The organism is Streptomyces anulatus, from assembly GCF_000721175.1.
GTDB classification, from domain to species: Bacteria; Actinomycetota; Actinomycetes; order Streptomycetales; family Streptomycetaceae; genus Streptomyces; species Streptomyces anulatus_C.
The window spans coordinates 55,436-112,383 of sequence record NZ_JOEZ01000011.1 but is presented as its reverse complement, the minus strand read 5'-3'; the positions used below and the strand labels follow the sequence as shown (position 1 = coordinate 112,383).

Sequence of the window (56,948 nt, the reverse complement as noted above, 5' to 3'; positions counted from 1 at the left end):
GGTCCGGCCCGCGGTGCGATGGCGGTCCGGGTGCGGTGCGGCACCGTAGCTCGCGACGGCGATCTCGTCGGCGGGCACGCACCCGGTGCCGATGTAGTGGTCGATGCTCTCCGCGGTGATGACACGGTCCAGCGCGCCGGCCTCGCGTTCGTACCCGCATGGCTCGTCCGGCCACGAGGTCAGGAGCGCTGCCACGCCCGGGCGGGGCAGTAAGAGGCTGAGTGACACGGATTCTTCCTCGCTTCACGTCGCCGCGGGGACAGGGGAGTTCAGACGGGCGGGAGGGGGCACGGAAGGCCGGGGTGGTGGTGGTTGAGGCAGCACACCACCGAGAAGGAGATCAGGCTCTGGGACTTCGTGTAGTGCACCCAGCAGACGTCGACCCCTCGGGAAAGGCAGTCCACCGCGTACGCGATCTTGTGTTCGAGGGTGACGTAGGCGCGGCCGCCGTCGTCCCTCTCGGCCGGGGGATGCGCCTCGTACGTGCTCTTCAGCCACGTGACGGCGCCCACCGCACGGGTCCAGGTGCGCTCCACCGCGGTCTGGTTCTGCCGCATGAGCCAGTGCCCGGTCATGAGGGGCGGCAGCGTCGAGGCGACGAACGCCCGGGTCTGTTCGGAGTTCAGTTCCGCACCCGGACGGCGTAGGGCCTCCTGGCCGTACGCGTCCCTGCTGCCGGTCCACGGACCGTATCCGTGCCAGTGCCCTGACCAGATCATCTGCGCCCTTCGCTAGGGGAGACGGGCCGGCCCGGAGGATGTCCGGTCCGGCCCACTGCATGGTGCTTCGTGCTCAGGAAGGGGGCCAGGTTAAAGCGTCAGGCCCCTCGTCCTGACCCACCCGGTGGCGAAGTCGTCGAGCTCCGCCTCGGTGAAGCGCAGCTCCTTGCCCGTGCCCTCGGGCTTGCTGTCACGGATGACGAAAGAGGCCTCCGTGCCGGGGATGGCGGCGAGGCTCACGCAGGTCTCGTGGGGGCCGCCGGCGTTGCCGCCGCAGTAGGCGGCGAAGGCGTCGGCCGGCGGGATCGGCAGTGCGTAGAGATTCCCGTTCATGGGAGAGTCCTTCCGGTGCTGATGTCGCGGAGATACGGTCTCCGCACCGTCGTGCTCCTGGCCCCGCCCGGCTGCCGACCGTCCATGGAGACAGCCGGGCGGGAGTCTGTGGCCCCTGACGTGGTGGGCCTGTTGGTGCGTGCGCCGACGGCGTCACCGCTCGAACCACACCGCCGCGACGATCGACGAGCCGATGGCGGCAAGGCAGACGACGTAGGCGATCTGCCGGGCTCGTTCACTCATCGGCGTCAGCCTCTGGAAGGGGCGGAGTGAATCCGCTAGGCACCGCGCACGGCTCAGTGTGCTCGGCCGAAGTCGCATTGCGAGTGGGCCGAGGCCGAACGGGCAGCGGAGGGCGAGTCGCAACCGACCAAGGTGAGTGCTCGGTTGGCTGCTGCTTCATGACAATGAGCTTCCGCAGTACGCGTGCCTGAGCACGGACGTGGGCGTAGACCTCGTGAGACAAGGCACCCGGACGTGGCGGGTTGTCTACGAGGTGAATTGCTTCGAGCCGGAATCCGCGATCGGCGGAGGTCAGATGCGCTTCCACGGCGAAGACTTCGTCCGCAAAGGCGATGATCACCTCGCGCAGCGAAGAAGCGGCCTTGTCCAGCGCTGAGCGGGTGGTCGTACCCAACGTGAACGCAAGGACTCGGCGTACGTCGAGCTCTGCGTGGATCACGTCCAGAGGCGGTCTTTCAGCCCTCGCATTGCCGGTCACCTCTTGCGAGCTGTTGATCGGGGGGTGAGTCATCACGATCTCCTGTGCCCAGGCGCGTAGCGCGTTGGATGTGCACGCATAGGTGGCGAGACCCACTTGCGGGCCACCCATGCGACGTCGCAGCACAACGGTTCCAACCCGTCATGAAGCCCCTATAGCTGCCCAGTTCAGGTTGACTGCCGCTGCTGCCGCTCAACAGACTGCACCCAAACAGTGACTGGGCGCAACATGAGTGAGCTCAACGTTGAGATTTTGCTAGAGATGGAAAGCTCAACAGTCATATGACGAAGTGCGATCAGCCCGATGCGGCACACTGGTCCGCGGCGAAGGAAGGGAATGACGGGTGGCACATCCGGAACCGAAGGTACGAAAGAAGAGGCTCGGGTCTGAACTACGGCGGCTCCGGGAGGAGTCCGGCGTCAGCCTTCAGCAGGCCGGTGAGACCATCGACGGCGACAAGACGAAGATGAGTCGCATCGAGAACGGCAGGCAGGGGCTGCGGCCCTTGGAGCTGAAGACGCTCCTCGACATGTACCAGGTCGATCTACCTATGAGAGAGGCGCTGCTTGCCCTCCAGCGGCAGAGTAAGCAGAAGGGTTGGTGGTCGCAGCACTCGGACAAGCTCAAACCAGACTTCCAGGAGCGACTCACGCTGGAGTCGGACGCCGTCCGGATCTACGCCTACCAGAGTGTCGTGGTTCCCGGCTTGCTTCAGACCGATGCGTACGCCGAGGCGGTCATCCGCGGTACGGGAAGCAAGCGGATGACCGACGAGGAAGTGCGGACGCTCGTCGACCTTCGTCTTGCTCGGCAGGCGATCTTTGATCGGGATGATGCGCCTCAATACCTCTGCATACTGGACGAGTCGGTGCTTCATCGTCAGGTTGGAGGTTCTGCCGTGACCGCTGCACAGCTACGGAACCTCGTCGAAGTGTCTGACCGCCCTGGCATCGCAGTACAGGTGATCCCGTACGCACAGGGTGCCTACGTAGGCATGGATGGTCCGTTCACCGTGTACTCGTATCCGGACCCGATGGAGCTGGACGTGGTCGGCCTGGACAATCTCGATGGCGGCCTGTACCTCGAAGAGACTGGGGCTGTAGAGAACTACCGCAGTGCCTTTGACCAGCTACGTGCAGCCGCTCTATCTTCTCGACAGTCCATGGATGTGATCTCACGCGCTGCGCGGGATCTTGAGAACGAGTAAGAGGCTCACGATGATGCGGCACGATCTCCCGACCGAAGCATGGATCAAGTCGTCCTACAGCGGCGACACCCAGGGCCAGTGTGTCGAGTTCCAGGTGGTACCGGACGGAGGTGTCGCGGTGGGTGACTCCAAGGACCGCAACCGAGGGGCCTTCGTTTTCCCGTCTGCTGCGTGGGGGGCGTTTGTGGCCGAAATGAAGAGCGGCAGCGGTATCTAGTACTCCAGCCGTAGAGCGTGATCTCGATGGTGAGGGGCGCCGAGGCGACAGTCGTACAGCGTCGACCATCTGGCCGAGACCGCCCACGCCGTCGGCTCCTTCTCCCTCTACCCGAGTTCCCCGAGACGGAGGGCGTCCCTCATCTCGCTGAGCTTCGCGGTCGTCGCCGGGGTCTGCTCCTGCGCTTGTTCAGCGAGTCGGAGGGCATCGTCAATCTCGCTGAGCTTCGCCGAGGACAGGACGGCCGCCCGCTCTATCAGGTCGTCCCGTGACACAGTGGTCAGCCACGTGCAAGGGGTGAAGCCTGGACGCGGGAACGCGAGCCGCAGCACGCCTTCGAACGGCACTCCTTCACCGGCGCCCATCATCACTTCGATGCCCAGACCGCTAATGTCGACGCCCGCCGGAGCGACGACCTGCATCACCTGGATCCCGGACGCGTCGTCTCCCGACAGCAGTACGACCAATCTCCGCTCGTTGAACTGGACCCACCAGACTTCGCCACGTTGCACAAGTCCTCCAGACACAGGACGGCAGACAGGCGCTGCGCGAGCCTGACGCGCTGTGGAGACGGGTGCGGCCACCGTTGATCATCGGTGTGTGAAGACTGAAGATCACGCGGTGGCTGCAGGTCACAGCGTAAACCCTGCCCACTGGCAGGAGGCGTTCGAGGGCCTGATGAGCCGGAAAACGGGACGGTTCACGCGGGTCGAATCCCGGCGCCGAGCAAGGAAGTTGGTACTCGGCCTGCTGTCGGACCTGCCGCGCAAAAACTGCTGGACCATCGCCGAGTGGGCCGCCTTCTCGGCACTGAGCCAGCCTGAGTGATGATCATTCAGCCGGCGGCGATTGCCGAATACGTCAATACATCGGCCGGAATCTGATGGAAGAGCTTCCACTCGATCGCCATAGGCTTGCTCCCCGTGTGCTTGACGTACTGCGCCGGCCCCATGAGCATCCACGGCTGGGGTCCACCGATATCCGTCTGCTTGTATCGGCGCACAAAGAGTAGGACGTGAGTGCCCTTCTCCTTGTGGGTCTGATAGCGGACGCCGGTGGGTGAGTGCTCCGAAGTCTGGTTCTGCGACTCCCAGTGGAACAGCGAGTCGTTGAGGGCGTAGTCCCTGTAGCGGGTCTCGGGTGAGAAGTCCTTCTCGTCCTTCTCCAGCGTGACAAGCAGGGCATCGGTTTGGATGTTCTCGCACCACTTCACGCCTTCGCGGAAGTGCCCCGGTTTGCGGCCGTCCACGGAGGCCTGGCCCAGTGCGGGGAGAATCTCTTCGCGGCTGTACGAAGCGTGGACAGTCAGGGGGATGGTGGCGTGCGTCCCGAGGAGCGGCAAGGGAACGTGGTCGGCCTGCTGTAGGACGTGAGCGAGTACTTGATGCAACTCGTCCCGGAACGATGGCTGATGGAGCAGTGTGTCCAGCCCTGCCTGGTAGCTGGGGAAGCCCCCGCCCAACGGCCAGAGCGAGAAGAAGAACATGCGGGCGTACCCCTGTTCCTGCTCGCTGAGCTCGTCGTAGGCAGGAGCGTCATCGGCCAGCAACTTGCTGTATGCCGCAACGCGCAGCGGGTCATCGACATGCAGGAAGGCCGAGACCCGCTTGAGGAGGGGCAACTCGCCTTCAGGGCCTGTTGCGTCGAGGAGCTTCGCTCGACGCAACAGGCCTGTCCATGAATTTCCGTTGCCTCGGTACAGCTCTTTGAGGTCCCGACCGCTCTCCTTGAGGAAGTCTGCAAGACGCGGGTTCGCGTAGGAAGCGACCTCACGGGTCAACTGTGTGACGTTGACCGCGATCTGTGAGCGGATGTTGTCCATGATCAGTTCCTTGGCTTTCGTCTCAAGGATGATCTGGCAGCCAGAAGGCAGTTGGGGGAAGTCCTGCTCGATGTTGTCGAGGAGGCGGTTGCGCGTCAGATTCGTCAGAGCGCGGAACTGCTCCTCGAACCGGAACTCCTTGCGGTGCTGACCGATGAAGTCCAAGACGGTGAGGACGGCCTTGTCGTCGGTGCGACGCAATCCGCGGCCAAGCTGTTGAAGGAAAACCGTGGCGCTGGAGGTGGGGCGCAGCAGGAGCAGGGTATCGACGTCGGGGATGTCAAGACCCTCGTTGAACAGGTCCACGGAGAAGATGACTTGGAGTGATCCCGAGCGCAGGTCCTCAAGTGCTTTCTTGCGGTCGGGTGCTGGAGTTTCACCAGACAGCGCGACAGCGTTGAGGCCTGCCTGTCGGAAGAAATCAGCCATGAAGTGCGCGTGTGCGACCGATACGCAGAATCCCAGGGCGCGCATCGAACCAGGGTCGGTGACCTTGTCCTTCACTGCGGCCACCACGAGCCGAGCTCGTGCGTCGTTGCCCGTGAACAGATTGCTCAGCGCAGTTGAGTCGTAGGCTCCACGCTTCCATGTGACAGCACTCATGTCCGTGTTGTCGGTGACCCCGAAGTAGTGGAAGGGGCTGAGGAGATCGTTCTCCAGCGCCTCCCAGAGCCGCATCTCCGCCGCGATCCGGCCGTCGAAAAACTCGTCCTGGATGTTCAATCCATCCATGCGCTCCGGGGTCGCTGTCAGGCCCAAGAGCTCCTGGGGCTGGAAGTGATCCATGATCTTGCGGTAGGTGGGCGACGTGCCGTGATGGAACTCGTCGATCACGATGATGTCGAAGTGATCCGGGGCGATGCGGCCCAGGGCCTGCGGCGTGAGTGACTGGACGCTGGCGAACACGTGGTTCCAGCGGCTGGGGATCTCACCACTGAGCAACAACTCACCGAAGTTCGCATCGATGAGGACGTTCTGGTAGACGCGCAAGGATTGTTCCAGGATCTCCTTGCGATGCGCTACGAAGAGCAGGCGCGGGTCGCGGCCGAGCGCCTGGCGCAGGCGCTTGTAGTCCAGCGCCGCCATGACGGTCTTACCGGTACCCGTTGCTGCGACGAGGAGGTTCTGGTGCCGGTCATGCACCGTGCGTTCGACTTCGAGACGTTCGAGCATGTCTCGTTGGTGAGGGTACGGGCGGACCTCTAGGCCGGAAAGGGTGATGCCCGTAGATCCCGGGCGACTGCCGCCACCCGCGCGGGACAAGGCGTAGTCCAGCCGCTCTGCGTCCCTGTCAGGGTCGTACGACTCGAAAGCGGGCTCACTCCAGTAGGCGTCGAAGGTCGCCTCGAACTTGCGGATCACCGAGGGCGTCGCGACGGAGGAGAGGCGGACGTTCCATTCCAGCCCATCCAGGAGGGCAGCCTTGGAGAGGTTCGAGCTGCCGACGTATGCAGTGTCGAAGCCGCTGGCACGGCGAAAGAGCCACGCCTTGGCGTGCAGACGTGTGGAGCGGAGCTCGTAGTTGACCTTGACCTCGGCGCCGAAGTCCCGCACCAGTCGGTCCAGGGCGCGGCGTTCGGTGGCGCCGATGTACGTCGTCGTGAGTACACGGATGGGAATACCGCGCTCGCGCGCCGACGACAGGGACTTTTCGAGGACGCGGAGGCCGTGCCACTTCACGAATGCGCAGAGGAGGTCGACTCGGTCGGCAGTGGCCAGCTCGGCGCGCAGCTCGAAGCCGAGACTGGGGTCTTCAGGGGAGTTCGTAATGAGTGCCGTCTCGGACAACGGCGTCGCTGGGCGTATGGCGTAGACGCCCGGTGCCTCCTGTTCCGCGACGGCCAACAGCTGTCGCGGCCCATCGGTGACGAGATCGATCCACTCTGTCGCACCCTCGATCGTGCTAAGCGATTCGAGGATGTGATTGGCCGCTATCACCTGTTCGGCAGGGGAGAGGCCCTGGAACACCCGCCTCACTGTGGCGCCGATATGGCGGGCGAGTACATGGGGTGCTGATTCCTTGCCGACTGAGGCATCGATCGGACGCCAACCAGTGGAGTCGAGCTGCTTCATCCGCTCGGCGAGTCGATGCGTGATGAGCGATTCATAGAGCCCGGCAACTGGCGCGTCGCCCGAAATGTCGTTTGGCATGCCCCGAGTCCCCCTCATTTGGCTGCGTACTGCATCTGCAGTTGTATCAAGGAGGCCTGACAGCCGGGGCGATGGCCGGTGAGACCAGCAAGGGCCGTTGCCCGCGAATTCGCAGGCAACGGCCCCTGTCAAAAACGTGCAGCGGGCGTTCACCCGCGCCCGTGGCACCCCCCATAAGCCTCCCCCGACCCGCACCAGCAGGCAGCCGTGCGCGACGGGGGCCATGGGACGGCGCGGCCCCGGGCGGCGAGGGTGGTGGCGTACTGGGGGAGGAGGCCCGGGGCGGCCGGGGACGCGGCCTCGGAGGCGGCGAACGCCTCGTACGAGGGGACCGTGCCCGTCACGATGCCCAGGTTCGGGGTGCCCGCCGCGTGGAGGTCGCGGAGCGCGGTCTCCAGGCGGTCCAGGTGTGTGGCGCGGTCCACGTACTCCTCGGTCAACGCCGGGTACGCGGTGAGCAGTTCGCGTAGTTCGTGCTCGGGCCAGTGCAGGACGGCGACCGGGAACGGGCGGGAGAGGGCCGTGCGGTAGGTGCCCAGCTCCGCGCGGAGGCGGGTGATCTCGGCCTTCAGCTCGACCGGGTCCGAGGAGCCCAGCGACCACAGGCGCTTGGGGTCGTGGAGTTCGTCCAGGGGTACCGGGGCCGTGTGCAGCTCGCCGGCCAGCTCGTCCCACGTGTCGTGGTCCAGGCCCATCAGCCTGCGCACCCGGTGGCGGCCGGTCAGCAGGGACTGGACGGCGTACGGGACCTCCTCGCCGGGGGCCATCAGCAGGGTCAGCGCGGTCGAGAGGACGTCGTGCGCCGACTCCAGCTCGTCGTGCGCCTCCAGCGTCTCCGCGGCCACCTGCCACGGCGCCGCGTCCAGCGGGCCCGCGGCACGGATGCCGTCGATGATCGCCCGGGCCTCGGCCTCGTGGCCGTACTCCCAGAGGTTGGCCGCTTTCAGGGCCTTGATCAGGTGCGGGTTGTCGACGGAGGCCTCGGGAGCCCCGAGCAGGTCGTCGTAGAGCGTGCTCGCGCGGGCGCGGTCTCCCGCGAGTTCCAGGTGGGCCGCGGCCTGGAGGATCAGCGGTTCGTGGTCCTCGGGGTACTGCGCCGCGGTGCGGAGCAGACGCTCGGCTTCGGTGGTGTGGTCGGCAGGCGTGTCGGGGCGCATGGACCACACGGTACTGCCGGACGGCGACGGCGGGGAGAAGAGGGCGGGGGATGAGAAGCGGGAGAAGTCTGGAGAGTTGTGGGGTTTGCCCCTACCGTGCGCGCCGTGTCCCTGCCCTGCGCGCCGTGCACTTACGGTGCGCGCCGTGCGGGTCCGTGCATGCCGTGTGCGCCGTGCGCGCCGTGCGGATCCGTGCATGCCGTGCGCGCCGTGCGGGACCTGTGCGCCGTACCGGAAGGGTGACGACGGAGCGGGAGGGGTGACCTCGATGCGGAGGCGCGGAGCTGCGGGAGGACGCGGGATCGGGGTTCCGCCGGCCGTGCGCGGACGCGGGGGCGGCGGTCCGCACCTCCTCGCCCGGGGGCTGTGGGTGTCCGCCGAGCTCGTCGTGACCCTCGGTGTCGTGCTGCTGCTCCTCGTCGCCCATCAGCTGTGGTGGACCAACCGCGAGGCGCGCGCCGACGCCGGGCGCACCGTCCGGAGCCTGCAGCGGGAGTGGGACGAGCCGGTTCCGGAAAGCACCGACGGTGGCGGTGCGCGGGAGGGGAGCCCCGGTCCCTCGCCCTCCGGCCGTGGGGGCGAGGGCGTGCCGGCCGGCCCGGCGGCATCCGATGCCCCTGCCCCGGCCCGTTCCCGTACCGCTCCCCGCTGGGACCAGGCGTACGCCGTGCTGCGCATCCCCCGGATCGGGCTCACCGCCCCCGTCGCCGAGGGCACCAGCAAGGGCGGGGTGCTCGACCGGGGGTACGTCGGGCACTACGCCCGCACCGCACAGGCCGGGCGGGCCGGGAACTTCGCGCTCGCCGGGCACCGCAACACCCACGGCGAGCCCTTCCGGCGAATCGACCGGCTGCGGAGCGGCGACCGGATCACCGTCGAGACCCGGGACGCCGTCTACACGTACACCGTCGACAAACGCCTCGCGCGGACCGCCCCCTCGGACAGCGGGGTCATCGCGCCCGTGCCGCGCAGCAACATCACGACGTCCGTCGGCTACAGCACTCCCGGCTACTACCTCACCCTGACCACCTGCACCCCCGAGTTCAGCTCCCGCTACCGGCTCGTCGTCTGGGGGAAGCTGACCTCGATGCGCCCGCGGTGACGGACGCGGCCTCCTCACCAGGCCGCCCGGGACGTATCCGATCATCGTGTATAACGAAAGGAGTGCCGTTCACTTCGATGAACGGTGCGCATGAGCGGTACGAGGGACGGGAGGTGCACACCGTGCGGGACGCCAACACCCTGCGCCGCGCCTTCGCCCGGCTGCTCCGGCCCGCCGGGCTCCTCGTCCTCTTCCTCACCGAGGTCCTCCTCGCCGAGGGCGGCAGCCTCTCCGCAGCGGTCGCGCTCGCCGCCACCGCCGCCGCCGGCTCCGCGCTCCTCGTCTGCTCCGTCATCAGCGCCCGCTGCGCGCCCCCGGTGCCCCGCACCCGGGTCCGTACGGCCATCAGGGACCGGGAGCAACGCACCGCGTTCCTCCCGCAACGTGACCCCGACGCCCGGGGCCGCACCAGGCCCCGAGCACCCGGGCGCGCCCTCCTGACGGCCGCCGCGTAGGGGAAGCCCCGCACCTCTGGTTCGTACCTCTCGTACCTCTCGTACCTCTCGTACGTGCGGTGCACCCGTGACCGGGTGCGCCCCGCGCCGGTCGTCATGCCGAGTGATCACCCGTACCTGCCTTCTCGCAGGTACCTCCCGGCACGACGAGACCCCCGGAGGGCTCACCCATGTCCGCCTTCATGTCCGCCTTCGCGAGCCTGGTCGGCTCCCTCGCCGATCTGCTCGAACCGCTCTTCCGAACCGCGTCCACCGCCGCCGCGATCATCCTGTTCACCGCGCTCGTGCGGCTCGCCGTCCACCCTCTGTCGCGGGCCGCCGCACGCGGGCAGAAGGCCCGCAGCCGGCTCCAGCCGCAGATCGCCGAACTCCGCAGGAAGCACGGCAAGAACCCCGAGCGGATGCAGAAGGCGATCATGGAACTGCATGCCGCCGAGAAGGTGTCGCCGCTCTCCGGCTGCCTGCCGAGCCTGCTCCAGATGCCCGCGTTCTTCCTGCTCTACCACCTGTTCTCCAGCAGCTCCATCGGCGGCGAGCCCAACGCGCTGCTCAGCCACGACCTGCTCGGCGCACCGCTCGGCGGGCGCTGGCACGACGCCCTCGCGCACGGCGGGATGTTCGGCGCACAGGGGTGGGTCTACCTGGGGCTCTTCGCGATCGTCGCCGCCGTCGCCACGTTCAACTACGGACGCACCAAGCGGCAGATGGCCGCCAACCCGATGACGCCCGCCGCAGGACCGGACGGACAGGCCGTGCCCGGCATGGGCGCGATGACGAAGCTCATGCCGCTGCTGTCCTTCTTCACTCTGATCACCGTGGCCGTCGTCCCGCTGGCCGCCGCCCTGTACGTCGTCACCACGACCACGTGGACCGCGATCGAGCGGGCCTGGCTCTACCGCGACATGCCGGTCGGCGGGGGCGCCATGGCCACGGCGGCGTGACCCGGAGCGGCCGATGCGCCGGTCCAGTGTGTGAACGAGGTCTTGCGGAGTGTTCACATCTCTTGGACGATCAGCCAAGTCCTCCGCCGGCCGCAACCCGCCGGAGGGCCCTCCACCTCGACCAAGAGGAGCTGGACCGTTGAAGCTGCTTCGAGTCGGTACGGCGGGCGCCGAGCGCCCCGCACTTCTCGACCGCGACGGGACTCTGCGTGATCTGTCGGGGATCGTCCCCGACATCGACGGTGAGCTGCTCGCCGACGCCTGTGCGCTCGCCCGGGTACGGGCGGCCGCCGAGGCGCCCGGTGCGCTGCCCGCCCTGGACGCGACGGGGCTGCGGATCGGCCCGCCGCTCGGGCGCATCGGCAAGATCGTGTGCATCGGGCTGAACTACCACGACCACGCCGCCGAGACGGGTGCGGAGATCCCGGCGGAACCCATCCTGTTCCTCAAGGCCCCCGACACCGTCGTCGGGCCCGACGACACGGTCCTGGTGCCGCGCGGCAGCCGCAAGACCGACTGGGAGGTCGAGCTCGCCGTCGTCGTCGGGCGCACCGCCCGCTATCTGGAGACGGCCGAGGAGGGCCTCGCGCACGTCGCCGGGTACGCCACCGCGCACGACGTGTCCGAGCGCGAGTTCCAGATCGAGCGCGGCGGCACCTGGGACAAGGGCAAGAACTGCGAGACGTTCAACCCGCTGGGCCCCTGGCTGGTCACCGCCGACGAGGTGCCCGACCCGCAGGCCCTGCCGCTGCGGCTGTGGGTCAACGGCGAGCTGAAGCAGAACGGCACCACGGCCGAGCAGATCTTCCCGGTCGGCGAGGTCGTCCGCTACCTCAGCCACTTCATGACGCTCCACCCGGGCGACGTGATCAACACCGGTACGCCGGCCGGGGTCGCGCTGGGGCAGCCCGAGCCGAAGCCGTACCTGAGGGCGGGCGACGTGGTGGAGCTGGAGGTGGAGGGGCTCGGACGGCAGCGGCAGGAGCTGAAGGGGGCCTGAACCGTGAAGCCCGGGGCGTCGTCACGCATACGGTGACGGCGCCCCGCTCACCCCGTGTACGGCGCCCCGCTCACCCCGAGTGGGGGAGGAGAGTGACCGAGACGCCTTCGCGGGCCGAGCGGCGGGCGGCCTCCAGGACGTCCAGCGCGGCGGCGGCCTGGAGCGCGGTGACCGGGTTCCGGCCGGTGCCGCGCACCGCTGCGACGACGGCGGCGTAGTACGCGGGGTAGTCGCCGGGCAGCGTATGGACCGGGGTGCCGCCACCGGTCAGCGGGGACTCGCCGGAACCGATGCGGCCCCACAGCTCCTCCGCCTCCTCGCCCCACGGCTCACCGGCCCCCGGGCGCAGGCCCTCGCGCAGCGCCGCCTCCTGCGGGTCCAGGCCGTACTTCACATAGCCCGCCTCCGAGCCCAGCACCCGGAAGCGCGGGCCGAGCTGGGCCGTCGTGGCGCTGACGTACAGGTGCGAACGGACCCCGTCGGCGTGGGTGATCGCGAGGAACGTGTCGTCGTCCGCGGCCGCGCCGGGACGCCGCACGTCGGACTCGGCGTACACCTGGACCGCCGGGCCGAACAGCGCCAGCGCCTGGTCGACGACATGGCTGCCCAGGTCGTACAGCAGACCGCCGATCTCGTCCGGGTCGCCCGACTCGCGCCAGCCGCCCTTCGGCTGCGGCCGCCAGCGCTCGAAGCGGGACTCGAAGCGCTGCACCTCGCCCAGCTCGCCGTCGGCGATCAGCGCGGCGAGCGTCCGGAAGTCGCCGTCCCAGCGGCGGTTCTGGAAGACCGAGAGCAGCAGCCCGCGCTCCTCGGCGAGGGCGGCGAGCTCGCGCGCCTCGTCGGCGGTCCCGGCGACCGGCTTGTCCACGACCACCGGCAGCCCGGCCTTCAGCGCGGCCGTCGCCAGCGGGACGTGCGTCTTGTTCGGGGTGGCGATCACGACCAGGTCCAGCTCGCCGGCGCGCTCCCACAGCTCGTCCGGCGAGGCGGCGAAGCGGACGTCGGGGAACGCGGCACGGGCCTCGGCCCGGCGCTCCTCGTTCGACGTGACGACCGTGTCGAGGACCAGGCCATCGGTCGCGGAGACCAGCGGCGCGTGGAAGACGGAGCCGGCCAGGCCGTAGCCGACGAGGGCGACGCGGAGAGGGGCGCCGGGGGCGTTGGGGGTCATGCATTCCACTTAAGCAACGCTGTTGCCAAAGTGCAAGCGACCGGCACAATGGGACGGTGAACAGGAGTGAGCCGTGAACACGAGCAGGACGAAGGCCCCCGCGGGGGTGAACCTCCCGGCACTGCGCCACCACAACGCCGCGCTGGTGCTGGACCTGCTGCGGGCGGCCGGGGCGGACGGCATCAGCCGCCTGGAGCTCGCCGAGGGCACCGGCCTCACCCCGCAGGCCGTCAGCAAGATCACCGCCCGGCTCCGGGAGGACGGTCTCGCCGTCGGCGCGGGCCTGCGCCCCTCCACCGGCGGCAAGCCGCGCACGGTGCTGTGCCTCGTTCCCGACGCGCAGTTCGCCGTCGGGCTGCACCTGGACCGCGACGGCCTCACCGCCGTCCTCGTCGACCTCGCGGGCCGGCTGGTCGCGGTCACCCGCGCACCCCTGGACCTCGGCGCACCGGCGGACCGGGTCCTCGGGGACGCGGCGGACGCCGTCCGGGACCTGTGCGCGGCCGAACCGCACAAGCCGGTGCTGGGGCTGGGCGTCGCCGTACCCGGCCCGCTCGACCACCGGGACGGCGTCCTGCACCGGGTCACCGGCTTCCCGCGGTGGGACGGCTACCCGCTGCGCGCCGCCCTCGCCGAGCGGACCGGGCTGCCGGTGGTCCTGGACAAGGACACCAACGCCGCCGCCCTCGCCCTGGCCCTCTCCCTGGACGAGCCGCGCGGCGACTTCGCCTACCTCCACCTCGGTACGGGGCTCGGCGCCGGCCTCGTCCTCGGCGGCCAGGTGCACCGGGGGGCGCGGACGGGGGCGGGCGAGTTCGGCCACCAGACCCTCCAACTGGACGGCCCGCTCTGCGGGTGCGGCGGGCGCGGCTGCATCGAGGCGCTGTGCCTGGCCGCCGAGGCGCGCGGCGACCGGGCGGAGGCCGCCCGGATCCTGGGCACGGGCGCGGCGAACCTGGTCGGCCTGCTCGACATCGACCGGGTGGTGCTGGGCGGCCGGACGGTGGCCGCCGACGAGGACGCGTACGTGCGGGGCGTCCGGGCCGTGATCGAGGAGCGGGCCGCGCGGGGCGGGGCGGGCACGGGGGTGACCGTCGCGGTCGCCGGGGGCGGCGACCGGCCCGTCGCCGAGGGCGCGGCGCAACTGGTGCTCGCGCCGGTGTTCGGGCGGGTGGGGGAGCGGGGTTAGGGCCGGGCCTCCGGTGCCGGCCAGCCCGAGGTGGAGTCCTGCCCGGCCGAGGTCCTGCCCGGCCGAGGTGGGGTCCGCCGAGGTCCTGGGCGAGCGAGGGCAAGCGCAGTCGGGTGATCCTATGAATCAAGTCGGCATGTCGACTCTCTGAATGACGCGCGCGCGTGATGGCGTCGGTTGCCCCCGCCGGAGCCCCCGCCCCGGTCGTCCGCGAGCAGCGAAGGGTGTCCCCTCATGCCCCCCACCTCCAGCGCGCGGCTGCGTGACGCCCGTGTGCTCGCCGCCCTGGGGCTGGCCGCCGGGATCACGGTCCCCGCCGCGCTTCTGGGCGGCCCGCAGGCCGCCGCCCTGCCGGGCGCGCCCGCCCCCGCCTCCTCAGCCGCCGATGAGCAGCCCGTCTGTGGTGACCCGGACGCCAAGGAGTTCCCCATCGAGACCCGGATCCAGGACGCCCCGGACCGGTACGCCTCCGGCGGCGGATACGGCACCTGGTTCCTCGGCCTCACCAACACCACCGACACCTCCTGCCAGGCCCTGCACCCGGTCCTCGTCCTCGCCGACCGCGACCGCAGGCTGACGTCGGACCAGATCCAGCTGGAGTTCTCCGAGCCCGGCCGCCCAGGGACCGAACACCGGGTCACCTGGGAGAGCACCGACCGCGACGAACAGATCGGCGTCTTCGGCGAGAACGGAGAGAGCGGAGAGGGGGGCGAGGACAGCGAGGCGTTCCTCGGGTTCACCGTTCCCGCCGGAAAGACCGTCTCCGTACGCGTCCGGATGGCCTTCACCTCGGACACCGCCCCCGGCCCGGTAACCGCCCACGCCGCTGTCGTCCAGCGCCGCCACCAGGACAAGTCCAAGGGTGGCGGGCGCGAGGACGGTGAATGGGTGGGGGAGTCGGAGGAGTACCCCTTCGTGATCGTCGACGGCGCCACGGGCGGTATCCGCGAACCGGAACTCCCCCGGCCCGAGCGCCCCCGCCCGGAAGAATCCCGCCCGGAAGAATCCCGCCCGGAAGAATCCCGGCCGCGAGATTCCAGGTCGGAGGGTCCCGACCCGGAGCGCACCGTTCCGGGGGCCGGCACCCGTACGGAGCGGCCCGGCGATCCCGAAGGCACCCGTACGGGCCCCGGTACGGGACGGGAGCCGTCCCCGGAGCCGTCCCCGGACCACGACTCCGGCACCCGCCCGCCGACCCGCCCCGGAACCGGGGATGACGGGAGCGGGGAGCACCCCGGACTTCCGCCCCGCGACGGACTGGGCCGCCCGCTGCCCGAACTCGCCCGCACCGGAGCGGCGTCGCTGCCCTGGACCGGGGCCGCCGCCGGGGCGCTGCTGCTCGGCGGGACCGCTCTTCTGGTGCGCGCCCGCCGGGCCCGCCGCACCACCGGCTGACAGGGGCCCGCCGCCCCGCCGCCCCGCGGGGCGGCGGCGGGGTGGTGGCGACCGGATCAGCACCCGTACCGGCCTGTTCATCCGCGTCTGCAACCATCGGGCCGTGGACTACCCGAACGACCAGGCACCTGGCGCACCGATCCGCTCAGGCATCCCCGAGCACGGCCGCATCCCGAAGTACTACGCGGTCAAGGCCCGTATCGCTGTGCTGCTGGACGAGTTGGGCGAGGGCGGGCTCCTGCCCACCGAGCGGGAGCTCGCCCAGCGGCACGAGGTCTCGCGGGAGACCGTCCGCCAGGCCCTGCGCGAACTCCTCCTGGAAGGGCGGGTGCGCCGGCAGGGGCGTGGCACCGTCGTCGCCGGGCCCAAACTGGAGCAGCCGCTCTCGCTGGCCAGCTACACCGAAGGCGTCCGCCGCCAGGGCAGGCGGCCCGGCCGCCACCTCATCGGCCTGGACCGCTTCCCCTGCCCCGAGGCGCTCGCCGCCGAGATCGCGGTCGAGCGCGGCGAACCGGTCTGGCACCTGGAGCGGGTGCTGCTCGCCGACGACGAACGCGTCGGCCTGGAGAGCACGTACGTCGGCGTCGCCCGCGTCCCGGACCTGGACACGCGGTTCGACCCGGACTCCTCCTTCTACGCCTACCTCCGCGACCGCCTCGGGATCGCCTTCGGCGACGCCGACGAGCGGATCGAGACCGTCCTCGCGACCCCCCGCGAGGCCCTGCTCATCGGGACCCCGCCCGCCCTGCCGATGCTCCTGATCCACCGCCTGTCCCGGGACACCGAGGGCCGGCCGCTGGAGCGCGTGCGGACCCTGTTCCGGGGCGACCGGTTCTCCTTCTCCACCCATCTGCGGGGCGAAGGGCGGGACTGAGAGGGCCCGCTCCGCGGATCGCCACCCAGCCCGGTTGGTGACGAAAGGGTAACGGGTCTGGTCCAAGCTTGCGGGGTCGTTCACCGTCCCGTCGGTGAGCGGACGCGTGCGGGACACCCGTCCCGAGGAGCGTGGCCGTCGTGAGAGTCATCGTCGTAGGAGCCGGCGTGGTGGGAACCATGCACGCCTGGCACGCAGTCAGCCGCGGCCACGAGGTCGTACAGATCGAGCGCGAGAGCGAGGCGCGCGGGGCATCGCTCCGCAATTTCGGACAGATATGGATCAGCGGGCGTGCCGGTGGGGAGGAGCTGGAAACCGCCCTGCACGCACGCGATTTGTGGGAGGCCATAGGGGAGCGGGTGCCGGGACTCGGCTTCCGGGCCTGTGGTTCGCTCACCCCGCTGCGTACCGCACGCGAGGTCGCCGTCGCCGAGGCGGCCGTCGCCCGGCCCGACGCGGCGGCGCGCGGCTACAAGCTGCTCACCGCCGACGAGGCCCGCGCGGTCAACCCGGCCCTCCGTGGCGCGTTCATCGCCGCCCTGTGGTGCGAGCGGGACGCGGCGGTCGAACCCCGCACCGCCCAACTCGCCCTGAAGGAGGAGCTGCTGGCCTCAGGGCGGTACACCTACCTCGGCGGCCGCGAAGTGCGGGACGTCGTCGGGGCCGCGTCGGTGCGCGACGACCACGGCGACGTCCACACCGGCGACGCCGTGATCCTCGCGACCGGCGCCTGGCTCGGCGGGCTCGTCCGCGAACTCGCCGGGCCCGAGCTGCCCGTGCGCCGCGTCCGCCTCCAGATGATGCAGACCGACCCGCTCGGCGAACCGCTCACCACCTCCGTCGCCGACGCCGACAGCTTCCGCTACTACCCCGCCTACCGGGGCGAGGCGCTCGACGCCCTCGACGCCGCACAGCCCCAGGACCCGGTCGCCGCCGAGCACCGCATGCAGCTCCTCATGGTGCAGCGGAGCGACGGCGGGCTGACCATCGGCGACACCCACGAGTACGAGCACCCCTTCGCCTTCGACACCGTCGAGGAGCCCTACGAGCACCTCACCCGGGTCGTCGAGGCCCTCCTCGGCCGCCCGCTGCCGCGCGTCCGCCACCGCTGGGCCGGCGTCTACGCCCAGTGCACCGACACCTCACGCGTCGTCCACCGGCAGCAGCTGTCCGACGGGGTCTGGCTCGTCACCGGGCCCGGCGGGCGCGGCATGACGTGCTCACCCGCCATCGCCGAAACGACCGCCGACCAACTGGGCTGGTGAACCACATGACTTCAGCGACACCGACCACCGACCACCCCTTCGGCCTCGTCGTCCTCGACATGGCCGGGACCACCGTCGCCGACGGCGGCCTCGTCGAGCAGGCCTTCTCCGCCGCCGCCCAGCGCCTCGGCGTACGCACCGGATCCGACGAGCACGCCCGCCAGCTCGCCTACGTGCGCGCCACCATGGGCGAGTCCAAGATCTCCGTCTTCCGGCACCTCTTCGGTGCGGAGGACCAGGCCCAGCACGCCAACCTCGCCTTCGAGGAGGCATACGCGGAACTCGTCGACGGCGGCCGCATCGCCCCGGTCCCCGGCGCCCGGGACGCCGTCGAGCGGCTCACCGCCGAAGGCCGCACCGTCGTCCTGACCACCGGCTTCGCCCGCACCACCCAGGACGCCATCCTCACCGCCCTCGGCTGGCAGGACCTCGTCCCGCTCACCCTCTGCCCCGCCGACGCGGGCGGCCGGGGCCGGCCCTACCCGGACATGGTGCTGGCCGCCTTCCTGCGCACCGGGGCCGTGGAAGACGTGCGGCGGACCGTGGTGGCCGGCGACACCTCGTACGACATGCTCAGCGGCGTACGCTCCGGCGCCGGGATCGTCGCCGGGGTCCTCACCGGCGCCCACGAGAAGGACCAGCTGACCCGGCACGGCGCGACCCACGTGCTCGGGTCCGTCGCCGAGCTCCCCGGCCTCATCGCGCGGGCCGAGGCGTGAGCGCCCCGGCCCCCGCCGCCCCCGGCGCGCTCAGCCCCGGCCGGTCCGCACCCGCCGCCCCCAGCGGCATCCGCTTCGACGGCGTCACCGTCGCCTACGGCGGGAACGTCGTCCTCGACCGGCTCGACCTCACCGTCGAACCCGGCGAGGTGATGGCCCTCCTCGGGCCCTCCGGATCGGGCAAGACCACCGCCCTGCGCGCCGTCGCCGGGTTCGTCCGGCCCGCCTCCGGGCGGGTGCTCCTCGGCGGCCGGGACGTCACCGCCCTGCCCCCGCACCGGCGCGGCATCGGCATGGTCGTCCAGAGTTACGCCCTCTTCCCGCACCTCAAGGTCAAGGACAACGTGGCCTTCGGGCTCAAGGCCCACCGCACCCCGAAGGCCAAGATCCCCGGCCGCGTCACCGAGGCTCTCGAACTCGTCGGCATGGCCGCGTACGCCGACCGCCACCCGCGCGGACTCTCCGGCGGCCAGCAGCAGCGCGTCGCCATCGCCCGCGCGCTCGCCATCCGCCCCGGCGTCCTGCTCCTCGACGAACCGCTCTCCGCCCTCGACGCCCGGCTCCGCTCCGGCATGCTCACCGAACTGGCTCGACTTCACCGCGAGTTGCCCGACGTCTCCATCCTGTACGTCACCCACGACCAGGTCGAGGCCCTCACCCTCGCCGACCGGATCGCCGTCATGGACCGCGCCCGGCTCCGGGACTGCGGCACCCCCGAGGAGCTCTACCGCCGCCCCCGTACGGAGTTCACCGCCTCGTTCGTCGGCAACGCCAACCTCCTCCCCGTCACCGTCACGGGCGACGGCGGCGTCGACCTCGACGGCCACCCCCTCACCGTCCCCACCGACACCGCGGCCCGCGCCGCCTCGCCCACGCTCCCCGACGGCACCAGCAAGGACAAGGTGCTCGTCGTCGGCATGGACGGCCTGCGCCACGACGTCATCGCCGCCGCCGACGCCCCGCACCTCAAGTCGATGATGGCCAACGGCACGTACGGCACCTCGCTGCTGTACGCCAACCCGATGGCCGCCACCTCCTCGGGCCCCGGCTGGTCGACGATCTCCACCGGCGTCTGGCCCGACAAGCACGGCGTCAAGGAGAACTCCTTCGCCGGGAAGAACTACGGGAGGTACCCCGGCTTCCTCGCCCGCCTCGCCCAGGTCCGCCCCCAGCTCTCCACCTACGCCGCCGTCGACTGGAAGCCCCTGGACACCCAGGGCACCGTCACTCCGGGCGCCGACGCCAAGCTCGTCCTCGACGGTGACGCCGACGGCTACACCGGCCACGACGCCACCATCGCCGCCGAGACCGAGTCGATCCTCCGGAACCAGAACCCGGACGTCCTGTTCGTCTACTTCGGCCAGACCGACATCGCCGGCCACAACTCCGGTGCGGCCAGCGCCGCGTACCGCCAGGCCATCCACGTCCAGGACGGCTACCTCGGCCGCCTCCTGACCGCGATCAGGGCCCGCCCCTCGTACGCCACCGAACGCTGGACCGTCATCGTCACCACCGACCACGGCCACACCGACTCCGGCGGCCACGGCGGCAGCGCGATCGAGGAACGGCGCACCTTCGTCCTCGCCCAGGGCCCCGGCATCGCGGCCGGCGCCAAGCCCACCGACACCCGTCTCGTGGACGTCGCCGCCACCGTGTTCAAGCAGCTCGGCATCGTCCCCGACCCCGCCTGGGGCCTCGACGGCAAGCCGATCCAGGAACGCTCCACCGACCCCTTCGAGGCGCTGTACCCCTCCCTCTCCGCCCGCGTCGACGAGACCGGCATCCCGGCCGGGGTCCTCGGCTGGACCCACAGCGCGCCCAGCGGCTGGTCGGTGGTGAACTCCGCGATGGGCACCGGCGGCGTGAGCGAATGGCGCGGCTGGTCCTTCGCCACCGACGAGTTCTGGAGCCGCAGCCAGCGCGACCAGTCCCGTGAGCTGAACGTCCGCTCGCGCGGGATCTTCGCGGTCGCCGACTCCGACGAATGGGACGACAAGGCGTCCTCGGGCCCGTACGACTCCACGCTCGTGACCCCGGCGTACGCGGTCGGCGGCAGGTCCACCGTGACCCTCGGCTTCACCACCCTGTACCGGCAGGAGGGCAGCCAGAGCGCCCGGATCCTCGCCTCCTGGAACGGCGGAACGCCCGTCGCCGTGAAGAGCTACACATCCGACGTCATCTCACAGCCGCAGTCACTCACCCTGGACGTCCCGCCCGGGGCCGCCAACGTCAGCTTCCGGTTCCGCTACACCGGCAGCAACAACTGGTACTGGGTGATCGACGGGGTCAGGGTCACCACCGGCTGATCCGAGCGAATGGCTCTTATGCTGGGGGCGCCGGGACGGCGTGGTCCGGGCACCCCCAGCACGCAGTGCGTACGGCAGGAGTCCCGACACATGGCAGAGCGCAAGCCGATCTCATCCTGGCTCACCGACATGGACGGCGTCCTCATCCACGAGGGCACCCCCATTCCCGGTGCCGATGCCTTCATCAAGCGGCTGCGGGATTCCGGGCTGCCCTTCCTCGTCCTCACCAACAACTCCATCTACACCGCGCGCGACCTGCACGCCCGGCTGAAGCGCATGGGCCTGGACGTGCCCGTGGAGAACATCTGGACCTCCGCGCTCGCCACCGCCCAGTTCCTGGACGACCAGCGTCCCGGCGGCACGGCGTACGTCATCGGCGAGGCCGGTCTCACCACCGCCCTGCACGACATCGGGTACGTCCTCACCGACCACGACCCCGACTACGTGGTGCTCGGCGAGACCCGGACGTACAGCTTCGAGGCGCTCACCAAGGCGATCCGGCTGATCAACGCGGGCGCCCGCTTCATCTGCACCAACCCCGACGAGACCGGGCCGTCCGCCGAGGGCCCGCTGCCCGCCACCGGCTCGGTCGCCGCCCTCATCACCAAGGCCACCGGCAAGGACCCCTACTTCGCGGGCAAGCCCAACCCCCTGATGATGCGGACCGGTCTCAACGCCATCGGCGCGCACTCCGAGACCAGCGCCATGATCGGCGACCGGATGGACACCGACGTCCTGGCGGGCCTGGAAGCGGGCATGCAGACCTTCCTGGTCCTCACCGGACTCACGGCCGTCGCCGACATCGACCGCTACCCGTACGGGCCGTCGCACGTCGTCGAGTCCATCGCCGACCTGGTCGACCTCATCGACCTGCCGGACCAGGTGGACCAGGGGAAGCAGGCCCTCCAGGCAGACCCCCGCTGACCTGCGCGGACCGCATCCGCAGTCGCCCCGGCTTTCGGCCAGGGCGTCGCTCGAACGGAGCACTGCGGATGCGGGCCGCCGGCGCAGGCGTGAACCTTCCCGTAGGAGGTTCACGATGCGTTCAACACTGCTCACGTTCTGTGCCGCGGCGGCGGCCGCGCTCATAGCCGTGCCCGCACCCGCCGCTCTGGCGTCCCCGGCCGCCCCGGCCGGCGACGACGACCGGCGCACCGGCACCGTCTCGGTCACCCCGTCCACGACCGCCCCGGGCGGGCAGGTGGAACTGTGGGTCGACGTCTGCGGCAAGGGCCGCGAGGCGACGGGCAACTCCGACGCCTTCACCTCGGAGGCCCGCTTCCGCCCCGCCGACGACAAGGGCCTCTTCGCCGAGGCCCGGATCCGGGACGATGCCGAACCCCGCTCCTACGACGTCTGGGTGACGTGCAAGGGCGGCCGGGGCAAGGCGACCGGCACCCTCACCGTCGTCCACCACAACCGCCCCTCGCCCGCCGCACCCGTCAAGGCGGGCGGCGGAGGCACCGCCACCCTCGCCGAACGGTCCACCGAGGCCGAGGGGCCCGGCACCCGGCACGCGGTGATCGGCCTGGTGCTCGCCGCCGTCGCGGCAGTCGCCGTCGCCCTGCGCAGCTCGCGCCGGCGTCGCGGCCCGGCCGGCAGCTGACATGGGTGCCCCGGACTGCCCGGCAGGCAACGGGCGACTGCTCACCGGAGTGACCTGGGCCGTGCTGCTGCTCGGCCTGTGGCTCTGGGGCCGGGAGGCCGGCGGCGGGCTCGGCGGCCTGTCGGGGCCCACCACCGGCGACGTGGCCGCGGTCGGCCGCCCCTTCGGGGCCCCGCTGCCCCCGGCCCACGACCCGCTCGCCGGGTCGGCCCCCGAACGCGTCGAGGTCCCCTCCGTGGGGATCGCGGCACCCGTCATCGCGCGCGGTCTCGACGACGACGGGGCCATCGACCCGCCCCCGTACGGCATGCCGAAGACGGCCGGCTGGTATGGCGGCGGCACCCAGCCCGGTGCGAAGGGCGCGGCCCTGTTCGTCGGCCATGTCGACACCGACACCAAGCCGGCGGTCTTCTACGGGCTCAGCGCGGTGAAGCCCGGCGCCCGGATCGAGGTCACCCGGGCCGACGGCGGCGTCGCGGAGTTCACCGTCGACGACGTCCAGCTCGTCACCCGCGAACGCTTCGACGCGCAGAAGGCGTACGGGCCCCGCGAGGACGGCCGGGCCGAGCTGCGGCTGATCACCTGCGGCGGGACGTACGACCACAAGACCCGCTCCTACACGGCGAACGTGGTCGTGTCCGCCTACCTCACCGGCGCGCGGGACGCGAAGGACGCCGGGGCCGGCGAGGAGCGCGTACAGGCCGTGGGTCACGGGAGCCGCGGCCGAGAGTCTGTCGGGTGACCCCTGATCGGGCGGCCGGCCCTGGCGCGCACGCTTCCGGCGTTGCCGAAACGCCCTGGCAGCTCCGCTACGAGGATTCTCGGTGCCTGGGAACCGCACGCACCGGACCGCGTCCGCTTTCCGGTCGAAGGCCACCCGACAGGCTCTGACCCGCCGCACCGCGCACCACGCGTCACGCAGCGCACGGTCGACCCGGCCCGGCCGGCCGCCTCTCACGGGGCGTGCCGGCCGGACCGGTCCTCGACCGCGTGCGCCCGGCCGCGGGAGTCGCCCGGCGCGGTACGGGAGGTCGGTGCGGTGGGGCGGGCCGGATCCCTCACCACTGTAGGGGGACCCGCCGGACGGATGACCGGCTTTCGAATGGGATGTCCGGAACCGGTGCCCCCGTGTGACCGTTGTACGGGTGGGAGCGTGGGCGCCCGGCCGCTGTGCCAGGATGGATCGGACCGGCAGCACATCGGTGCAACCAGTGAGAAACAGTGCAGGCAGTGCACCCAAGGGGGAGTGGATGTACGGCAGTTACACCGGCCGGTCCCGGACGCGCAGGCGCGCGGCGGGCCTGCGGACGTCCGGTACGGCGGCGGCGCTCGGGGCGGCCCTGCTGCTGGCGGGCTGCTCCGGCGACGGGGAAGGCGGCGGCAAGGACAGCGCGCCGACCGTCGAGCAGCAGCCCAAGGACAAGGATCCGTACTGGGTCAACCCCGACGGCAACGCGGCCCGTCAGGTCGCCGCGTACAGCAAGGACGGCGACGACGAGAAAGCCGAGCTGATCCGGAAGATAGCCCAGCAGCCGGTCGGCGAGTGGATCGGCCCGGACAACCCTACGAGCGAGGTCAAGGGCATCACCGAGGCGGCGGCCGCCGCCGACCGGGACGCACTGCTGGTCCTCTACAACGTCCCGCACCGCGACTGCGGCCAGTTCTCCAAGGGCGGCGCCGCCGACGGCAACGCCTACCGCACCTGGCTGGACGGCGTCGCCAAGGGCATCGGGGACCGCAGCGCCACCGTGATCCTGGAGCCGGACGCGCTGCTCCACCTGGTCGACGGCTGCACGCCCCAGGAGTTCCACGAGGAGCGCTACGACCTCCTCAAGGGCGCGATCCAGCGGCTGAAGCAGCAGCCCGCCACCAAGGTCTACCTGGACGCGGGCAACGCCGGCTGGCAGTCGCCCGACGCGCTGTTCCAGCCGCTCCAGCGGGCCGGGATCGCCGAGGCGGACGGCTTCTCGCTCAACGTCTCCAACTTCCAGACGACGGCCGTCTCCACGGAGTTCGGCAAGAAGCTGTCGGAGAAGATCGGCAACAAGCCCTTCGTCATCGACACCAGCCGCAACGGCAACGGCCCCTACGAGGGCGGTGACCCCGCCGAGAGCTGGTGCAACCCGCCGGGCCGCGCGCTGGGCGAGGCCCCCACCACGCAGACCGGCGACGAGCTCGTCGACGCCTACCTGTGGATCAAGCGCCCCGGCGAGTCCGACGGCGACTGCAAGGGCGGCCCGAAGGCCGGCGCCTGGTGGCCGGAGTACGCGCTGGGCCTGGCCGGCGCCACGAAGTAGGCGGAACACGCCGAAGGCCGCACCCGGTAGGAGGATCCCTTCCGGAGTGCGGCCCTCGCCCTGTGCGTACGCGCCCTACTCGGGCACCTCCACCCACATGCCCTCGGACGGGGTGCCCCGGTCGTCGGTGACGAAGAGCATGTACCAGCCGGCCGGCACCAGCGCCCGGTTCTCCGGCACGGTGACGGTGATCCCGTCCTTGGACTTCTTCATGTCCAGCGCGATGGTGCGCTGGTCGGTGTCGGTGACGTGGGTGACCGCCGAGGGCCGCATCAGCTTCGCCGAGGTGATCTTGGAGGCGTGCTGTGTGGTGAACAGCCCCGTGCTCCCGCGCTCGATCTTCTCGGGCCCGGCCGTCAGCTCCGGCCGGGAGTCCCGGTAGAGGTAGGGCGGGGTGTAGATCTCGATGCGCTGCTCGAAGACGCCGGGCCGGGTGTTGGCCTCGTCGGAGAAGAGTGAGTCCGAGCCGAAGATCATGACCCGGCCGTCCGGCAGCAGCACCGAACCCGAGTGGTAGTTCCGGCCGACCGCCGGGTCCGCGACCTGTCGGTACGTGTCCGTCTTCGCGTCGTACAGCCGGGCCTGGAGCACGTCCGAGCCGCCGCGCCCCCGGTAGTCGCTGGATCCGCCGGTGACCAGCAGCGAGTCGTCGGGCAGCAGCGATGCGCTGGGGTAGCGGGTGCCCTCGGAGAGCGCGGCCCCGTCGGTGAACCGCGGGTTCTTCTTCTGGAGGTCGACCAGCCGGGACTTCTCGCTGGACTTCTCCGACTCGCCGACCCCGCCGCCGCCGATCACCATGAACTTCTCGTCCTGGGCCGGGGGCAGCCGCACGGTCGCCGAGGTCTCCATCTGGTCCGGGTCGCTGAGCCCGGGGATCTTCTTGAACTTGTTCGTCGACAGGTCCCAGATTCCCGGGTCGCGGCCCACGTCCGCCGGACCGTATCCGGCGTTGGAGCCGGAGTAGAAGAGCTTGCCGTCGTTGAGCAGGAAGACCGCCGGATAGGTGGGGAACCTCCGCTCGATGCCGGTGTACTCCCACTCCTTGGTCGCCGGGTCGTAGATCTCGTCCTTGCCGGGGACGATCTGCCCGATCTCGTCCAGACCCGACAGGGCGAGGACCTTGCCGTCCTCCAGCGTCGTCAGCGTCGGGTACCAGCGGGCCTCGTTCATCGGGTCGACGGGTATGTACTCCTCCGCGACCGGATCGAACTCGAAGGCTTCCTTGATGCCCTGGAAGTCCTTCTTGTCCAGGGCCAGCTTCTGCGCGATGCCGTAGACGTTGCGGGTGTCCGAGCCGGACAGGCCCGCGACCCGGTAGTTGTCCTCGGTGCCGGTCTCGTACTTCCTGCCGGTCTTCTGCGCCTCGACGTAGATCCGGCCGAGGCCGGGGTCGTTGCGCAGGAACGCGCCGGTCTGCTTGTCGAAGACCTTCGTGGCCTTCTCCACCAGCACCGGGTCCTTGGAGAGATACGTCTTGCCGTTCTCCTTGCCGGTGAACCGGGTGCCCGCGGGCAGGGTGATCGGCTTGTCCGGGTTCTCGTTGTGGACGATCATCAGGCCGCCGGCCTTGGTGACATCGCCCTGGAGCTTCTCGTAGCGCTTGGTGCCGCCGGCTATGAGGAGCTTGCCGTCGGGCAGTTGGGTGTGCCCGGCGCAGAACATGTCCTTGGGGGTGGCGATGTCCTTGAAGACGTTCGTCTTCGGGTCCCACAGCACGGAGCGGAAGCTCTTCGCGTCGAAGTTCTTCTGGTTGTTCCCGGAGCCCGCGACGAGCAGCACCTTGCCGGTGTGCAGCAGGGCCGCGTGGATCGTGTTGATCCGGCGCTCGGAGGGGACGTCCAGGAAGTCCCAGTGGCCGTTGGCCGCCTTGTAATCCGGCTGGTTGATCTTGTACTCGTGATAGCGCTCGGTGCTGAAGCGGTACAGCCACGGCCCGTTCGCCCCCGCGAGCGCGAGAACCACCGCCGTACTGATCGCCAGGCGGCGGGTACGGCGGCTCGGACGGTACTTCATTTCTTACGTCCCCCAAGGGCGATCTGCATGGTCTGGTCGTTGCCGGGCGCCCCGGGCAGGGGCGCCGGCCGGGGCGCCGGTGCCGGCCCGCCGCTGCGGTGGGATCCCCCGGCCCGGCGCTTCTTCTTCTCGGCGCGGACCGTGTACCGCCAGCCGATGATCGGCGCGGCGGTGATCAGCAGCGCCAGCGTGGCCCAGGTGACCATCGCGGGGTGGCTGTGGCCCAGGAAGAACGAGGAGATCATCGACGCGCCGAAGACGACGATGAAGAACAGGTGGATGCGGAAGGTGCCGAACAACGTGTCCGGGCTGGACGAGTCGCCCTTGGGGGTCACCACGAACGAGCTCTTGCGGCGCAGCACCGCGTCCATCAGCGAGCGGGCGTAGATCGGCGCGGAGAGAGCGGACATCACCATGCCGGCCAGGCCGCCGGAACCCTCGGGCTCGTGCGGCGAGACGTTGTGGCGGCGGTTCCAGATGTACAGGCCGATCTGGAGCGCGGAGGCGTTGCCGTACAGCATCATCCAGATCGTCGGGTCGATCTGGACACCGGAGGCGCCCATGCCGAGGAACAGCGCGCAACTGAGAGCCGCGAGGATCCAGTTCAGGGCCGACATCGGATAGAAGATGATCATCATCGTGTAGTTGAAGAGCTTGCCGGGCGGCATGGTCCCGAAGCCCTTCCAGAACTGCCCGATGATCGTCTCGTAGGTGCCCCGGGACCAGCGCAGCTGCTGGGTGAAGAAGTCCGTCCACGCGGTCGGGCCCTCACCGACGGCCAGCACGTCCGGGGTGTAGACCGAGCGCCACTTCCTGCCCGTGGCCGGGTTGCGGTGGCGGTGGATCTCGAAGCCGGTGGCCATGTCCTCGGTGATCGAGTCGTACAGGCCGCCGATCTGCTTGAGCGCCGAGATCCGGACCGCGTTGCTGGTGCCGACGAACATCGGCGAGCCGTAGCGGTTGCCCGCGCGCTGGATCAGCGCGTGGAAGAGGAACTGCTGCGACTCGGCGGCCTTGGTGACGAAGGTGTCGTAGTTGCCGTAGACCTGCGGGCCGATGACGAACCCGACGTCCGGGTCACGGAAGTAGCCGAGCATCCGCTCCAGGTAGTTCGCCATCGGGATGTGGTCGGTGTCGACCGAGGCGAAGAAGTCGTAGTCGCCGCCGTGCGCGTCCAGCCAGGCGTTGTAGTTGCCGTGCTTGGTCTTGGCGCGGTGCGGGCCCTTGGCCTGGTTCCAGTGCGCCACGCCCTTGCGGGAGAAGTGGTGCACGCCGAGCCGGGCGCAGACCTCCTTGACCGCCGGGTCGTCGCCCTCGTCCAGCAGCCACACGTGCATCAGGCCGCGGTGGCGGATCCTCACGGCCGCTTCCAGGGTCTTCGTCACCATCTCCAGCGGTTCCTTGCCGGGGACGAAGGAGGTGAGGAAGGCGACCTTGGTGCCGGACTCCGGGACCACCGGGACCGGGTCGCGGGCGACCAGGGTGGCATGCGCGTTCGACAGGACGTTCAGCGTGCGGAACAGCTCGATCAGACCGATCGAGACCAGCATGATGACGTCGAGGACCAGCAGGAGGTCGTTGTCCAGGTTCGGGTCGCGGTCCGTCCAGTGGCTGGGCTGCATCAGCCAGGCGAAGAGGCCGAGCGAGACGAGGGGAGCCGCGCCGAGCAGGAGCGCCGCGCGCACCCGGTGCGGCTCCTGCGATATGAGCGAGCGGTACTGGACCTTGTACGGCTTGCCCGCGGGGGGCTGCGTCAGCGGTCCGGCGAGCCGGCTGTAGTGCTCGTAGTCGTAGCGCGGCAGCTCCTTCTTGGCACGCCGCCTCGACGCCCCGGCCCGCAGCTGCGCCGGTATCCGGAGCTGTGTCGTCCGGGAAGCGTCGTTCTCCTGCCGGTCGCCTGGCGGCGTCGACGTCATGGGTCATCCCCCCGCACGCATGCTGGTGCGTGACTGCTCGGTCTCTCTCTTCGTGCGCGGTGGGCCCTCGTTCTTCACGGGGCGCGCACACGGTGGCAAGCCGCCGTTCCCACAGACATGGATCGGCAGCCTTCCGGTTGCATGATGCCCCCTCGGCGTCCGCCCCTGAGCGGGACCCCCACCCCGCGGCACGGACAACCGGAACGTCACGCTCTGCTGAGCCAACTGTACGGATGAGCGGCCCCCTTGGTGCCCGTCCGGGCCCCCAGACAGATTGTCCGACACCGAACGGGATCGCAAGGGTGAAACGGACTGTTTACCGGCCATACGTACGATTTGAACCCCACTTGTGGAGGGGGTGTGACGAAGTGACGACCGGCGCTCGCCACCCCCTCCGCCACCGCCTCGTGGCGTTCCGGGTTCGACGCGTAGCCGTGCGTGCGCGGCCGAGGGGTCTCCCCGGGGGTCACCGGATGCCGGACGGGGAATGATCAAAGCCCCCTCACTGAACGTGAAGGGGCTTTGACTGTGCGTGCGCCGTCAGGGACTCGAACCCCGGACCCGCTGATTAAGAGTCAGCTGCTCTAACCAACTGAGCTAACGGCGCCTGCTGACCTGGAGAACTCTACCCGACTGCCAGGGGTGCTCCGAACCATTTACCGGACGCCACACCCCGTCAGATAGTCGTTTTTTCCCTTTGTTCCGTCAAAATGCGATATGTCAGGAGAGTTAAGCCGCTGACGTCCGTTGCGGCTGCGCCCAAAGATCTTGACGGAATGACGAGCGCGGAGGGGAATCGCATGACTGTGCCGGTCTTCGAGGAGTACGAACCCGCCATCGACTGCGCATGCGCGGGGTGCGCCGCGCGGCGGCGCTCCGCGGCCAGGGCCCTGCCGGTGCGGCACGGCGGCCACCCCGCCGCGCACGGCGCGCGGCGCGCCCTGGTGCTGGCGACGGCCGCCGGGGTGGTCCTCTCGTGCGGAGCCGCGGGTGCGGCGGCCCCCGGCGGCCTCGCCCCCGGGGCCCCGCGCGCCGACGGGGGCGCCGATCCGGAGCCGGCCACCCCACAGGGCGAGAAGGGCCCGCTGAAGGGCGGCGGCGCCTCGGGCCCGCCGGCCGCCGGAACGGCCGCGCCGAAGACGACCCGGGCCGACATCATCAACCGGGCCAAGGGGTGGGTGTCGGCGAAGGTGCCGTACAGCATGGAGAAGTACTGGTCGGACGGCTACCGCCAGGACTGCTCCGGCTATGTGTCGATGGCCTGGAACCTCGGCACCAACGAATGGACCGGCAGCCTCGCCATGTACGGGACCAGGATCGCCCGCGCCGATCTCCAGCCCGGCGACATCCTCCTGTTCCACAACCCGGCCGACCCCTCCAAGGGCTCGCACGTCACGATCTTCGGCGGCTGGACCGACTACACGCGCACCCATTACGTCGCCTACGAGCAGGCGCGCCCACAGACGCGGAGACAGTCGACACCCATGGCGTACTGGGACAACTCAGACCATTACGTTGCCTATCGGTACAAAGAGGTCACAGGCGGATCGCCCGGCTCTGGATCCTCCACCGCCTTCCCCGGCGCCGTGCAGTTCGGCCCCGGCGCCGACAACGAGCACGTCACCCAGCTCGGCCGGATGCTGGTCCAGCGCGGCGGCAAGCGTTTCTACGCGGTCGGCCCCGGGCCCGTGTGGGGAACGGCGGACCGGCGTGCGACCCAGGCCTTCCAGCAGGCGCAGGGCTGGAAGGGCGAGGAGGCGGACGGCATCCCGGGCCCGGACACCTGGCGCCTGCTGACCACCGGCGGCGGACGGAACATTCCGGCCGCCGGTGCGGGCGGCAGCCCGAATACGGCCGTCGCGTTCCCCGGACGCGGCTATTTCAAGCCGGGTCAGTCCAACAGCCATGTCGACCGGCTCGGCAGACAGTTGGTGAAGAAGGGATACGGCAAGCACTACGTGTCGGGCCCCAGCCCGCTCTGGACCGAGGCGGACCGCCGCAACGTCGAGGCGTTCCAGCGGGCTCAGGGCTGGCGCGGCGGCGCGGCCGATGGTTACCCGGGGCCGGAGACCTGGCGCCGGCTCTTCGCGTGACGGACGTGACGGAAAGGAATCGGGAACCGGTGACCCCCAACGACGACCAGACCTCCCGCACCACCCCCACCCCCCGCACCACCTCCACCCCCCACTCCCTGGACGACCAGCTCCCGCCGTCACTCTTCGCACCACCGGGCAAGGGGAGCCCGCCCCCGCTCTTCGGTCCCATCGCGGACAGGCCGACGCGGCCGGCCGCCGAGCTCTCGCCCGCGCCGGACGGTCAGCTTCCGCCCACGCCGGACGGAGTGCTCCCGTCCTCGACGGCCGTCGAGTCCGCGTCTGCGTCGGCAGCCCGGTCCGCGCCCGCGCCGGACGCCGAGCTTCCGCCTTCGCTGTTCGGCCGCGCGGGCCGGGAATCCCCGCCGCCGCTCTTCGGCCCGATCAACGACGAGGCCGCTCCGCTGCCGGAGGGCGAGGTCCCGCCCGCGCCGGACGGTGAGCTCCCTCCTCCGCCACGCGCCGAACCCGCACCCGCGCGGGACGCCGACAAGGCCCCGCCCGGACCATCCCGCTCTCTCACCCCGGAGCCCCCGAACGTGAGCCTGCACCTCGGCCCCACCCCGGACCGACCGGTCCCGGCCTCCGCCGCCGACGGCCGCGCCCCCGCGCGCTCCACCCCGGACGGCTCCACCTCCGACCGTCGCACGGACCGACCGGTCCCGGCCTCCGCCCCCGACGGCCCCGCTCCGGAGGGCCCCGCCCCGGACGGCCCCGCCGACCGCCCCGCCCCCGCGCGCCCCGTGCCGCTCGACGGGAACCTCCACCTCAAGCCCGTCCGGCGTTTGAGGACGGAACCCTCGGCGGAGTGGACCCCGCATCCCTCCTACGGGGCCGAGCCGGGGGCCGGAAAGGGGCCCGCCCGGAAGGCCTCGGCCTCGGCCCCGGCCGAACGGGAGCCCCGGAGCACCCCCACGAGGGGACCCGTGGACGACCCCGGGCCCGACACCGAACTGGACCTCGTCCTTGACCTGGCCCCCGGCGGCCGGGCGGCCTCCGCCACCTTCTCCGTGCCGGTACCCGTACCCGTACCCGCGTCACCGACCACCGTGACCACCACGGCCACGACCACCTCGTACCCCGGCCGCCGCCACTCCGTCATCGCCAACGAGACCACCGCCTCCATCCCCGTACACCTCCTCTTCCGCGATGACCAGGAACCGGCCGAGCCGGCCGAAGCGGCGGCGCTGCCCGCGGCCGTCGTCCGTCGCCCCGCCGGCGGGGACCGCGCGCCCGCCGCCCGACGGCCCCCCGTGCCGCGTTCGCCGCGGACGCGGGTGCAGCCGGCGACCCGGCCCGCCCCGGTCGCCGACCCCCGGCTCGCCGAACGGCCCGGGCCCGCCCTGCCCGGCTACGCCGCCCTCCTCACCGGCGCGGCCGGAATCGCCGGCGGACTGGCCCTCCTGTGGTGGCGCGGCGCGCTGCCCGCCACCTGGCCGAGCGCCGTCGGCCTCACCCCCCGGGCCGACCTCGGCATCGGCGTAGGCGCCTGGGCCCTCCTCGCCCTCCTCGCCGCCGTGGTGCTCCTCGCGCTCGGCGGCCTGGGCCGGGGCCGGGTCGGGTACGCGTGGGTGCTGACGCTGTTCGGCGACTACCGGGGCAGCGTCCGGCGCACCGGTCTCGTCTGGGTCTCGCCCCTGCTGCTGCGCCGCCGCGTCGACGTACGGCTGCGGCACTGGCGCAGCGAACCGCTGCCCGCCGTCGACGCGAACGGCACCGCGCTGCGCGTGGTCGTCCTCGTCGTGTGGCGGATCAAGGACACGGTCCGGGCCGCGCTCGGCATCGAGGACCACGAGGCGTACCTGAGCGCACAGGTCGAGGCCGCGATGGCCCGGGTCCTCTCGCAACTGCCCGCCGACGCGTTCCACGAGGACGCCCCGAGCCTGCGCGACGCGGAGGCGGTCGGCGACGCGCTGACCAGGATGCTGAAGGCGGACTGCGAACCCGTCGGCGTGGAGGTGTACTCGGCGCAGCCGACCGGCATCGAGTACGCCCCCGAGGTCGCGGCGGCGATGCAGCGGCGGCGGATCGCCGCGATCGACTCCAAGCACCGCGACAGCGTGCTCACCTCCGTGGTGGACGCGGTCGACGACACGGTCAACCGGCTCACCGCACGCGGCATCGTCGAGCTCGACGACTACGAACGCAAGGCACTCGTCAAGGACTTGACGGTGGCCTTCTACACCGGCCGCCGTGGGGGAGGGGACGGGGCCTGAGCGCCCGGGGGAGGTCCGGGGTGCTCCGTGGGTGCTCCGTGGGCGGTCTGTCCACCCGCTGGAATATGACGCTCATTGGTCTGGACATGTTCACGCCGCGTCAATAATCTAGGACTTGGTCTAGACCGCAGCACCGCATGCACGGAACCACGCACCACGCACCAAGCGCGCAGCAGTCGAGCAATGCTCATGGAACCTCCCCCACGTTCTAGAGGAGCGACAGCCCATGCGGAAAAAGGCAAGCGCGGCCGTGATCGGACTGGCGATAGCGGGCGTCTCGGTACTCGCGACGACCAGCGCCAGCAGTCACGGCTACACGGACTCCCCGATCAGCCGTCAGAAACTGTGCGCCAACGGCACGGTGACCGGCTGTGGCAACATCCAGTGGGAGCCGCAGAGTGTCGAGGGGCCCAAGGGCTTCCCGGCGTCGGGACCGGCGGACGGCAAGATCTGCTCCGGCGGCAACGGACAGTTCGCCCAGCTGGACGACCCGCGTGGCGGCAACTGGCCCGCCACCCAGGTCACCGGCGGCCAGGGCTACAGCTTCCGCTGGCAGTTCACCGCTCGTCACCGTACGAGCGACTTCCGCTACTACATCACCAAGAACGGCTGGGACTCCACGAAGCCGCTCACCCGGGCCGCGCTCGAATCGCAGCCCTTCATGACCGTGCCCTACGGGAACCAGCAGCCGCCGGCCACGCTGACCCACCAGGGCACGATCCCCACCCAGAAGAGCGGCAAGCACGTCATCCTCGCCGTCTGGAACGTCGCGGACACCACCAACGCGTTCTACGCCTGCTCCGACGTCAAGTTCTGACGCTCCGTCAGTTATTGTGCGGCGCCATGAGGAGTACCGGCACCGTCGCGGAGCTCGTACGGCGTCAATGGGGTGACCACCGGCCCGCCCTGAAGTACGGCCCCACCGTGCTCAGTCATCACCAGGTGGCCGAGGGCGCCGCCGCACGGGCGGCGCTCCTCGCGGATCCGCTGCCGCGAGGCGGCGAGCCGCGCCTCGGCGTACTGCTCGACGACGCAACGCGGTCCTCGCCGACCGGGCCCCCGGAACCGGCCGCCGGAGCCGCGACGTGGCCCCGGTTCGTCCGGATCCTCGACCGGATGCCGGCTACCGCGACGAACAAGATCCACCGGGCGGCGCTGCGCCGGGAGGGCTTCCGCCGCCCCGGGCCCGGTCTGGAGGGGCCGGGGCGGAGACGGCTCCTGCGCACCGCTGGACGCCGAGGGCCCAGAGGCCCTGCCTGCCCGGTGAGCCGAGCACGGTAGAACTCTCTGACCAGGGGAAAAGCGCTGTGGGCGGTCTCCGCGAAGGAGACCGCCCACAGTGTGTCGTGCGCCGTCAGGGACTCGAACCCCGGACCCGCTGATTAAGAGTCAGCTGCTCTAACCAACTGAGCTAACGGCGCCTGCTGACTCGAAAATAATACCCGGTCCGAAAGGGTGCTGATGACACCCGGCCCAGGAGGCCTTTTCCAGCGCGAGCCCCGGCACCGAGCCGGCGCTACAGCGCCAGCGACAACAGCACCGGCGCCGCCCGGCGGCTCAGCGTTTCGGCCGCCGCCCGCAGCCGGTGCGCGTCCTCGATCGGCAGCGACAGGGCGAGGCAGCCCGCGGCGGAGCCGGCCGTCAGCGGCACGGCCGCGCAGACGGTGCCCACCGCGTACTCCTGGAGGTCCAGCACCGGGACCGTGGCGGCCTGGGCGTCCAGCTGGGAGAAGAGGATCCTCTCGTTGGTGATCGTCCGCGAGGTGAGCCGGGCCGTCCGGTGCCGGGAGATGTGGTCGCGCCGGCCGTCGTGGTCGAGCTGGGCCAGCAGGCACTTGCCGACCGCGCTGGCGTGCGCGGAGGAGCGGAAGTCCACCCACTCGTTGACCGCGGGTGTGAGCGGCCCGTCCGCGACCTGGGTCACGCTGACCTCGCCGTCGACATAGCGGCTGAGGTAGACCGCCGCGCCGACGGAGTCGCGCAGCTCGGCCAGGGTGTGCTGGAGACGGTCCTCCAGGGCCTGGCGGCGGGCCGCCCCGGAGCCGAGCAGCAGCAGCGAGGCGCCGATGACGTACGCGCCGTCGCTGACCTGCTCCACGTATCCCTCGCGGCGCAGCGTGAGGAGCAGGGAGGCGAGGTGGCCGGTGGGCAGCCCCGTCTCGCGGGAGATCTGGGCATCGGTCACTCCGTTGCCGTGCTTGGAGACCGTCTCCAGCACGCGTAGGGCGTACTGCACGGAGTGGAACGGCGCGGTCGGCTCGGGCTTCAACGCCACGGTGTCCCCCTACCAGGTTGTGACCGCAAGCTTTCGCCTCACGATAGCCGCCGGAACGCCCGCACGGGGCGGTAGTTGACGGGCCAGTAGGTGCGCCCCGGAGCTGTAAGCTGGGGCGCACCCGTCCGGCATATGCCAATGTCATGAGTGAATACTCAACTGCGAGGTCACAGCACCGCGTTGAGGAACTCGCGCGTACGTTCGTGTGACGGGTTCGAGAAGATTTTCTCCGGGGATCCGGACTCCACGACCCGTCCCGCGTCGAACATCAGCACCTTCTCCGAGACGTCCCGGGCGAAATTCATCTCGTGGGTCACGCAGAGCATGGTGATGTCGGTGTTCCGGGCGATGTCCTCCAGCAGCTCCAGCACGCCCGCCACCAGCTCCGGGTCGAGCGCCGACGTCACCTCGTCCAGGAGCAGGATCTCCGGCTCCATGGCCAGGGCCCGGGCGATGGCGACCCGCTGCTGCTGGCCGCCGGAGAGCTGGGAGGGGTGGGCGTCGACCTTCGCGGAGAGCCCGACCAGGTCCAGCAGCTCCCGGGCCCGGGTCTCCGCCTCCTCGCGGCTCTGGCCGAGCACGCTGACCGGGGCCTCGGTGATGTTCTCGATCACCTTCATGTTCGGGAAGAGGTTGAACTGCTGGAAGACCATCCCGATCTTCTTCCGGGACTCGCGCAGCTGCTTCTCGCCCGCGGGCTTCAGCGAACCGTCCGGGGTACGGACGTGGGTCAGTGGGGCGCCGTCGACCCAGATCACCCCGTCGGTGACCTTCTCCAGCGTCATCAGCAGCCGCAGGATCGTGGTCTTGCCCGAGCCGCTGGGCCCGATCAGGGTGACGTGCTCGCCGCGGTCCACGGTGAAGTCCAGCTCGTCCAGGACCACATGGTCGCCGTAGCGCTTCACCACCTTGTCGAAACGCACCAGCGGCCCGCCCGGGCTCCCGGCGGCGGGTACGGCGTCCTCGGGGGCTCCGGCCGGCCCCGGCGACTCCGTCTTCTTCAGGGGGAGGGGTTCAGTGGCCAAGGCGCTTCTCCAGCTTTCTCATCAACAGCGACGTGGGATAGCTCGCGACCAGGAAGATCAGGCCGGCGAGGGTGAACACCTCGGTGTACGCGAACTGTTCCGCCCCGTACTTCCGGGCCTCGAAGACCATCTCCTGCACCGTGATCACGGCGAGGAACGGCGTCTCCTTGAACATCGAGATCGCGTAGTTCCCGAGCGCGGGCAGCACGTTGCGCACCGCCTGCGGAAGGATCACGGCCTGCCAGGTGCGCCGGGGCGACAGCGACAGCGCGCGGCACGCCTCCCACTGGCCCTTCGGCACCCCGTCGATCCCGGCCCGGTAGACCTCGGAGGTGTACGCCGCGTAGTGGACGCCCAAGACCGTGATGCCGATGTACAGCGGCTCCACGGTGTTGAACAGGGCCGCCGCGCCGACCAGTTGGACGAGCAGCGGGGTGGAGCGGACGAACTCCGTGACGAGGCGCACCGGGGCGGTCACGAACCTGCTGGGTGCGCGCCCGGCCACCGCGACGACCAGCCCCAGCACGGCCGCCACCACGGTGCCGAGCACGGTGGCGAGCAGGGTGACCTTGAACCCCTCCAGCAGGAGGGGCAGGGACTCGCCGACGGCGTCCCAGTCGAAGCCGTCGTTCATCGGGTACCTCCCACGGCGGTCGTGGACGCGCTGCGGCTCTTGAACAGGCTCTTCGCGCCGGTGTCCAGGCCGAGCCGCCGCTTGGCGCTCCGCTCCAGCAGGTTCATCAGCATCGTCAGCGCGTACGCCAGCACGAAGTAGGCGACCAGCAGGGTCAGATAGGCGGTGAGGGTCTCACCGGTACGGTCACGCAGCTGCTGGATCACCGTCATCAGATCGGCGGCCGAGATCAGCCACAGCAGCGGGGTCGCCTTCAGCAGCTGGATCAGCAGGTTGGTGAACGACGGGATCATCTGCACCCAGGCCTGCGGCAGGATCACCTTCCACAGCCGCCTGGACGGGCTCAGGTTGAGCGCGATCGCCGCCTCGTACTGCCCGCGCGGCACGGAGTTGACCGCCCCCCGCACCACTTCGGCCCCGTACGCACCGAAGTTGAGGCCGAACGCGACCACGCCGCAGATGACCGGGGTCAGTTCGTAGCCGGTCAGCAGCGGCATCGCGTAGTAGAGCCAGAACAGCTGGATGTAGAGGGAGGTGCCGCGGAAGAACTCCACGACCACCCGGGAGAACCCGCGGGCCAGGAGCAGCCGGCTGCCCGCCATCAGACCGAGCGCGAAGGCCAGGACCCCGGCCAGCAGCGCGCCCAGGACCGTGGCCTGCAACGTCACCCACAAACCCGATCGGACGCGGGGGAACTCCTCGACGAGGAGGGAGAAGAAGTCACTCATGCGTGCGCGTCCGCCCCGTCAGCCCTTGCACAGATCCGCGGTCTTCAGATCGGCGGGCGGGATCTCCGTCTCCCCGAACCCGTACGGCTCCAGCAGCTGCACATAGCGGGAGCGGTCCGACACGATCTTCTTCAGCTCGCGGTTGAAGGAGTCCCGCAGGTCCTCGTTGCCCTTGCGGAACACCGCGCCGCCGGGCGAGAACTGCTCCTTGCCGTCCAGCTCCGGCACGAACGCCTCGGTGACCTCGGTGTCCGGGTTGGTCTTCGCCAGCCAGCGCAGCGAGATGCCGGTGAGCAGGAAGGCGTCGACCCGGCCGCCCTTGACGGCGTCGGCCCCGTCCTGCGGCTTCTGCAAGGTCTTGATCTTGTCCTCGGGGATGCCCGCGCCCTTGGCGTAACTGCCCTCCACCGCACCCGACATCACACCGACGGTGATTCCCGCCTCCTTCGCGGAGGCCAGATCGGTGACCTTCTTCGGGTTGCCCTTCTTCACCATCAGCGCGGTCGGCGAGATGAACTCGGGCTCGGAGAAGATCGCGTTGCCGCAGCGCTCCGGGGTGATGGCCATGCCCGCGCTGACCACGTCGTACTTCCCGGCCTGTAGCCCGGGGATCAGCCCGTCCCACTCGGAGAGCGTCGGCTTCAGCTCGTCCACGCCCAGCGCCTTGAAGATCTCCCGGTGCAGCGTCGGGGCCTCGCCCTTGAGCTCCTTGCCCTCCAGGTACCCGTACGGGGCCTCGTTGGCGTACGCCACCCGTACGAAGCCCTGCTCACGGAGCTTGTCCAGGGCGCCCTCGCCCGTCGCGGAGCCGGAGTCGGTCTTGCTGCACGCGGTGAGCAGGCCGGGAACGACGAGGAGGCCGCCCACGGCCGCCGATCCGTTGAGGAAACCCCGGCGGGACAGGTTCGGGAATTCAGCCATGGTTCGCAATCTCCTGGAGGTCGAACAGTCCGGACAGACTGAGCCCCTGCCCGATCCCGCACGTCTAAGCAGGAGGCCGCGGTCATGTAACCCAACAGTGGCCGGAAGGTGACCTTCCCGTGCCCGGAGGAGGGCGGAGCGCGACCAGGGTAATGCGGGGCGTGTTCCCCGCCGCCCAGGCTTCATGACGGCGAGTCAGTGTTCGGCGCGGTGTCCTCGGCCAGGTCGGACGAGGGAACGTAGCCAAGGGCCTTGTCGACCACGTTCGGCAACGGCTGCCCGCGCGACCACCGCTCGAACATCGCCACGAAACGCTCGCCCAGCCGGTCGCGCCAGCCCACGGTGTCCCCGCCCAGGTGCGGGGTGAGCACGAGTCCCGGGGTGTCCCACAGCGGGCTTCCGGTGTCCGGCGGTTCGTCCTGGAAGGTGCTGAGCGCCGCCCCCGCGAGCCAGCGGCGGTTCAGCGCGTCCACCAGGTCGGCCTCGACCACCGTCGCCACCCGCCCCGCGCCGATGAACCGCGCCGACGGCTGGAGCAGCCCGAAGAACCGGGTGTCGAACATCCCGCGCGTCGAATCCGTCAGCGGGACCGCCGCGATCACCCAGTCCGCCCGCGCCGCCAGCCGGTCCAGGTCCGCCACCCCGTGGATCGTGCGCCGGGCGGTCCGCCCCACCAGCGCCACCGTGACCCCCAGGCCGTGCAGCAGCCGGGTGATCTCCCGGCCGATCGGACCCGCCCCCACGACCACCGCCCGCGATCCGGCGACCCCCTGCCCCTCCCGGTCGTGCCGCCGCCGCTGCCGCTGGGACTCCAGCGTGCCGGGGAGGTCCGTGGCGAAGGCCAGCACCAGACCCGCCACGTACTCCGCGACCGGCCGCTCGAAGACGCCCCGCGCGGTGGTGAGCACGGTGTCGGATGCGACCAGCTCCGGGCAGAGCAGCCGGTCCACGCCCGCGCTCGCCGTGTGCACCCAGCGCGGCCGCGCCCCCGGCCCGGGCCAGGCCTCCCGCACCGCGTCGGAGACCCCGTCCCACACGAGCAGCACATCGGCGGCCGGGAGCAGTCCGGCGAGCGAGGAGGCGTCCGCGTACCGCACCTCCACCCGGCCGGTCAGCCGGCCGAGCCGGGGGGACGGTTCGGCGTCGAGGACGAGCAGGACGGGATCCGGCATCGCTGGTCGGCCCTCCGCGACGGAGCGGACGTACGGATCTCCCACGCTCGCAGCAGGGCCCCCCTTCGTCAACGAGGCCCGGCCGCGCGCCCCGGTGCCCGCACGGGGGAATACTGGGAACAGGCCGGGGCAAGAGTGACCGGTCGCGCGGGCACGGCCGCCGGAGCGTCCGGACGGCCGTGACACCCGTACGCGATACCCGCGAGGGATCGCCCGCCGCGCGGCGAGCCGTCGACGTACAGGAAGGGTGGACATGACGACCGTAGGACTTCTCTACCCGGGCCACGCCGCCGAGGACGACTTCCCACGGATCGAGATCCTGCTCGACACCGACATCCGGCTGCCCCAGTTCGCCACCGAGACCGGCGAGGACGCCTACCGCGCCGACGCGCTGCGCGAGCGGGGAGCCCCCGCCCGGCTCGCCGAAGGCGTCGAGGAACTGCGTCTCGCCGGGGCCGAGGCGCTGCTCTGGGCCTCCAGCGGCGGCAGCTTCGCGCAGGGCTGGGAGGGCGCCCACGAGCAGGTCGCCACGCTCGCCCGGGCGGCGGGCCTGCCCGCCTCCAGCACCTCCATCGGCTTCGGCCACGCGGTACGGGAGCTGGGCGCCCGCCGGGCCGCCGTCGCCTCGCCCTACCCCGAGGACGTCACCGGGCTCTTCGTGGAGTTCCTGGCGTCGGCGGGCGTCGAGGTGGTGGCCGCCGCGTCCGGCGGGGCCGCCTCGTCGGCCGAGAGCGGGTCCTGGGCCCCGGAGCAGGTGAAACGGCTGGTCCAGGAGGCCGACCACCGGGACGCCGAGGTGGTGCTGGTCCCGGACACCGCCCTGCACACCGCCGCGTACGTCCCCGAACTGGAGGAACTGCTCGGCAAACCCGTCCTCACGGCGAACCAGGTCACGGTGTGGGAGGGGCTGCGCCTCACCGACCGCCGGACCTGGGCCCCCGCGCTCGGCACCCTGTTCGCCACCCGCGAGCCGGTGCTGCGTTCCCTGGAGCCGAAGGGCATCGAGGTACGGGAGTAGCGCCGCGCCCGTGGCCGGCCCGGTGACGTACCCGGCCCGGCGGAATAAACGGAGCCGTCCTCCTGTTGCACCCCTCCGATACGCGGACGTACGACAGCAGCACCGGGAGAGGCCGACACGTGGACGAGATCCGAGGCGACGAGACCCGCAGCGACGCGAGGGGCGGAGCGAGCGGCGGCGCGGCCGACAGCGACGGGATCCGGGGCGCCGCAGCCGGCACGGCCGCCGTTGCGCTGTCCGTCCTCGACCTGGTCACCGTGGGGCAGGGCCGTACCGCGACCCAGGCCCTGCGCACCAGCGTGGACATCGCGAAGCTCACCGAGAGCCGCGGTTTCCACCGCTTCTGGGTCGCCGAGCACCACTCCATGCCCGGGGTCGCCTCGTCCTCCCCGGCCGTGATCCTGGCGCACATCGCCGCCCACACCGAGCGCATCCGGCTCGGCTCCGGCGGGGTGATGCTGCCCAACCACGCACCGCTCGTGATCGCCGAGCAGTTCGGCACCCTGGAGGCGATGGCCCCGGGCCGGATCGACCTCGGTCTCGGCCGGGCCCCCGGCACGGACGGCGCGACGGCGGCGGCCCTGCGGCGCGGCGACCGGCTCGACGAGGGCGCGGAGGACTTCCCGCAGCAGCTCGGTGAGCTGGTCCGCTTCCTGGACGACGACTTCCCCGACGGCCATCCGTACCGCCGGATCCACGCCGTGCCCGGCCCGGTACAGGCGACCTCCCCCGGCGGTGTGCAGTCCGCGCACCGGCCGCCGGTCTGGCTGCTGGGCTCCTCCGGCTTCAGCGCCCGGCTGGCCGGCACACTCGGTCTGCCGTTCGCGTTCGCGCACCACTTCTCGGCGCAGAACACCATCCCCGCGCTCGACCTGTACCGCGAGTCCTTCCGGCCCTCCGGTGTGCTGGACGCCCCGTACGCCCTGATCGGGGTCTCCGCGCTGGCCGCCGACGACGAGCGCGAGGCCCGCCGCCAGGTGCTGACCGGCGCCCTGTCCATGGTCCGGCTGCGCACCGGCCGCCCGGGGCTGATCCCGAGCCCCGAGGAGGCGGAGGCGTACGACTTCTCCCCGATGGAGCGCGAGTTCGTCGACGGCTGGCTCGCCAACGTCATCCACGGCACCGCCGACGAGGTCCGCGGCGGCCTCGACGACCTGGCCAGGCGCACCGGCGCCGACGAGCTGATGATCACCGCCAACGCGCACGGCGGCGAAGCGCGGCTGCGCAGCTACGACCTGATCGCGGACGCGTACGGCCTGCCCGCGGCCCGGTGACGCCGCGCCGGGTCCCGGCCGGCCGGGGGCGTCAGCCCTCCAGCGGCCGGGACCCGATCAGCCCGGCGATCCGCTCCGGGGCCACGGCCCGTGAGTACAGCCAGCCCTGACCGGTGTCGCAGCCGATCCGCCGCAGCCGCTCGGCCTGCCCGGCCGTCTCCACGCACTCCGCGGTGACGGTCAGGCCCAGGCGGTGCGCCAGCTGCACCATGGCCTCCACGATCGTTTCGTCGGCCGGGCTCGGATGCGTACCGTCCTCGTACCGGAAGCCCTTCACGAACGCCCCGTCCAGCTTCAGGACGGAGACGGGCAGGCGGCTGAGGTAGGCCAGGTTCGAATACCCGGTGCCGAAGTCGTCGATGGCGATCCGTACGCCCATGTCGCTCAGCGCCTGGAGCGCCCGCAGCGGCCGGCCGCCCGAACCCATCACCGCCGACTCGGTCAGCTCCAGCTGGAGCAGCCCGGGGGCGAGCTCCGACTCGGCCAGGATCTGGGCCACGTCGGCGACCAGGTCGGAGTCCCAGACCTGCCGGACGGCGACGTTGACGCTGATGAACAGCGGCGGCTCGTCCGGGTGGTCCAGCTGCCAGCGCCGCGCCTGCCGGCACGCGGTGCGCAGCACCCACCGGCCGAGCTGGACGATCGAGCCGTCCTCCTCGGCGATCTGCACGAACCGGTTCGGCGGCAGCACGCCGAACTGCGGATGGTTCCAGCGCACCAGCGCCTCGACCCCGCGCAGCACCCCGTCCGCCATCCCGACCAGCGGCTGGTACTCCAGCGTGAACTCACCGCGCTCCACGGCGGGCCTGAGCGTGGAGGAGAGGGACTGCCGGGTCATGCGGTGGGCGTTGCGCTCGGGGTCGAACAGGGTCCAGCGGGCCTTGCCGTCGGCCTTCGCCCAGTACAGCGTGGTGTCGGCGGCCTGCATCAGACCGGTGGGCGAGGTGCCCGCCGCGGTCCGCTCGACCACCCCGATCGACGCGGAGACCGAGAGCCGCTGCCCGGCCAGGTCGAACGGCTGCTGGAGCGCCGCGAGGACCGAGCGGGCCAGGTCGGTGAGCTCCCGCGTGCCGGCCGAGTCCTCGACCAGGATCGCGAACTCGTCGCCGCCCAGGCGCGCCACGAGCCGGCTGCCGCCGGGGTTGCGGGAGGCGTCGTTCTCGGCGCAGTCGGTGAGCCGCGCGGCGACGGCTGCGAGCAGCCGGTCCCCGGTCCGGTGCCCCAGGGTGTCGTTGATCGCCTTGAAGCCGTCCAGGTCCAGATAGCAGAGCCCGATCCGGCCGTGCTGCCGGGGCGGCATCGAGTCGTCCTGGTAGGGCGGGGTCTCCAGGGCCGAGGCGAGCCGCTCGAAGAACAGCGTCCGGTTGGGCAGCCGGGTGACCGGGTCGTGCATCTGGAGGTGGCGCAGCCGCTCCTGGAGCTCGCGCCGGTCGTTGACGTCCGCGACCGTCAGCAGGACCCGGGCGGACTCCGCCGCCGAGGCGCCGGTCATCGGTACGACGGTGATCTCGGCCCACAGCGAGCGCCCGTCGGGGTGCTTGAGGCGGCGGGTGCAGCGGAACCGGGAACGGCGGCCCAGGAGCACCTCGCGATAGGCGTGCCAGGTGCGGTCGTCGGAAGCGAGACCGAGCAGTTCGCACGCCTGCCGCCCGGCGAGGATCGCCGCCGGGGTGCCCAGCAGCCCGCCGAGCGCCTCGTTGGCCCGCACGACATGGCCACGGCCGTCGATGACCCCCATGGGGAGCGTGGCGGCGTTGAAGGCGGCCCGGTAGTCGCGCAGCTCGACGGCGGTGGGACCGTCACCGACGGCCGGCGGGTCCGTCGCATGACGCTCCGTGACCGGCGCGGGGGGTGCGCCGGAGGCCGTGCCTGCCGGGGCGCTCGGCCCTTCGGAGGTTCCGCTCACCGCTCGCTCCCGCTGTGAAGGTCGTCGTGAACTGGTGGGGTCGGACTGGCCACCGGGTGGCGGATCCGTGAACGGGCCCGTTCCACGCGGGAAAGCGTGGTGAAGCATAGAGGGTGCCGCGTCGGCCGTTCCAGCTCGCCGTCCGGTCCGAGCCGCCGCGCGGGTCCGCGAGTGGCTGGTAGCAGGCATTCCGCTTTGCCCGATCCTGATCATTTCTGTGCGTATCTGGTGCAACGAATGGCTGAAATGGTCGGCGGTGACGTTCCGTGAAGGTGTGGGGGGTGATTCTCGCCGCTGACCCGTGTGGGGCAGCACAACAGGGCGTGGTGTGGCGAAGCGGCACAGGGTGGACGGGATGGACCGTGTTTCCCACCCGGAGGTCGATGTGCCGTGCCGTCGCGGGCCCGGGGGAGCGGAACGGCCGCCGCTGCGCAGTCTGGCCGCTGCCGCCACCTCCCTCCTGGCGCTCGCCGCCATGTCCCTCGTCGCGGGCCCCGCCGTGGCCGCCACGAGGGACGCGGCGCCCTGTGCCCTGCCCCGGACGGCGGCGCACCACTCGCTCGGCCTGAACACCTGGAACGCGGCCTACCCGCGCCCCGACCAGGGACTCGACGCGGTCATGATCTTCCTGTCCTTCCCGGACTCCGAGCCCACGCTCACCCCCGGGATGCTCACCGCCGACCACTTCCCCGCCACCACCCGCTTCTTCGAACGCGCCAGCTACGGCCGGTTCACGCTGCGCGCCCATCCGCAGCGGACCTGGACGCGGATGCCGCGCGACTCCACCTGGTACGGCATAGAGCGGGACTGGGGCGCCGAGCGGCGCACGGCCTACCTGCGCGACGCCATCGCCGCCGCCGACCCCGAGGTGGACTTCTCCCGGTACGACGTCGTCTACCTGGTGGCCGACCCGGACGCCCCCGGCGTCGACTCCGACGCCACCAAGGTCGTCAACTTCGACCGGCCGCTGCGCGCCGACGACAGCGACATCCGGCGCGTCGTCACGGTCTTCGAGCAGCACCCGCCCGACCGCAACGTCCTCGCCCACGAGACCGGGCACGTCTTCGACCTCGCCGACCTCTACCACCGGCCCACCGACGGCAAGGGCGACTGGGACACCCACGTCGGCGACTGGGACGTCATGGGCAGCCAGTTCGGACTCGCCCCGGACCTGTTCGGCTGGCACAAGTGGAAGCTCGGCTGGCTCGGCGGACCCCAGATCGTCTGCGTCCAGGGCTCGGCCGACCTCACCCTGGAGCCGGTCGCCGCGGCTCCCGTGCCCGGCGGGTCGATCGGGACCCGGCTCGCCGTCGTCCGCACCGGCGCCGGCAGCGCCCTGGCCATCGAGGCCCGCAGCGCCACCGGGAACGACCGGGGCACCTGCGCCGAGGGCATCCTGATCTACCGCGTCCGCAGCGGGACGGCCTCCGGCGGCGGGCCCGTCGAGGTGATCGACACCCATCCGAACACCGGGGCCTGCTGGGACCGCTCGGTCTACCCGCCGCTGGCCGACGCCCCGCTCGGGGTCGGGGAGACCTTCACGGTGCCCGGCGACGACACCCGCGTCGAGGTCGCCGACCGCACCCCGTCCGGCTCCTGGACCGTCCGGATCACCGCCGGCGTCTGACCACGCTGCCCGGAGCCCGGCACACGAAGAAGCCCCCCGCTTTCGCGAGGGGCTTCTTCCGTCTGTGCGCCGTCAGGGACTCGAACCCCGGACCCGCTGATTAAGAGTCAGCTGCTCTAACCAACTGAGCTAACGGCGCCTGGTGACGTCGTAGACATTAGCATCCTGATCCGCCCGAGGAAAAATCGCATGTGCGGCACCCCGGAAGGGCGCCGACCGGCTCACCCGGACACACGCCCAGAGCAGTACGTCGGGCCCCGGCAGCCATGGGCTGCGAGTGTCGGGGGCGACCACCCAGCGTGGCCCGCCATCGGGCGACGCGCAGGTCAGCGGCGGTACGGTCACGGCGTCACCGGTGCCGTGACAGAGCAGGGGCGGCATCTCGCCGCGCCGCTCGCCGGAGCCTCCCGAGTGCCCGGGGCCACCGGATCCCCACTCCTCCCAGGACAGCAGCGAGGGCAGCCGCTGGGCCGTTCCGGGGGCCGCGAACAGCAGCATCCGGCCCCGGTGCGTGGCGACCGGGCCGGAGCCGGGCCCCTCGGCCCAGAGCTGTTCCAGCATCCGCCGCCCGAACAGCCCCGGCACGTTCACGACGTCGAAAGCGGAACCGCAGGGGAGTACCCCGGGAGCCGTGGGGCGCTCCTCCCACTGGGCGAGCGTGCTGCGCGGGTAGGGGGCGGCCCCCGCCAGCCAGGCGGCGCCGGCCGCCGTGACCCGTGCGGCCTGGGGCCCTGACTGGTCCCGCAGCAGGGCGAAGATGTCGACGCCGTGGTGCGGGGCTGCACCGGCCTGCAGGGTCGTTTCGTCTTTCAGCCATGCGCTCATGGAGCAAGGTCTACCGGGAGTGACGGAAAGAATTCCGAGAGTTGCCGGAAACCGGGACGGGGTGGGAGGGGGAGGGGTATCTTGCCCGCTGGAATATGCCACTGGACCCTGACCTCCGGCCTGACGGAACAGCATCTGCCCCGGCCGCCCCACGGACCACATCGGCCCCGCAGGTCAGATCAGACCCACAGGTCAGATCAGCCCTACAGGTCATACAGGCCTCGTACGTCGGGTGCTCCGGGCGGCGTCAGGCTCGGGCGGCGTCGGGCTCCGGGCCGCGTCAGACCCCGGGCGCGACGTCAGGTTCCGGCGCGTCCAGCAGCGAGCGGCCGAACTCGATCATCTTCTTCGCGTAGTCCTCGGTCCACTCCGCGCGCTCCGCGATATCCGCCGGGGTCAGCCGGTCGAACCGGCGCGGGTCGGCGAGCTGGGCCGCCGCCAGCGCCTGGAACTCCACCGACCGGTCCGTCGCCGCCCGGAAGGCCTGCGTCAGCTCGGTCGCACGGGCCAGCAGCTCGCGGGGGTCCTCCATCGACTCCAGGTCGAAGAAGTGCTCCGGATCCGCCGTGGCCTGAGACGGCTCGAAGAGCAGCGGCGCGGGGCGCAGCCGCTGCCGTTCGTTCCGCTCGGACTGTGTCATGTGGTGTTCCTCCCTCGGGCGACCTGATGACCGGAAGACCCGGACGGCCACCCTCCATTGTCCAACCCCGCGCAAGGGGGCCGGGGCGTGCGGTGGGGCGCGGGGGAGTGACTCCCGCTCGGGGCCGCGGGCGTACGCCCCGGCTCAGGGCAGCGGGCGCGCGCCTCCGCTCAGGGCCGCCATCGCACCCGCCGCTCCGCGAGGTGGGCCAGCACCGCGTGGTTCGCCTCCCAGCCGTCGGGGAACTTGACCGTGACACCGAGCTGGACCGGCTCCGTGGACGGGTGCTCGTCCAGCAGGTCCGCCACCCCCTCCCGGCACACCACGACGCAGGCGTGCCGGTGCCGTGAGGCCAGCACGCACAGCCGCCCCGTCTCCAGGTGGAAGGCCGTGGCATCGGGCCGCCCGGACAGCGGGTGCAGCACCACCGTGACGTCGAACTCACGGCCCTGGAGCCGGTTCGCCGTGTCCACCGCGACCCCGGTGACGCCCAGCTCCGCGAGGGCCGCCCGCACCGCCGCCGCCTGGTCCCGGTGGGCCGTGCCGACCGCCACCCGGTCCGCCGTCACCGGCACCGGCTCCTCGGCCCGCTCGCTCGTCGCGACGCCGCCCCGGTCCAGCAGCCGCCGGACCACCAGCGCCACCGCCCGTACCGCCTCGGGATCGGTGCGCGGGGTGTGCCGGGCGGGCAGCTCCAGCAGCCCCCACCCGGACTCCGCCGCCTCGTCCAGCACCCGGTCGGGCCCCGACCCGTCCGACGCCACCCCGAAGGACAGCTTCCGGTCACCGTGGTCCGTACCGCTGCGGAACGGGGTGTACGGGTAGAACGCGGCCGACACCAGCGGGGCCGCCGACGCCGGCAGCCGCCACGACACCGGCAGCCGGTGCTGCGGCAGCTCCGGATTGTGCGCGAGCAGCGTGGACACAGCGCTCGCCGACGGGTCGTAGCTCAGCCCCGCCCACTGGTCCGCGCCCACGATCGAGAACGGGTCCAGCTGGCCGGGGTCCCCGACGAACAGCGCCCGCTCGAACAGCCCGGCCACGGCCAGCAGCGCGTCCGAGCGCATCTGGTACGCCTCGTCGACGATCGCGTGCCCCCACGGCTCCACGTTCTTCACGTGCGCCCACTTGGCGGCCGTCGAGATCACCACGTCGAGCCCGGCCAGATCCGCCGCCTTCGCCGACTTCCGTACGTTGTGGAGGCCGTCCAGGACCTTGTCGTACGGGTCGGAGTCGCTGCTGTGCAGCCGCCCCACCGGCAGCTCCGGGTCCTTCTCCGCGAGCCGCACCACCAGGTCGTCGACCTGGGCGTTGGTCTGCGCGATCACCATCAGCGGATGCCCGGCGGCCGCCAGCTCCATCGCCGCCCGGACCACCAGCGTCGACTTCCCGGCGCCGGGCGGGGAGTCCACGACGATGCCCCGGGAGCTGCCGCGCAGGGTGTCGTCGAGGATCGCGCCGGTCGCCCGCGCCGCCTCCGCGCCCGGGTCGAAGACGGTCCTCACGGCGGGTCCTCCCAGGTGGCCGGTCGTCACAGCGGTCCCTCCGTGGCGACGTGGGTCGGGATCACAGCAGGTCCTCCGGGGTCACGGGGTCGGGTCGCTCCGCGCGCGTCGCGGCGTCCGCGCCCGGCGGGCCGCCATGGGTCCACGGCGTCTCCTCCGGGTCCGGCAGCTTCGGGCCGCCGCGCTGGTCGTGCTCGAACAGGGTCCAGGTGATCCGCTCCCCGGGCTCCGGCACCGAACCGGGCCCGGGCTCCCTGCCCCGGCCCATCCGGTCCAGGATCCGCAGCACCAGCAGGATCTCCCCGTCCTGGGGCGGGTCCTGCGCGTACGCCACGAACTCCGCCGTCTGCGGTTTCCCGTCCGACGAGCGGTAGACCCTCGTCCGCTCGCCCAGATGCGGGCGCTCGTCCGTGCGGACGGTGACCAGGGGGCGCGGGGAGGGCCGCTTGGACTCGGTGTACGCCATCTCCACCTCGGTCACCGTGGCGAGGAACGCCTCGCCCGCCAGCCGCCGCCCCGCCAGCACCAGCGGATCGTCCAGCGCCTCCTGCGCCTCCAGCTGGGCCTGGGCGGTCTCCCGGGAGGCCAGCTTCTGGGCCGCCGTCACCGCGTCGTCGCGGCGCGGCTGCGGCGGCTCGCCCGAGCGCACCCGGTCCCGGTGCGCGGTGAACGACCACCGGTCCCGGGTCCAGCGGTCCTCGGCCCGGGACCCCTCGGGCAGCTCCCGCAGCAGGTCGAGACCCCGCCAGACCGCATCCCAGGTCGGCAGCATCACCTTCGCCAGCAGGGAACGGATCTCCCGCTCGGCGTCGCTCAGCTCACCGAGGCGGGCATCCGCCGCGAGGCCGTCCTCGGCGGACGCGAACGCCGTGCGCGCCCGGTCGTACCGTTCGATCGCCGGGGCGAGGAGACGGTTGTCGAAGTCCGGGTCGGTGGCCGGACCCGCTGGCGGACACAGCAACTGGCCCTCCCCGTCCCGGGCCAGCTCGGCCCGGAGCGCCGCCTCGGCCCCCGAGGAGCCGGCCGGCGGGTCGATCCAGGCCAGCAGCGCGCCCAGATGCTGGTCCTCCAGGCTGCTCTGCCCGGTCGCCCAGTGCCGGTTCAGCAGATCCGTGACAGCCGGCAGCAGCGAGGAGCCGGGCACCCGGGCCCGCTCCCCGTAGTGCGTCAGCCAGCGGCCGAGCAGCGGTACCCGCGCCGGGGCCGGATAAGGGGTGTCCGGATCGTCCTCGGCGGTACGGCGGAACCGCATGGACCGGCCCAGCAGCCGGACGAACTCGACGCCCGCCCGGCTCGGCACGATCAGCTGGGCGGCGTCCGTGCACAGCTCGACCTCGACCTTGTTCTTCCTGCCGGTCGCCGGGTCGGTCTCGTTGCGCTCGGCGGGCTCGACGACGTCCGTGTACGCCTCGATGTGCGGCAGGACGGCCTCGGCCAGCTCGGCGAGGAACGCGAACCGCAGGTCACGGTCGCGCGGCTGGGCGACGGCCAGCAGACGGGGCGCCTTCCGGTCCGTGCCGACCAGCGCCCCGAGCGGGGCCCCGGCCTCACCGGCGGTGGTCAGCGGCACCAGCACCAGTGGCCGGTCGGTGAGATGACGGTGCCGGACGGTGGCCAGCGGCTGGGCGCGGCCGGTGTCGACGGCCTCCAGCCGGGCCAGGGTGGTGATCAGCGACATGCGGCCACCCCGTCCAGACCCTCCGGTGCCCCGGCGCGCAGGACGGCGGCGCTCTCCAGCGCCTCGGCACGCAGGGCGGCGGCCCGGCGCAGCGCGGCGACCGTCGGATCGGCGGGATCGCCCTCCTTGCCCGCGGCGGCGGCCAGCACCCCGGCCACCGTGGTCAGCCCGCCCAGCTCACCGCGCACACCGCGGCCCAGCGCCTCCACCGCCCCCTCGGCCCGCGACTTCGACCGGCAGTGGAAGGCCAGCTCACACGCGGCCAGGCACTCCGGGGCGTAGGCCGGGGGCACCGCCGCCACGGCGGCGTCCAGCTCCTCGGGCGGGCACGCCGGGTCGAACGTCGTCCCCTCCGGCAGCGCCGCCGCGATGTCCTCGACGCGCGTCAGCCGGGTCAGCTGCCGACGGGTCACGGCACGCTGCTTGCGTACGTCCACGACGGAGGCGGTCGGCAGGTTCGAGAAGTCCTTGGGGCAGACCAGCAGCACCCGGTGCCCGACCTCCGCGCCCTCGGTCACCGCCGCGACCCGCTCCAGTGCCAGCACGTACACCGCGGCCTGCCGGGCGGCGGCGCCGACCTTCGACGCGTCGGCCGAGGCGTCGATCATCGGGAACGACTTGATCTCGACGACCGTCCACCGGCCGTCGGGGTGCACCACCACGGCGTCGGGCTCCAGATAGGCGGGGGAGCCCGCCACCTCCAGGGCCAGCATCGGGTGGTCCAGCAGCGCCCAACCGCCCGCAGCCGTGGCCTCCCGCAGAGCCAGCGCGGTGCGCGCGGCCCGGCCCTCGGGACCGGCAGCGCTCAGATCGGGCGTGGCGGCGTCCCCGGCCGGCGGCGGAGCACCGCCGCCGAGCCGCTCGTACAGCAGGCGCAGCAGCTCGGCGCCGCCGTCGGCCTTGACCTTCGCCTCGAACGCGTTGCCCCGCATGAAGGCGAACTGGGACTGCCCGAAGGGGGCGGGGGAGCCGAGCGCGGTGGCCAGCACGCCTTTGTCCACCCCGGCACCGTCGAGCAGAGCACGCCGCTTGCAGCCGGGATTGGCGGCGAGGGCGGCCAGCGCGCGGGCGTCGAGCGGATGCGGTGCGACGGAGGGGCCGCGCAGCTCAGCGAGCCGCTGCCGGAGCGTCGTCGCTCGCGGCCGCGTCGGCGGCGTCTCTGGCGCCGGGGCCGCCGACTGCCGTGCCGGGGGGATCTGCGGAGGTGGTCCGCTGGCCGGGGATTCGCTCACCCGGGGAAGTCTTGCACCCGGCACTGACATTCGGGGACACAGTCGCCGGAACGTCCTCGGGAGCGGAGCCCCGGCCGCTCCGGAACCGGTCGCCGGACAGCGCCGCGACCGGGCCGGCGATCCGGGCCCCGGCCCACACCTTGAACCGGTCCGCCAGCCGCATGACGGGCCTGACCAACAGGGCCCCGACCCCCATCACCGCGGCGCCCGCGACGGCGTCCAGGAAGTAGTGGTTGGCGGTGCCCATCACGACGATCGTGGTGATCAGCGGATAGGCGACGCCCGCCGCCCGGACGAGGGGATGGCGGCCGTGCCGCCACAGCAGGATCCCGCACCAGAGAGACCATCCGACGTGCAGGCTGGGCATCGCCGCGTACTGGTTGGTCATCCCGCTCAGCCCGCGCGGGGCGCTCGCCCCCGCGCCCCACCAGCCGTAACCGCTGTACTGCGCCATCGTGTCGACGAAGCCGTGGCTCGCGTCCAGCAGCCGGGGCGGACAGGTCGGCATCAGCGTGAAGCCGGCCAGCCCCAGCAGCGTGGAGTTCATCAGCCAGACCCGGGCCGCCCGGTACGCCGACGATCTGCGCCGGAACATCCATATGAGGACGGCCGGGGTGACCAGGTAGTGCAGGGACGCGTAGGCGAAGTCGGCGGGTATGCCGAGCGACGGGGTGCTGGTGAAGAGACGGTTCAGCGGATGCTCGGCGTTCAGGTACAGCGCCTGCTCCAGCCGCAGGATCGCCAGGCCGTGGTCGACCGCGGTCGACACGTCGCCGCGCACCAGGAGCCGGCCCGCCGAATACAGCGCGTACACCACCGCGATGAGAGGCAGTTCCGTCCACCAGCGGGGCCGATGACCGGACACGGGCGGCGCGGTGGCGTGCGGCATCCGGTAGCTCTCCCCATGTTCATGCGGCCGACGGCGAGCGTTCAACCGTACGGCGGCACCGTGCCGCCGATTCCCCCGGGGGGTCCTCTTCCGGACATCCCGTACGCAGTGGTCCCCGCCGTGGTCCGAGCGGTCGGCGGGTGGCTGCTCAGGGAGGGACGCCCGCACGGCCCCGGAGGTTGCCCTTCCGCCCGGTACGGGATGATGGAAGGCCTATCACCAGCGTTCCAGCGTTTCAGGGAGAGCCGTCATGGCACCGCGCATCCTGCTCGCCCGGCACGGCCAGACCCAGTGGTCGGTCCGGGGTAACCACACCGGCAGGACGGACATCCCGCTCCTGGACACCGGGCGCGAGGGCGCGAAACTGCTCGGCGAGCGGTTGCACCGGGCGCCCTGGGCGGGGCTGCCCGGCGTCGAGGTCCGCACCAGCCCTCTCGTCCGGGCCGCGGAGACCTGTGAGCTCGCCGGCTTCGGGAAGCGGGCCGAGCCGTGGGACGCGCTGATGGAGTGGGACTACGGGGCGTACGAGGGGCTGACCCCGGCGCAGATCAAGGCGGACCGGCCGGACTGGCTGATCTGGCGCGACGGGGTCCCGGACGGGGAGTCCGTCGCCGACGTCACCGCCCGCGCGGACGAGATCGTCTCCTGGGCGCGCTCGGCGGACCGGGACGTCCTGGTCTTCGCCCACGGCCACATCCTGCGGGCCCTGGGGGCGCGGTGGCTGGGTGAGGACCTGTCCTTCGGCGCCCGCATCCGTCTGGAGCCGACGTCACTGTCGGTCCTGGGCTGGGCGTACGGCCTGCCGGCCGTGGAACGCTGGAACGACACGGGGCACCTGGAGCGGTGACCCTGCGGGCAGCCCGCGCCCACCCAAGCCCGTCCGGCGTTTGAGGGCGGTCGCCCCGGCCCACCCAAGCCCGCCGGACGCTTGAGGGCGGTCACCGCGGCCCACCCAAGCCCGCCGGACGCTTGAGGGCGGTCACCGCGGCCCGCCCAAGCCCGCCGGACGCTTGAGGGCGGAACCGCGGCCCGCCCAAGCCCGTCCGGCGTTTGAGGGCGGTCGCCCTGGCCCACCCAATCCTGTCCGACGCTTGAGCGCGGGCACCTGGACCCACTCAAGCCCGTCCGGCGTTTGAGGACGGAACCCTTCGGCCGGTGGGGGCGAGCCCTTCACGGACCCCGTGGCGCGGGAGGACCTGATCCGCACCCGGGAACGTGCTGCACGCTTCCGTCCTCAAACGCCGGACGGGCTGGGAGGTGGGCCCGGGCAGGCCGGGTTCGCGCGATCCGGGAACGTGCTCACCGGTTCCGTCCTCAAACGCCGGACGGGCTGGGCGGCGGCCCGGGCGGGCTGGATCGGTGGCGGGTCAGGAAGTCGGCCACCGGGGTCGCCCCGGACCGGGATTCCAGCACGCGCGCCGCCCCCGCCAGCATCCCCCGGATCCGTGAGGACTGGACCCGGTTCAGCAGGTCCAGCACCTGGTGCCCCGTCGCCGCCGCCTCGTCCACCCGCCCCGCCCGCGCCAGGTCCCCCGTCAGCTGGGTCCGGTACAGCGCCAGGTTCCGGGTGAAGTGCGGGTCCTGGAGCGCCGTCGCCCGCCGCCCGTGCCGCGTCGCCCGGGGCCAGTCGCCCAGCGCCGACCAGCACTGCGCCTCCAGCAGCTCCAGCTCCGCCTCCTGGAAGAAGCTCATCCACTCCGGATCACCCGCCGCCGGCCCCCGTTCGAACGCCGCCCGGGCCCGCCCGATCGCCCGGTCGCACCCCGTACGGTCACCGAGTCCCGCCCGGCCCCCCGCCTCCCGCAGCGCGAGCAGTGCCAGCAGCCGGGGCGACCCCAGCGTGCGGGCGGCCCGCCGGCCGGCCTCCGCCGCCCGTACCGCCTCCCGGGGCCGGCCCGCGTCCCGGGCCAGGAACGACGTGTTGCAGAACGCGTGCGCCTCGAGACCCGCGTCCCCGGCCAGCCGCGCCGTGGCCAGCGCCTCCGCGTAGTGCGAGCGGGCGTCGGCGAAGCGGCCCGAGTCGTGGGCCAGCCAGCCCACCGAGACGGCCAGCTCGCCCGCGCCCGAGTGCAGCCGGTCCGAGGTGGCGCGCCGTGCGGTGGTCCCGGCGTCCAGCAGCTCGTACGCCGCGCGCAGCGGCTGCGCGGCCCGCTGGTAGAGCCCGTCCGCGCCGTGCCGGTCGTCCAGCAGCCGGATCTGCCGTACGGCCTTCTCGACGGCGCTCACCTCCGCCTCGCCGACCCGGCGCTGCGCGGGCAGAGAGACCCGGGCGGCGGAGGCGGGTGCCCCGCCGAGACCCAGGGAAGCGGCCGCCACCGTGGCGGTGCCGCTGGTCATGAACACGCGACGCAGCACGTCGCTCTCCTCGGGGATGTCGTCGGTTTCGGTGTCGCGGTGGAGGCCGGGGCCGGGCGGGAAAGGGGCGGCCACGGGCGCCGGTTCGGACACGACCCGGGCGCCCCGCCCCCGTACGCTCTCGCGGGCCGAGAACCCCAGATCGGCCAGGGACGCCCCGGGGAACATGTGCAGGAAGACGCGCTCGTAGGCGTAGTTGGGGCAGCGGATCTCCCCTGACTCCACCCGCCCGATGTACCGGGCGTCGCACGCGACCTGCTCCCCGATCTCCCGTGCCGCTCTGCGCACGGCCGCCGCGAACTCCCCGGCGGAGCGCTGTCCGCGCAGCTGACGGAAGACGAGGTTGGGAACTGCCGCTGTCGACACCATGGCCGGCCCCTCTCTGGTGCGGCCGGGATGTGTGGTTCCCGGTGTCCCGGCGGAGCAAGAACGTACCTGTTGTGACGGGTCACACACGGAGCGTTTCCCTGCAAAAGGGGCATTCCACCCCCGATCCGCCATGAACTGCCACCCTTTGCGGCGGTGTGGGCCCGTAGCCCTTGACGCACCCCCGGCGTTGGTCCATGCGGAGACGGAGTGTGGCTCCGTTCGGCGATGAGAGGAGGGGTTCCCTTGTTGCATCTCGGCAGGGAGACCGGCTCACGGACGACCGCGACGAAACCGACGGCCCCGACCGGTCTGGCGGCCCCGGCCGATCCGACAGCCTCGACCGGCCCGACGGCGGACAGATCCTGCGACCTCGTCACGGTGCCGGCGCGGCAGGGCCTGGAGGCCGTCGACATCCTCCGCCGGGGACGGGACCAGGAAGCCGTCGGCCCGGTCCTGCACGACGGCGCCTGCGACACCCTCGGCTTCCTCGTGCCGCCGGGCACCGCCGATGGCTGGGACGTACCCGGCAGCGCCTGTACGAGGACCGACGGGCGCGGGCTGCGCATCCCCGCCGAGCCGCCCGTCTCCGGCTCCGGCTGGCTGCTCCCGCCCGCCGCCGACGCCCCGGTCACCGATCCGGCCGTGCTCCGTGCCGCCCTCGACCAGGCCGCCCGGCTGATCGAGGCGGCCGACAACTGCCGCTGAGCCCATAATGGCCGGACGGGCGGAACGCTCCGCCGCGGCCGGCGACCCGGGCCCCCACCAGCAAGGACCAGCAAACGTGGCACGTCGAGGAGCGCCGGCCCGCGGCAGGAGCAAAGCGGCGGACAAGGACAGGGCCGGCGGCGCCAGGGCGAAGGGGCGCGGGGAACGCCGGGGCTCCGGGCGGGCCGAGCGCGAGCCGGTCTCCCGGTCGGTCGGCGGCGGTCTCGCCGAGCTCATACCCGACCGGGAGCGCCCGCAGGGCTGGACGCTCCTGATCGACGGCGCCCCGCAGTCCCACGTGGACCTCGACGACCCCACGCACCTCATCTTCGCGTACCAGCGCCGTCTCGGCCACGTCATCGACCTCGCCGCACTTCCGCTCCGGCCGCTGCACGTCCTGCACCTGGGCGGCGGCGCTTTCACCCTCGCCCGGTACACCGCCGCGACCCGCCCCCGCTCCACCCAGCAGATCGTCGAACTCGACGCGCCCCTCGTGCAGTTCGTCCGCGACCACCTCCCGCTGGACCCCCAGGCCCGCGTCCGGGTCCGGGCGACCGACGCCCGCGAAGGACTCGGCAGGTTCCCGGACGGCTGGGCGGATCTGGTCATCGCGGACGTGTTCAGCGGGGCCCGCACCCCCGCGCACCTCACCTCGGCCGAGTTCCTCACCGAGGTCCGCCGGGTTCTGAAGCCCGAAGGGCGGTACGCGGCCAACCTCGCCGACGGCCCTCCGCTCGCCCATCTGCGCGGCCAGGTCGCCACCGCCGCCGCCGTCTTCCCCGAACTGGCCCTGGCCGCCGACCCGGTGGTGTGGCGGGGCCGCCGCTTCGGCAACGCGGTCCTGCTCGCCTCGGCCCTGCCGCTCCCGGTCGCGGAGTTCACCCGGCGGGTGGCGAGCGACCCGCACCCCGGCCGCGTCGAACACGGCCGTGCGCTCACCGACTTCACCGGCGGCGCGGCCGTCGTCACCGACGCCGTGGCCGAGCCGTCCCCCGCGCCGCCGCCGTCCGTCTTCGAGAACCCCTGATCACGTCTACGGTTCGACGACCTGCACGGTCGGCGGCGTCCCGTTCCACGTGCAGAACACCGAGTACGTCTTCCCGTCCGCCCCGCCCCCGTCGCTGAAGTCCACCCGGATCCAGGCGTCGTTCGTCCACACCTGCATCGACCAGCCCGGCCCCGGAGTCGCCGAGACGAGCTTCGCCGAGTCCGCGCCGAGCTCGAACACGACCCGGCCGCCGTCGGTGCGATAGCTCTTCACCTCGCCCGAAGCCGACGGCGCGGG

The 56,948-nt window shown here is 71.8% G+C and carries 49 protein-coding genes, 3 tRNA genes and 3 pseudogenes (2 of these 55 running past the window's edge); 28 read left to right on the top strand and 27 right to left on the bottom strand.

The genetic code is table 11. The features are described from left to right. From IG90_RS0114260 to IG90_RS0114250, 3 genes are all read right to left on the bottom strand, one after another. On the bottom strand, positions 1–228 hold the start of the coding sequence (locus IG90_RS0114260) for a hypothetical protein (protein ID WP_233435868.1). Its footprint begins 249 nt before the window's first position; only the first 228 of its 477 coding nucleotides appear in the window; the start codon lies at positions 226–228; its stop codon lies off the left edge, out of view. A 41-nt stretch (positions 229–269) separates the two neighbouring features. After that, complete coding sequence (locus IG90_RS0114255) at positions 270–719, bottom strand: hypothetical protein (RefSeq protein WP_030583049.1); 450 nt, start codon at positions 717–719, stop codon at positions 270–272. Positions 720–809: 90 nt separating this feature from the next. After that, the gene (locus IG90_RS0114250; RefSeq protein ID WP_030583046.1) at positions 810–1,052 is read right to left on the bottom strand and encodes a DUF397 domain-containing protein; all 243 of its coding nucleotides are present in this window, start codon (positions 1,050–1,052) and stop codon (positions 810–812) included. A 1,064-nt stretch (positions 1,053–2,116) separates the two neighbouring features. Between IG90_RS0114250 and IG90_RS0114235 the strand changes: the two genes are divergently transcribed. Next, complete coding sequence (locus IG90_RS0114235) at positions 2,117–2,980, top strand: helix-turn-helix domain-containing protein (RefSeq protein ID WP_030583040.1); 864 nt, start codon at positions 2,117–2,119, stop codon at positions 2,978–2,980. 10 nt (positions 2,981–2,990) lie between these two features. Beyond that, entirely contained in the window at positions 2,991–3,197 is a 207-nt protein-coding gene (locus IG90_RS0114230) for a DUF397 domain-containing protein (RefSeq protein ID WP_030583037.1), read from the top strand. 107 nt (positions 3,198–3,304) lie between these two features. Here IG90_RS0114230 and IG90_RS0114225 read toward each other — a convergent pair whose 3' ends face one another. Then, complete coding sequence (locus IG90_RS0114225) at positions 3,305–3,709, bottom strand: mRNA interferase PemK (RefSeq protein WP_030583033.1); 405 nt, start codon at positions 3,707–3,709, stop codon at positions 3,305–3,307. 166 nt (positions 3,710–3,875) lie between these two features. Here IG90_RS0114225 and IG90_RS43490 point away from each other — a divergent pair. Continuing rightward, positions 3,876–3,995, top strand: a pseudogene (locus tag IG90_RS43490) (IS701 family transposase); the annotation flags it as partial. 37 nt (positions 3,996–4,032) lie between these two features. Here IG90_RS43490 and IG90_RS0114215 read toward each other — a convergent pair. Continuing rightward, positions 4,033–7,170 carry a DEAD/DEAH box helicase gene (locus IG90_RS0114215; protein WP_030583030.1) on the bottom strand — a complete coding sequence of 1,046 codons (3,138 nt, stop codon included), beginning with the start codon at positions 7,168–7,170 and terminating at the stop codon, positions 4,033–4,035. A 149-nt stretch (positions 7,171–7,319) separates the two neighbouring features. Beyond that, entirely contained in the window at positions 7,320–8,327 is a 1,008-nt protein-coding gene (locus tag IG90_RS0114210) for an SEC-C domain-containing protein (RefSeq protein WP_030583027.1), read from the bottom strand. A 319-nt stretch (positions 8,328–8,646) separates the two neighbouring features. On the opposite strand from IG90_RS0114210, the gene IG90_RS0114205 reads away from it, so the two are divergent. The 4 genes from IG90_RS0114205 to IG90_RS0114190 all read left to right on the top strand — a co-directional run bounded on the left by IG90_RS0114205 (position 8,647) and on the right by IG90_RS0114190 (position 11,825). Next, complete coding sequence (locus IG90_RS0114205; RefSeq protein ID WP_030583024.1) at positions 8,647–9,429, top strand: class E sortase; 783 nt, start codon at positions 8,647–8,649, stop codon at positions 9,427–9,429. A gap of 77 nt (positions 9,430–9,506) precedes the next feature. Further along, positions 9,507–9,884 carry a DUF6412 domain-containing protein gene (locus IG90_RS0114200; protein ID WP_051859895.1) on the top strand — a complete coding sequence of 126 codons (378 nt, stop codon included), beginning with the start codon at positions 9,507–9,509 and terminating at the stop codon, positions 9,882–9,884. Between the two features lie 170 nt (positions 9,885–10,054). Then, on the top strand, positions 10,055–10,825 hold the full coding sequence (locus IG90_RS0114195; protein ID WP_030583018.1) for a YidC/Oxa1 family membrane protein insertase: 771 nt from the start codon (positions 10,055–10,057) through the stop codon (positions 10,823–10,825). A 139-nt stretch (positions 10,826–10,964) separates the two neighbouring features. Next, positions 10,965–11,825 carry a fumarylacetoacetate hydrolase family protein gene (locus IG90_RS0114190; RefSeq protein WP_030583016.1) on the top strand — a complete coding sequence of 287 codons (861 nt, stop codon included), beginning with the start codon at positions 10,965–10,967 and terminating at the stop codon, positions 11,823–11,825. 70 nt (positions 11,826–11,895) lie between these two features. On the opposite strand, the gene IG90_RS0114185 is transcribed toward IG90_RS0114190, so the two are convergent. Continuing rightward, complete coding sequence (locus IG90_RS0114185; protein ID WP_030583014.1) at positions 11,896–12,996, bottom strand: Gfo/Idh/MocA family oxidoreductase; 1,101 nt, start codon at positions 12,994–12,996, stop codon at positions 11,896–11,898. 73 nt (positions 12,997–13,069) lie between these two features. Here IG90_RS0114185 and IG90_RS0114180 point away from each other — a divergent pair, with 73 nt between their 5' ends. The 11 genes and pseudogenes from IG90_RS0114180 (at position 13,070) to IG90_RS0114135 (ending at position 24,647) form a co-directional block, all read left to right on the top strand. Next, positions 13,070–14,185 (top strand): ROK family transcriptional regulator, encoded by a 1,116-nt coding sequence (locus IG90_RS0114180; RefSeq protein WP_030583012.1) that lies wholly within the window; start codon positions 13,070–13,072, stop codon positions 14,183–14,185. 234 nt (positions 14,186–14,419) lie between these two features. Then, positions 14,420–15,580 carry a hypothetical protein gene (locus IG90_RS0114175; protein ID WP_030583004.1) on the top strand — a complete coding sequence of 387 codons (1,161 nt, stop codon included), beginning with the start codon at positions 14,420–14,422 and terminating at the stop codon, positions 15,578–15,580. Positions 15,581–15,683: 103 nt separating this feature from the next. Beyond that, complete coding sequence (locus IG90_RS0114170) at positions 15,684–16,454, top strand: GntR family transcriptional regulator (protein ID WP_030583001.1); 771 nt, start codon at positions 15,684–15,686, stop codon at positions 16,452–16,454. A 140-nt stretch (positions 16,455–16,594) separates the two neighbouring features. Then, a complete protein-coding gene (locus tag IG90_RS0114165; RefSeq protein WP_030582998.1) occupies positions 16,595–17,719 on the top strand; it encodes a TIGR03364 family FAD-dependent oxidoreductase in 1,125 nt (374 codons plus the stop codon). Between the two features lie 5 nt (positions 17,720–17,724). Then, positions 17,725–18,438, top strand: a complete 714-nt coding sequence (locus IG90_RS0114160; protein ID WP_030582995.1) for a phosphonatase-like hydrolase — start codon at positions 17,725–17,727, stop codon at positions 18,436–18,438. Then, positions 18,435–19,316 (top strand): annotated as a pseudogene (locus tag IG90_RS46880) (ABC transporter ATP-binding protein); the annotation flags it as partial. The gene IG90_RS0114160 and the pseudogene IG90_RS46880, both read left to right, overlap by 4 nt. A 39-nt stretch (positions 19,317–19,355) precedes the next feature. Continuing rightward, on the top strand, positions 19,356–20,744 hold the full coding sequence (locus IG90_RS46875; RefSeq protein ID WP_425338024.1) for an alkaline phosphatase family protein: 1,389 nt from the start codon (positions 19,356–19,358) through the stop codon (positions 20,742–20,744). 90 nt (positions 20,745–20,834) lie between these two features. After that, the gene (locus IG90_RS0114150; RefSeq protein ID WP_030582992.1) at positions 20,835–21,668 is read left to right on the top strand and encodes an HAD-IIA family hydrolase; all 834 of its coding nucleotides are present in this window, start codon (positions 20,835–20,837) and stop codon (positions 21,666–21,668) included. 115 nt (positions 21,669–21,783) lie between these two features. Continuing rightward, a complete protein-coding gene (locus IG90_RS0114145) occupies positions 21,784–22,350 on the top strand; it encodes a hypothetical protein (RefSeq protein WP_030582989.1) in 567 nt (188 codons plus the stop codon). 1 nt (position 22,351) lies between these two features. Continuing rightward, positions 22,352–23,092, top strand: a complete 741-nt coding sequence (locus IG90_RS0114140) for a class F sortase (RefSeq protein ID WP_030582986.1) — start codon at positions 22,352–22,354, stop codon at positions 23,090–23,092. A gap of 508 nt (positions 23,093–23,600) precedes the next feature. Then, on the top strand, positions 23,601–24,647 hold the full coding sequence (locus tag IG90_RS0114135) for a glycoside hydrolase family 6 protein (RefSeq protein WP_030582984.1): 1,047 nt from the start codon (positions 23,601–23,603) through the stop codon (positions 24,645–24,647). 75 nt (positions 24,648–24,722) lie between these two features. Here the strand turns inward: IG90_RS0114135 and glxA are convergent, their stop codons facing one another. The 3 genes from glxA to IG90_RS0114120 form a co-directional block, all read right to left on the bottom strand. After that, positions 24,723–26,660, bottom strand: a complete 1,938-nt coding sequence (gene glxA, locus IG90_RS0114130; RefSeq protein WP_030582981.1) for a radical copper oxidase GlxA — start codon at positions 26,658–26,660, stop codon at positions 24,723–24,725. Then, a complete protein-coding gene (locus tag IG90_RS0114125; RefSeq protein ID WP_030582978.1) occupies positions 26,657–28,576 on the bottom strand; it encodes a glycosyltransferase family 2 protein in 1,920 nt (639 codons plus the stop codon). Before IG90_RS0114125 ends, glxA begins: the two co-directional genes overlap by 4 nt. Before the next feature lie 533 nt (positions 28,577–29,109). Beyond that, positions 29,110–29,183 (bottom strand) — tRNA-Lys (locus IG90_RS0114120). 193 nt (positions 29,184–29,376) lie between these two features. On the opposite strand from IG90_RS0114120, the gene IG90_RS0114115 reads away from it, so the two are divergent. From IG90_RS0114115 to IG90_RS41930, 4 genes and pseudogenes are all read left to right on the top strand, one after another. After that, positions 29,377–30,669 carry a peptidoglycan-binding protein gene (locus IG90_RS0114115; RefSeq protein WP_030582976.1) on the top strand — a complete coding sequence of 431 codons (1,293 nt, stop codon included), beginning with the start codon at positions 29,377–29,379 and terminating at the stop codon, positions 30,667–30,669. Positions 30,670–30,698: 29 nt separating this feature from the next. Continuing rightward, complete coding sequence (locus IG90_RS0114110; protein WP_233435869.1) at positions 30,699–32,885, top strand: SPFH domain-containing protein; 2,187 nt, start codon at positions 30,699–30,701, stop codon at positions 32,883–32,885. 226 nt (positions 32,886–33,111) lie between these two features. Continuing rightward, positions 33,112–33,702, top strand: a complete 591-nt coding sequence (locus tag IG90_RS0114105; RefSeq protein WP_030582970.1) for a lytic polysaccharide monooxygenase auxiliary activity family 9 protein — start codon at positions 33,112–33,114, stop codon at positions 33,700–33,702. Between the two features lie 26 nt (positions 33,703–33,728). Further along, positions 33,729–33,917, top strand: a pseudogene (locus IG90_RS41930) (acyl-CoA synthetase); the annotation flags it as partial. Positions 33,918–34,232: 315 nt separating this feature from the next. Here the strand turns inward: IG90_RS41930 and IG90_RS0114095 are convergent. From IG90_RS0114095 to IG90_RS0114065, 7 genes are all read right to left on the bottom strand, one after another. Further along, positions 34,233–34,306: transfer RNA gene (locus IG90_RS0114095), tRNA-Lys, on the bottom strand. Positions 34,307–34,401: 95 nt separating this feature from the next. Continuing rightward, positions 34,402–35,160 (bottom strand): IclR family transcriptional regulator, encoded by a 759-nt coding sequence (locus tag IG90_RS0114090; protein ID WP_030582966.1) that lies wholly within the window; start codon positions 35,158–35,160, stop codon positions 34,402–34,404. Positions 35,161–35,327: 167 nt separating this feature from the next. Next, entirely contained in the window at positions 35,328–36,185 is an 858-nt protein-coding gene (gene ehuA / locus IG90_RS0114085; RefSeq protein WP_030582963.1) for an ectoine/hydroxyectoine ABC transporter ATP-binding protein EhuA, read from the bottom strand. Then, a complete protein-coding gene (ehuD, locus tag IG90_RS0114080; protein WP_030582960.1) occupies positions 36,175–36,819 on the bottom strand; it encodes an ectoine/hydroxyectoine ABC transporter permease subunit EhuD in 645 nt (214 codons plus the stop codon). Before ehuD ends, ehuA begins: the two co-directional genes overlap by 11 nt. After that, entirely contained in the window at positions 36,816–37,547 is a 732-nt protein-coding gene (gene ehuC / locus IG90_RS0114075) for an ectoine/hydroxyectoine ABC transporter permease subunit EhuC (protein WP_030582957.1), read from the bottom strand. Before ehuC ends, ehuD begins: the two co-directional genes overlap by 4 nt. 18 nt (positions 37,548–37,565) lie before the next feature. Beyond that, positions 37,566–38,468, bottom strand: coding sequence for an ectoine/hydroxyectoine ABC transporter substrate-binding protein EhuB (ehuB, locus tag IG90_RS0114070; RefSeq protein WP_030582954.1), 903 nt, complete (start codon positions 38,466–38,468; stop codon positions 37,566–37,568). A gap of 182 nt (positions 38,469–38,650) precedes the next feature. Beyond that, positions 38,651–39,640, bottom strand: a complete 990-nt coding sequence (locus tag IG90_RS0114065) for a D-2-hydroxyacid dehydrogenase (RefSeq protein ID WP_030582951.1) — start codon at positions 39,638–39,640, stop codon at positions 38,651–38,653. Positions 39,641–39,893: 253 nt separating this feature from the next. On the opposite strand from IG90_RS0114065, the gene IG90_RS0114060 reads away from it, so the two are divergent. Then, on the top strand, positions 39,894–40,658 hold the full coding sequence (locus tag IG90_RS0114060; RefSeq protein ID WP_030582947.1) for a maleate cis-trans isomerase family protein: 765 nt from the start codon (positions 39,894–39,896) through the stop codon (positions 40,656–40,658). A 119-nt stretch (positions 40,659–40,777) separates the two neighbouring features. Then, positions 40,778–41,932: an LLM class flavin-dependent oxidoreductase gene (locus IG90_RS0114055; RefSeq protein ID WP_030582944.1), complete on the top strand. Its 1,155-nt coding sequence runs from the start codon at positions 40,778–40,780 to the stop codon at positions 41,930–41,932. Positions 41,933–41,963: 31 nt separating this feature from the next. On the opposite strand, the gene IG90_RS0114050 is transcribed toward IG90_RS0114055, so the two are convergent. Beyond that, a complete protein-coding gene (locus tag IG90_RS0114050; protein ID WP_030582941.1) occupies positions 41,964–43,838 on the bottom strand; it encodes a putative bifunctional diguanylate cyclase/phosphodiesterase in 1,875 nt (624 codons plus the stop codon). A 355-nt stretch (positions 43,839–44,193) separates the two neighbouring features. Here IG90_RS0114050 and IG90_RS0114045 point away from each other — a divergent pair, with 355 nt between their 5' ends. After that, positions 44,194–45,465, top strand: a complete 1,272-nt coding sequence (locus IG90_RS0114045) for a M6 family metalloprotease domain-containing protein (RefSeq protein WP_411572603.1) — start codon at positions 44,194–44,196, stop codon at positions 45,463–45,465. Between the two features lie 65 nt (positions 45,466–45,530). On the opposite strand, the gene IG90_RS0114040 is transcribed toward IG90_RS0114045, so the two are convergent. From IG90_RS0114040 to IG90_RS0114010, 7 genes are all read right to left on the bottom strand, one after another. After that, positions 45,531–45,604 (bottom strand) — tRNA-Lys (locus IG90_RS0114040). Beyond that, entirely contained in the window at positions 45,595–46,290 is a 696-nt protein-coding gene (locus tag IG90_RS41125; protein ID WP_030582934.1) for a bifunctional DNA primase/polymerase, read from the bottom strand. The genes IG90_RS0114040 and IG90_RS41125 overlap by 10 nt, the downstream gene beginning before the upstream one ends. Before the next feature lie 280 nt (positions 46,291–46,570). Continuing rightward, the gene (locus IG90_RS0114030) at positions 46,571–46,930 is read right to left on the bottom strand and encodes a hypothetical protein (protein WP_030582931.1); all 360 of its coding nucleotides are present in this window, start codon (positions 46,928–46,930) and stop codon (positions 46,571–46,573) included. A 170-nt stretch (positions 46,931–47,100) separates the two neighbouring features. Then, entirely contained in the window at positions 47,101–48,435 is a 1,335-nt protein-coding gene (locus tag IG90_RS0114025) for an AAA domain-containing protein (RefSeq protein WP_030582928.1), read from the bottom strand. 61 nt (positions 48,436–48,496) lie between these two features. After that, positions 48,497–50,113, bottom strand: coding sequence for a hypothetical protein (locus tag IG90_RS0114020; protein WP_030582926.1), 1,617 nt, complete (start codon positions 50,111–50,113; stop codon positions 48,497–48,499). Beyond that, a complete protein-coding gene (locus tag IG90_RS0114015) occupies positions 50,104–51,114 on the bottom strand; it encodes a hypothetical protein (RefSeq protein ID WP_030582924.1) in 1,011 nt (336 codons plus the stop codon). Before IG90_RS0114015 ends, IG90_RS0114020 begins: the two co-directional genes overlap by 10 nt. Positions 51,115–51,220: 106 nt before the next feature. Beyond that, positions 51,221–52,234, bottom strand: a complete 1,014-nt coding sequence (locus IG90_RS0114010) for a phosphatase PAP2 family protein (protein ID WP_030582922.1) — start codon at positions 52,232–52,234, stop codon at positions 51,221–51,223. Between the two features lie 250 nt (positions 52,235–52,484). Between IG90_RS0114010 and IG90_RS0114005 the strand changes: the two genes are divergently transcribed. Then, entirely contained in the window at positions 52,485–53,081 is a 597-nt protein-coding gene (locus IG90_RS0114005) for a histidine phosphatase family protein (protein WP_030582919.1), read from the top strand. Positions 53,082–53,548: 467 nt separating this feature from the next. Here IG90_RS0114005 and IG90_RS0114000 read toward each other — a convergent pair whose 3' ends face one another. After that, positions 53,549–54,958 carry an NsdA family TPR-like regulatory protein gene (locus IG90_RS0114000; RefSeq protein WP_030582917.1) on the bottom strand — a complete coding sequence of 470 codons (1,410 nt, stop codon included), beginning with the start codon at positions 54,956–54,958 and terminating at the stop codon, positions 53,549–53,551. Positions 54,959–55,201: 243 nt separating this feature from the next. Between IG90_RS0114000 and IG90_RS0113995 the strand changes: the two genes are divergently transcribed. Together IG90_RS0113995 and IG90_RS0113990 are read left to right on the top strand one after the other, a co-directional pair. Further along, positions 55,202–55,663, top strand: coding sequence for a hypothetical protein (locus tag IG90_RS0113995; protein WP_030582915.1), 462 nt, complete (start codon positions 55,202–55,204; stop codon positions 55,661–55,663). Between the two features lie 76 nt (positions 55,664–55,739). Further along, positions 55,740–56,690: a spermidine synthase gene (locus IG90_RS0113990; protein ID WP_030582912.1), complete on the top strand. Its 951-nt coding sequence runs from the start codon at positions 55,740–55,742 to the stop codon at positions 56,688–56,690. A gap of 6 nt (positions 56,691–56,696) precedes the next feature. On the opposite strand, the gene IG90_RS0113985 is transcribed toward IG90_RS0113990, so the two are convergent. Further along, on the bottom strand, positions 56,697–56,948 hold the 3' portion of the coding sequence (locus IG90_RS0113985; protein ID WP_030582909.1) for a hypothetical protein. The gene runs 315 nt beyond the window's last position; only the last 252 of its 567 coding nucleotides appear in the window; its start codon lies beyond the right edge, outside the window; the stop codon is at positions 56,697–56,699.

Excerpts from the sequence above, each read along its gene's own strand:
- glxA (WP_030582981.1), bottom strand. The coding sequence starts at position 26,660 with ATGAAGTACCGTCCGAGCCGCCGTACCCGCCGCCTGGCGATCAGTACG.
- IG90_RS0114145 (WP_030582989.1), top strand. The coding sequence starts at position 21,784 with ATGCGTTCAACACTGCTCACGTTCTGTGCCGCGGCGGCGGCCGCGCTC.
- IG90_RS0114020 (WP_030582926.1), bottom strand. The coding sequence starts at position 50,113 with ATGTCGCTGATCACCACCCTGGCCCGGCTGGAGGCCGTCGACACCGGC.
- IG90_RS0114060 (WP_030582947.1), top strand. The coding sequence starts at position 39,894 with ATGACGACCGTAGGACTTCTCTACCCGGGCCACGCCGCCGAGGACGAC.
- IG90_RS46875 (WP_425338024.1), top strand. The coding sequence starts at position 19,356 with ATGGACGGCCTGCGCCACGACGTCATCGCCGCCGCCGACGCCCCGCAC.
- IG90_RS0114250 (WP_030583046.1), bottom strand. The coding sequence starts at position 1,052 with ATGAACGGGAATCTCTACGCACTGCCGATCCCGCCGGCCGACGCCTTC.
- IG90_RS0114105 (WP_030582970.1), top strand. The coding sequence starts at position 33,112 with ATGCGGAAAAAGGCAAGCGCGGCCGTGATCGGACTGGCGATAGCGGGC.
- IG90_RS0114010 (WP_030582922.1), bottom strand. The coding sequence starts at position 52,234 with ATGCCGCACGCCACCGCGCCGCCCGTGTCCGGTCATCGGCCCCGCTGG.
- IG90_RS0114065 (WP_030582951.1), bottom strand. The coding sequence starts at position 39,640 with ATGCCGGATCCCGTCCTGCTCGTCCTCGACGCCGAACCGTCCCCCCGG.
- IG90_RS0114045 (WP_411572603.1), top strand. The coding sequence starts at position 44,194 with ATGGACCGTGTTTCCCACCCGGAGGTCGATGTGCCGTGCCGTCGCGGG.
- IG90_RS0114000 (WP_030582917.1), bottom strand. The coding sequence starts at position 54,958 with ATGGTGTCGACAGCGGCAGTTCCCAACCTCGTCTTCCGTCAGCTGCGC.
- IG90_RS0114135 (WP_030582984.1), top strand. The coding sequence starts at position 23,601 with ATGTACGGCAGTTACACCGGCCGGTCCCGGACGCGCAGGCGCGCGGCG.
- ehuD (WP_030582960.1), bottom strand. The coding sequence starts at position 36,819 with ATGAACGACGGCTTCGACTGGGACGCCGTCGGCGAGTCCCTGCCCCTC.
- IG90_RS0114215 (WP_030583030.1), bottom strand. The coding sequence starts at position 7,170 with ATGCCAAACGACATTTCGGGCGACGCGCCAGTTGCCGGGCTCTATGAA.
- IG90_RS0114030 (WP_030582931.1), bottom strand. The coding sequence starts at position 46,930 with ATGACACAGTCCGAGCGGAACGAACGGCAGCGGCTGCGCCCCGCGCCG.
- IG90_RS41125 (WP_030582934.1), bottom strand. The coding sequence starts at position 46,290 with ATGAGCGCATGGCTGAAAGACGAAACGACCCTGCAGGCCGGTGCAGCC.
- IG90_RS0114230 (WP_030583037.1), top strand. The coding sequence starts at position 2,991 with ATGATGCGGCACGATCTCCCGACCGAAGCATGGATCAAGTCGTCCTAC.
- IG90_RS0114175 (WP_030583004.1), top strand. The coding sequence starts at position 14,420 with ATGCCCCCCACCTCCAGCGCGCGGCTGCGTGACGCCCGTGTGCTCGCC.
- IG90_RS0114210 (WP_030583027.1), bottom strand. The coding sequence starts at position 8,327 with ATGCGCCCCGACACGCCTGCCGACCACACCACCGAAGCCGAGCGTCTG.
- IG90_RS0114200 (WP_051859895.1), top strand. The coding sequence starts at position 9,507 with ATGAACGGTGCGCATGAGCGGTACGAGGGACGGGAGGTGCACACCGTG.
- IG90_RS0114185 (WP_030583014.1), bottom strand. The coding sequence starts at position 12,996 with ATGACCCCCAACGCCCCCGGCGCCCCTCTCCGCGTCGCCCTCGTCGGC.
- IG90_RS0114140 (WP_030582986.1), top strand. The coding sequence starts at position 22,352 with ATGGGTGCCCCGGACTGCCCGGCAGGCAACGGGCGACTGCTCACCGGA.
- ehuC (WP_030582957.1), bottom strand. The coding sequence starts at position 37,547 with ATGAGTGACTTCTTCTCCCTCCTCGTCGAGGAGTTCCCCCGCGTCCGA.
- IG90_RS0114150 (WP_030582992.1), top strand. The coding sequence starts at position 20,835 with ATGGCAGAGCGCAAGCCGATCTCATCCTGGCTCACCGACATGGACGGC.
- IG90_RS0114160 (WP_030582995.1), top strand. The coding sequence starts at position 17,725 with ATGACTTCAGCGACACCGACCACCGACCACCCCTTCGGCCTCGTCGTC.
- IG90_RS0114195 (WP_030583018.1), top strand. The coding sequence starts at position 10,055 with ATGTCCGCCTTCATGTCCGCCTTCGCGAGCCTGGTCGGCTCCCTCGCC.
- IG90_RS0114255 (WP_030583049.1), bottom strand. The coding sequence starts at position 719 with ATGATCTGGTCAGGGCACTGGCACGGATACGGTCCGTGGACCGGCAGC.
- IG90_RS0114005 (WP_030582919.1), top strand. The coding sequence starts at position 52,485 with ATGGCACCGCGCATCCTGCTCGCCCGGCACGGCCAGACCCAGTGGTCG.
- IG90_RS0114125 (WP_030582978.1), bottom strand. The coding sequence starts at position 28,576 with ATGACGTCGACGCCGCCAGGCGACCGGCAGGAGAACGACGCTTCCCGG.
- ehuB (WP_030582954.1), bottom strand. The coding sequence starts at position 38,468 with ATGGCTGAATTCCCGAACCTGTCCCGCCGGGGTTTCCTCAACGGATCG.
- IG90_RS0114115 (WP_030582976.1), top strand. The coding sequence starts at position 29,377 with ATGACTGTGCCGGTCTTCGAGGAGTACGAACCCGCCATCGACTGCGCA.